The sequence below is a fragment of the Sphingomonas prati genome (assembly GCF_014643515.1).
In the GTDB taxonomy this organism is placed as follows: Bacteria; Pseudomonadota; Alphaproteobacteria; order Sphingomonadales; family Sphingomonadaceae; genus Sphingomonas_R; species Sphingomonas_R prati.
This window is the reverse complement of sequence record NZ_BMJP01000004.1, coordinates 1-56,111: the sequence shown is the minus strand read 5'-3', so window position 1 is coordinate 56,111 and position 56,111 is coordinate 1. Positions and strand designations below refer to the sequence as shown.

General features: G+C 67.9%; 57 protein-coding genes (1 of these 57 running past the window's edge). 39 read left to right on the top strand and 18 right to left on the bottom strand.

Annotated elements, in window-relative coordinates; translation table 11 throughout:
• The 3 genes from IEX50_RS12480 to IEX50_RS12470 form a co-directional block, all read right to left on the bottom strand.
• Positions 1–536 carry the 5' portion of a 5-formyltetrahydrofolate cyclo-ligase gene (locus IEX50_RS12480; protein ID WP_157176442.1) on the bottom strand. The gene continues 25 nt to the left of window position 1, outside the view, so 536 of the gene's 561 nt are visible here — the first part of the coding sequence; the start codon lies at positions 534–536; its stop codon lies beyond the left edge, outside the window.
• Positions 537–749: 213 nt separating this feature from the next.
• Positions 750–1,091 (bottom strand): cell division protein ZapA, encoded by a 342-nt coding sequence (locus tag IEX50_RS12475; RefSeq protein ID WP_157176443.1) that lies wholly within the window; start codon positions 1,089–1,091, stop codon positions 750–752.
• Positions 1,091–1,312 carry a hypothetical protein gene (locus IEX50_RS12470; protein ID WP_157176444.1) on the bottom strand — a complete coding sequence of 74 codons (222 nt, stop codon included), beginning with the start codon at positions 1,310–1,312 and terminating at the stop codon, positions 1,091–1,093. Before IEX50_RS12470 ends, IEX50_RS12475 begins: the two co-directional genes overlap by 1 nt.
• A 403-nt stretch (positions 1,313–1,715) precedes the next feature.
• Here IEX50_RS12470 and gap point away from each other — a divergent pair, with 403 nt between their 5' ends.
• From gap to thiE, 8 genes are all read left to right on the top strand, one after another.
• A complete protein-coding gene (gene gap, locus IEX50_RS12465; RefSeq protein WP_157176445.1) occupies positions 1,716–2,723 on the top strand; it encodes a type I glyceraldehyde-3-phosphate dehydrogenase in 1,008 nt (335 codons plus the stop codon).
• Positions 2,666–3,253 (top strand): MOSC domain-containing protein, encoded by a 588-nt coding sequence (locus IEX50_RS12460; RefSeq protein WP_308419291.1) that lies wholly within the window; start codon positions 2,666–2,668, stop codon positions 3,251–3,253. The genes gap and IEX50_RS12460 overlap by 58 nt, the downstream gene beginning before the upstream one ends.
• 11 nt (positions 3,254–3,264) lie before the next feature.
• On the top strand, positions 3,265–4,461 hold the full coding sequence (locus IEX50_RS12455) for a phosphoglycerate kinase (RefSeq protein WP_157176446.1): 1,197 nt from the start codon (positions 3,265–3,267) through the stop codon (positions 4,459–4,461).
• A 132-nt stretch (positions 4,462–4,593) separates the two neighbouring features.
• On the top strand, positions 4,594–4,728 hold the full coding sequence (locus IEX50_RS17680; RefSeq protein ID WP_260160989.1) for a hypothetical protein: 135 nt from the start codon (positions 4,594–4,596) through the stop codon (positions 4,726–4,728).
• Positions 4,721–5,056 (top strand): type II toxin-antitoxin system PemK/MazF family toxin, encoded by a 336-nt coding sequence (locus IEX50_RS12445; protein WP_157176448.1) that lies wholly within the window; start codon positions 4,721–4,723, stop codon positions 5,054–5,056. Before IEX50_RS17680 ends, IEX50_RS12445 begins: the two co-directional genes overlap by 8 nt.
• Positions 5,057–5,138: 82 nt before the next feature.
• The gene (locus IEX50_RS12440; RefSeq protein WP_157176449.1) at positions 5,139–6,053 is read left to right on the top strand and encodes a class I fructose-bisphosphate aldolase; all 915 of its coding nucleotides are present in this window, start codon (positions 5,139–5,141) and stop codon (positions 6,051–6,053) included.
• A 3-nt stretch (positions 6,054–6,056) separates the two neighbouring features.
• The gene (locus IEX50_RS12435) at positions 6,057–6,563 is read left to right on the top strand and encodes a hypothetical protein (protein WP_157176450.1); all 507 of its coding nucleotides are present in this window, start codon (positions 6,057–6,059) and stop codon (positions 6,561–6,563) included.
• A 9-nt stretch (positions 6,564–6,572) separates the two neighbouring features.
• Complete coding sequence (thiE, locus tag IEX50_RS12430; protein WP_157176451.1) at positions 6,573–7,274, top strand: thiamine phosphate synthase; 702 nt, start codon at positions 6,573–6,575, stop codon at positions 7,272–7,274.
• Between the two features lie 195 nt (positions 7,275–7,469).
• Here thiE and IEX50_RS12425 read toward each other — a convergent pair whose 3' ends face one another.
• Positions 7,470–8,021 carry a peptidoglycan L,D-endopeptidase MepK gene (locus tag IEX50_RS12425; protein ID WP_157176534.1) on the bottom strand — a complete coding sequence of 184 codons (552 nt, stop codon included), beginning with the start codon at positions 8,019–8,021 and terminating at the stop codon, positions 7,470–7,472.
• A gap of 80 nt (positions 8,022–8,101) precedes the next feature.
• Between IEX50_RS12425 and IEX50_RS12420 the strand changes: the two genes are divergently transcribed.
• From IEX50_RS12420 to IEX50_RS12310, 23 genes are all read left to right on the top strand, one after another.
• Entirely contained in the window at positions 8,102–9,127 is a 1,026-nt protein-coding gene (locus tag IEX50_RS12420; RefSeq protein WP_157176452.1) for a L,D-transpeptidase family protein, read from the top strand.
• 136 nt (positions 9,128–9,263) lie between these two features.
• The gene (locus IEX50_RS12415) at positions 9,264–9,791 is read left to right on the top strand and encodes a M23 family metallopeptidase (RefSeq protein WP_157176535.1); all 528 of its coding nucleotides are present in this window, start codon (positions 9,264–9,266) and stop codon (positions 9,789–9,791) included.
• A 78-nt stretch (positions 9,792–9,869) separates the two neighbouring features.
• Complete coding sequence (gene efp / locus IEX50_RS12410) at positions 9,870–10,433, top strand: elongation factor P (RefSeq protein WP_157176453.1); 564 nt, start codon at positions 9,870–9,872, stop codon at positions 10,431–10,433.
• 102 nt (positions 10,434–10,535) lie between these two features.
• The gene (locus tag IEX50_RS12405) at positions 10,536–11,351 is read left to right on the top strand and encodes an inositol monophosphatase family protein (protein ID WP_157176454.1); all 816 of its coding nucleotides are present in this window, start codon (positions 10,536–10,538) and stop codon (positions 11,349–11,351) included.
• Positions 11,352–11,564: 213 nt separating this feature from the next.
• Complete coding sequence (ndhC, locus tag IEX50_RS12400) at positions 11,565–11,942, top strand: NADH-quinone oxidoreductase subunit A (protein WP_157176455.1); 378 nt, start codon at positions 11,565–11,567, stop codon at positions 11,940–11,942.
• Entirely contained in the window at positions 11,933–12,475 is a 543-nt protein-coding gene (locus IEX50_RS12395) for a NuoB/complex I 20 kDa subunit family protein (protein ID WP_076071103.1), read from the top strand. Before ndhC ends, IEX50_RS12395 begins: the two co-directional genes overlap by 10 nt.
• On the top strand, positions 12,472–13,134 hold the full coding sequence (locus tag IEX50_RS12390; protein WP_157176456.1) for an NADH-quinone oxidoreductase subunit C: 663 nt from the start codon (positions 12,472–12,474) through the stop codon (positions 13,132–13,134). The genes IEX50_RS12395 and IEX50_RS12390 overlap by 4 nt, the downstream gene beginning before the upstream one ends.
• Complete coding sequence (locus IEX50_RS12385) at positions 13,134–14,393, top strand: NADH-quinone oxidoreductase subunit D (RefSeq protein WP_373285310.1); 1,260 nt, start codon at positions 13,134–13,136, stop codon at positions 14,391–14,393. Before IEX50_RS12390 ends, IEX50_RS12385 begins: the two co-directional genes overlap by 1 nt.
• A complete protein-coding gene (locus IEX50_RS12380) occupies positions 14,393–14,575 on the top strand; it encodes a hypothetical protein (protein WP_157176457.1) in 183 nt (60 codons plus the stop codon). Before IEX50_RS12385 ends, IEX50_RS12380 begins: the two co-directional genes overlap by 1 nt.
• On the top strand, positions 14,568–15,215 hold the full coding sequence (locus tag IEX50_RS12375) for a complex I 24 kDa subunit family protein (protein ID WP_157176458.1): 648 nt from the start codon (positions 14,568–14,570) through the stop codon (positions 15,213–15,215). Before IEX50_RS12380 ends, IEX50_RS12375 begins: the two co-directional genes overlap by 8 nt.
• 21 nt (positions 15,216–15,236) lie before the next feature.
• The gene (gene nuoF, locus IEX50_RS12370) at positions 15,237–16,535 is read left to right on the top strand and encodes an NADH-quinone oxidoreductase subunit NuoF (RefSeq protein WP_157176459.1); all 1,299 of its coding nucleotides are present in this window, start codon (positions 15,237–15,239) and stop codon (positions 16,533–16,535) included.
• 4 nt (positions 16,536–16,539) lie between these two features.
• Positions 16,540–18,555, top strand: coding sequence for an NADH-quinone oxidoreductase subunit NuoG (gene nuoG, locus IEX50_RS12365; protein WP_157176460.1), 2,016 nt, complete (start codon positions 16,540–16,542; stop codon positions 18,553–18,555).
• Positions 18,556–18,607: 52 nt separating this feature from the next.
• Entirely contained in the window at positions 18,608–19,654 is a 1,047-nt protein-coding gene (gene nuoH / locus IEX50_RS12360; protein ID WP_184075260.1) for an NADH-quinone oxidoreductase subunit NuoH, read from the top strand.
• The gene (nuoI, locus tag IEX50_RS12355) at positions 19,654–20,139 is read left to right on the top strand and encodes an NADH-quinone oxidoreductase subunit NuoI (RefSeq protein WP_157176461.1); all 486 of its coding nucleotides are present in this window, start codon (positions 19,654–19,656) and stop codon (positions 20,137–20,139) included. Before nuoH ends, nuoI begins: the two co-directional genes overlap by 1 nt.
• A gap of 81 nt (positions 20,140–20,220) precedes the next feature.
• Positions 20,221–20,835 carry an NADH-quinone oxidoreductase subunit J gene (locus IEX50_RS12350; RefSeq protein ID WP_157176462.1) on the top strand — a complete coding sequence of 205 codons (615 nt, stop codon included), beginning with the start codon at positions 20,221–20,223 and terminating at the stop codon, positions 20,833–20,835.
• Entirely contained in the window at positions 20,832–21,137 is a 306-nt protein-coding gene (nuoK, locus tag IEX50_RS12345; protein WP_157176463.1) for an NADH-quinone oxidoreductase subunit NuoK, read from the top strand. The genes IEX50_RS12350 and nuoK overlap by 4 nt, the downstream gene beginning before the upstream one ends.
• Positions 21,138–21,145: 8 nt before the next feature.
• On the top strand, positions 21,146–23,221 hold the full coding sequence (gene nuoL, locus IEX50_RS12340) for an NADH-quinone oxidoreductase subunit L (protein ID WP_157176464.1): 2,076 nt from the start codon (positions 21,146–21,148) through the stop codon (positions 23,219–23,221).
• Between the two features lie 85 nt (positions 23,222–23,306).
• Entirely contained in the window at positions 23,307–24,857 is a 1,551-nt protein-coding gene (locus IEX50_RS12335; RefSeq protein WP_157176465.1) for an NADH-quinone oxidoreductase subunit M, read from the top strand.
• On the top strand, positions 24,857–26,308 hold the full coding sequence (nuoN, locus tag IEX50_RS12330) for an NADH-quinone oxidoreductase subunit NuoN (RefSeq protein ID WP_157176466.1): 1,452 nt from the start codon (positions 24,857–24,859) through the stop codon (positions 26,306–26,308). Before IEX50_RS12335 ends, nuoN begins: the two co-directional genes overlap by 1 nt.
• Entirely contained in the window at positions 26,305–27,012 is a 708-nt protein-coding gene (locus IEX50_RS12325; RefSeq protein ID WP_260161133.1) for a biotin--[acetyl-CoA-carboxylase] ligase, read from the top strand. The genes nuoN and IEX50_RS12325 overlap by 4 nt, the downstream gene beginning before the upstream one ends.
• A gap of 272 nt (positions 27,013–27,284) precedes the next feature.
• Positions 27,285–28,064 carry a type III pantothenate kinase gene (locus IEX50_RS12320; RefSeq protein ID WP_157176467.1) on the top strand — a complete coding sequence of 260 codons (780 nt, stop codon included), beginning with the start codon at positions 27,285–27,287 and terminating at the stop codon, positions 28,062–28,064.
• A 77-nt stretch (positions 28,065–28,141) separates the two neighbouring features.
• Positions 28,142–29,782, top strand: coding sequence for a ribonuclease J (locus tag IEX50_RS12315; protein ID WP_157176468.1), 1,641 nt, complete (start codon positions 28,142–28,144; stop codon positions 29,780–29,782).
• A gap of 429 nt (positions 29,783–30,211) precedes the next feature.
• Positions 30,212–30,484: a DUF1467 family protein gene (locus IEX50_RS12310; RefSeq protein ID WP_157176469.1), complete on the top strand. Its 273-nt coding sequence runs from the start codon at positions 30,212–30,214 to the stop codon at positions 30,482–30,484.
• A 3-nt stretch (positions 30,485–30,487) separates the two neighbouring features.
• Here the strand turns inward: IEX50_RS12310 and IEX50_RS12305 are convergent, their stop codons facing one another.
• A complete protein-coding gene (locus IEX50_RS12305; RefSeq protein ID WP_157176470.1) occupies positions 30,488–32,671 on the bottom strand; it encodes a hypothetical protein in 2,184 nt (727 codons plus the stop codon).
• Between the two features lie 126 nt (positions 32,672–32,797).
• Here IEX50_RS12305 and IEX50_RS12300 point away from each other — a divergent pair, with 126 nt between their 5' ends.
• From IEX50_RS12300 to IEX50_RS12285, 4 genes are all read left to right on the top strand, one after another.
• A complete protein-coding gene (locus tag IEX50_RS12300; protein ID WP_157176471.1) occupies positions 32,798–33,085 on the top strand; it encodes an Hpt domain-containing protein in 288 nt (95 codons plus the stop codon).
• A gap of 113 nt (positions 33,086–33,198) precedes the next feature.
• Positions 33,199–34,434 carry a glycosyltransferase family protein gene (locus IEX50_RS12295; RefSeq protein WP_157176472.1) on the top strand — a complete coding sequence of 412 codons (1,236 nt, stop codon included), beginning with the start codon at positions 33,199–33,201 and terminating at the stop codon, positions 34,432–34,434.
• 32 nt (positions 34,435–34,466) lie between these two features.
• Positions 34,467–35,576, top strand: a complete 1,110-nt coding sequence (locus IEX50_RS12290) for a DUF2336 domain-containing protein (protein WP_157176473.1) — start codon at positions 34,467–34,469, stop codon at positions 35,574–35,576.
• Positions 35,576–36,904, top strand: coding sequence for a sensor histidine kinase (locus IEX50_RS12285; RefSeq protein ID WP_157176474.1), 1,329 nt, complete (start codon positions 35,576–35,578; stop codon positions 36,902–36,904). Before IEX50_RS12290 ends, IEX50_RS12285 begins: the two co-directional genes overlap by 1 nt.
• A 76-nt stretch (positions 36,905–36,980) precedes the next feature.
• On the opposite strand, the gene IEX50_RS12280 is transcribed toward IEX50_RS12285, so the two are convergent.
• On the bottom strand, positions 36,981–38,264 hold the full coding sequence (locus IEX50_RS12280) for a citrate synthase (protein WP_157176475.1): 1,284 nt from the start codon (positions 38,262–38,264) through the stop codon (positions 36,981–36,983).
• Positions 38,265–38,287: 23 nt separating this feature from the next.
• Positions 38,288–39,730, bottom strand: coding sequence for a glutamate--tRNA ligase (gltX, locus tag IEX50_RS12275; RefSeq protein ID WP_157176476.1), 1,443 nt, complete (start codon positions 39,728–39,730; stop codon positions 38,288–38,290).
• Positions 39,731–39,850: 120 nt separating this feature from the next.
• On the opposite strand from gltX, the gene IEX50_RS17745 reads away from it, so the two are divergent.
• Positions 39,851–40,324: a hypothetical protein gene (locus IEX50_RS17745; RefSeq protein ID WP_232477332.1), complete on the top strand. Its 474-nt coding sequence runs from the start codon at positions 39,851–39,853 to the stop codon at positions 40,322–40,324.
• Entirely contained in the window at positions 40,324–42,057 is a 1,734-nt protein-coding gene (locus tag IEX50_RS17675; protein WP_260161129.1) for a ComEC/Rec2 family competence protein, read from the top strand. The genes IEX50_RS17745 and IEX50_RS17675 overlap by 1 nt, the downstream gene beginning before the upstream one ends.
• A 558-nt stretch (positions 42,058–42,615) precedes the next feature.
• Here IEX50_RS17675 and lexA read toward each other — a convergent pair.
• From lexA to IEX50_RS12240, 6 genes are read right to left on the bottom strand one after another with little or no spacing between them, the layout of a single operon-like run.
• Entirely contained in the window at positions 42,616–43,299 is a 684-nt protein-coding gene (lexA, locus tag IEX50_RS12265; RefSeq protein ID WP_157176477.1) for a transcriptional repressor LexA, read from the bottom strand.
• A gap of 57 nt (positions 43,300–43,356) precedes the next feature.
• On the bottom strand, positions 43,357–44,556 hold the full coding sequence (locus tag IEX50_RS12260) for a molybdopterin molybdotransferase MoeA (RefSeq protein ID WP_157176539.1): 1,200 nt from the start codon (positions 44,554–44,556) through the stop codon (positions 43,357–43,359).
• Complete coding sequence (moaC, locus tag IEX50_RS12255; protein ID WP_157176478.1) at positions 44,556–45,026, bottom strand: cyclic pyranopterin monophosphate synthase MoaC; 471 nt, start codon at positions 45,024–45,026, stop codon at positions 44,556–44,558. Before moaC ends, IEX50_RS12260 begins: the two co-directional genes overlap by 1 nt.
• Positions 45,023–45,814: an indole-3-glycerol phosphate synthase TrpC gene (gene trpC, locus IEX50_RS12250; RefSeq protein WP_157176479.1), complete on the bottom strand. Its 792-nt coding sequence runs from the start codon at positions 45,812–45,814 to the stop codon at positions 45,023–45,025. The genes moaC and trpC overlap by 4 nt, the downstream gene beginning before the upstream one ends.
• Positions 45,814–46,809, bottom strand: a complete 996-nt coding sequence (trpD, locus tag IEX50_RS12245) for an anthranilate phosphoribosyltransferase (protein WP_157176480.1) — start codon at positions 46,807–46,809, stop codon at positions 45,814–45,816. The genes trpC and trpD overlap by 1 nt, the downstream gene beginning before the upstream one ends.
• Positions 46,806–47,393 carry an anthranilate synthase component II gene (locus tag IEX50_RS12240; protein WP_157176481.1) on the bottom strand — a complete coding sequence of 196 codons (588 nt, stop codon included), beginning with the start codon at positions 47,391–47,393 and terminating at the stop codon, positions 46,806–46,808. The genes trpD and IEX50_RS12240 overlap by 4 nt, the downstream gene beginning before the upstream one ends.
• A gap of 107 nt (positions 47,394–47,500) precedes the next feature.
• On the opposite strand from IEX50_RS12240, the gene IEX50_RS12235 reads away from it, so the two are divergent.
• Entirely contained in the window at positions 47,501–49,612 is a 2,112-nt protein-coding gene (locus IEX50_RS12235; protein ID WP_157176482.1) for a TonB-dependent siderophore receptor, read from the top strand.
• Positions 49,613–49,628: 16 nt separating this feature from the next.
• Positions 49,629–50,813, top strand: a complete 1,185-nt coding sequence (locus tag IEX50_RS12230) for a PepSY-associated TM helix domain-containing protein (RefSeq protein WP_157176483.1) — start codon at positions 49,629–49,631, stop codon at positions 50,811–50,813.
• A gap of 251 nt (positions 50,814–51,064) precedes the next feature.
• On the opposite strand, the gene IEX50_RS12225 is transcribed toward IEX50_RS12230, so the two are convergent.
• From IEX50_RS12225 to IEX50_RS12205, 5 genes are read right to left on the bottom strand one after another with little or no spacing between them, the layout of a single operon-like run.
• A complete protein-coding gene (locus tag IEX50_RS12225) occupies positions 51,065–52,330 on the bottom strand; it encodes an adenosylmethionine--8-amino-7-oxononanoate transaminase (RefSeq protein WP_157176484.1) in 1,266 nt (421 codons plus the stop codon).
• A gap of 37 nt (positions 52,331–52,367) precedes the next feature.
• Complete coding sequence (bioD, locus tag IEX50_RS12220; protein WP_157176485.1) at positions 52,368–53,021, bottom strand: dethiobiotin synthase; 654 nt, start codon at positions 53,019–53,021, stop codon at positions 52,368–52,370.
• Positions 53,018–54,142 carry an 8-amino-7-oxononanoate synthase gene (locus tag IEX50_RS12215; RefSeq protein WP_157176486.1) on the bottom strand — a complete coding sequence of 375 codons (1,125 nt, stop codon included), beginning with the start codon at positions 54,140–54,142 and terminating at the stop codon, positions 53,018–53,020. The genes bioD and IEX50_RS12215 overlap by 4 nt, the downstream gene beginning before the upstream one ends.
• 44 nt (positions 54,143–54,186) lie before the next feature.
• Entirely contained in the window at positions 54,187–54,702 is a 516-nt protein-coding gene (locus IEX50_RS12210) for a phosphoribosyltransferase (RefSeq protein WP_157176487.1), read from the bottom strand.
• Between the two features lie 19 nt (positions 54,703–54,721).
• On the bottom strand, positions 54,722–55,738 hold the full coding sequence (locus IEX50_RS12205) for an adenosine deaminase (protein ID WP_157176488.1): 1,017 nt from the start codon (positions 55,736–55,738) through the stop codon (positions 54,722–54,724).
• Positions 55,739–56,111 lie beyond the last annotated feature (373 nt).

Here is a 56,111-nt window from a genome sequence, read left to right as displayed (position 1 = left end):
GTGGCGATGCCGTGGAGCGGGACGTCCCAGTCGTCGATGGGGAGCCGGTCGACCCCCTGGACAGTCCAGGCAAGACCGATACGGCGCGCCTGCGGGCGGGCGGCGAAGGCGCGGTCGTAGAAGCCGGCGCCTTGCCCCAGGCGGTTGCAGGCGGCGTCGAAGCCCACGAGCGGTGCCAGGATCAGGTCGGGTTCGACGATCTCGGCATCGGCGCGCGGTTGCAGCAGGCCGAGCGGGCCGGGGATCAAGTCGTCGCCGGGGAACCAGTGGTGGAAGACCATCGGCGACGCGCGATCGGTGATGCGCGGCAGGGCCACGATGCAGCCCTGATCGAGCGCGCGGAACAGGAGGGGGAGCGGATCGACCTCTTCGCCGTCCGATACATAGCCGGCGACGATGCGGGCGCCGGCGAGATGGCGTGCGGCATGTTCGGCGACCTGCAGCGTGGCGACCAGCATGTGGGCGGCGACCGCTTCGTCCCGGACGAAGTCGGCGCGGGCGGCCCGGAGCGTGCGGCGGAGTTCGGACTTGTCCATGGTACCCAAGCCCAATCGATCGGTCGCATGCCGGTTGCCATGGGTGGCGGGACCGCCATGGCCGTTTGCCGGAATATCCTCTGACGCCTGTAACGTCAGGTGGGGACCATGTGCGTCGGACCAGGATCCGGGCAGGGACAGCCCCCGAAGGATGATGAATAGCCTCAGGGATTTTCCTTCGGCTCGTACCGGGCAGTGCCCGCCACGTCCTATCTAGGCGGTCGGTGCGTCCGCCTCAAGGCCTTCCGCCAGCGTTTCGATGCGGGCGGCGAGCGCGGCGACGGCCTGCGCCATCAGCGGATCGGGCAGGACGTCCGGAGCGGGTGGCGTGGCGGCGGCGGCCTCGGCTGCGGTGCGCAGGTTGCCGACCTCGTCCGCGAGCAGCAGCCCGGCGAACAGCAGCATGCGGACCTCCGTCAGGCCGCCGACCGATTGCGCGGCCTGGCCGGCTTTCTCGTTCAGGATGGCGGCGAGCCGTTCGAAGCGCGCTTCCTCCCCGTCGCGACAGGTGAGTTCGTGGCTGTAGCCGGCGATCGTGAGCATGACCTTGGCCATCAGCCGCGTTCCGCCGCGATGAGCGTGTCGAGCTTGGCGAGCGCCGCCTCGGTCCCGGCGCGTAGCTTGGCGTGGCGGGCGGGCAGGTCCGGATCGACCGGGTCGGTCGATTCGGTCGGCGCCGGTTTGGGCGGGGCGGGAGGGCGGTTGGCGAACGCGGTTTCGGCGCGGGTCACGGCGGCGTCGAGGCGGAAGATCGCCTCTTCGAGTGAGTCAGGCATGTCATTGGGCATGGCCGCGCCGTAGCAGCCCCAACGGGTATGGCCTACCGCGTTCCGACAGTCCGTCCGCCGCTTGCGACCGGGTTGTTCGGGGCGGCTGAAGCGCGTGCCGACAAGGTTGTCGGACCGGACGCGCGGTTGACGATTCCGGCCGCCGCCGCCAAAGCACGCCGGCACGGAACGCAGGTTATGCGGCCCGCGAACGACAGGGGCCTGCCCGACCGATGACGACCCGCCTGCCGCCTGTCCGGACCGTCGCGCCGACGACGATGGATGGCGCGGCCATGGGCCGTCCCCATATGCGGTCGCGACGCACGGTCCGGGGGCGCGGCGCCGTTCCCATTCCGAATATGACCGCGGCAGTGATGCCTGCCGCCACGACGCCAACCAAGGAGCAGAACGCATGACGAAGGTTGCCATCAACGGATTCGGCCGCATCGGCCGGCTGGTCGCACGCGCGATCCTGTCGCGTCCCGACAGCGGGCTGGAACTGGTCGCAATCAACGACCTGGCCGACGCCACGTCGAACGCGCTGCTCTTCAAGCGCGACAGCGTGCACGGCACCTGGGGCGGCGACGTGGCTGCGGACGGCGACCATCTGGTGATCGACGGCAAGCGCATCCGCGTGACGGCCGAGCGCGATCCGGCCAACCTGCCGCATGCCGAACTGGGCGTGGAGATTGCGCTGGAATGCACGGGCTTCTTCACCGATCGCGAATCGGCGGGCAAGCACCTGACCGCGGGCGCCAAGCGGGTGCTGATCTCCGCCCCGGCCAAGGGCGTCGACCTGACCGTCGTGTACGGCGTGAACCATGACAAGATCAGCGCGGACCATGTGATCGTGTCGAACGCGTCGTGCACCACCAACTGCCTGGCGCCGGTCGCCAAGGTCCTGAACGATGCGATCGGCATCGAACGCGGGCTGATGACGACGATCCACAGCTATACCAATGACCAGAAGATCCTCGACCAGATCCACCCCGACATGCGCCGGGCGCGTGCGGCGGCGATGTCGATGATCCCGACCACGACGGGTGCCGCGCGTGCGGTGGGCGAGGTTCTGCCGGAACTGAAGGGCAAGCTCGATGGGTCCGCGGTGCGGGTGCCGACGCCGAACGTGTCGCTGATCGACCTGACCTTTACCCCGTCGCGCGACACGACGCTGGCCGAGGTGAACGGTGCGCTGAAGGCGGCATCGGAAAGCGGTCCGCTGAAGGGGATCCTGCAGTTCGTGACCGATCCGCTGGTGTCGATCGACTTCAACGGCGATCCGCACAGTTCGTCCGTCGACAGCCTGGAGACGGCGGTGCTCGAGGGCAAGCTGGTCCGCGTGCTGAGCTGGTACGACAATGAATGGGGTTTCTCGAATCGGATGATCGACACGGCGGGTGCGATCGCCAAGTTCCTGTAAGGGCCGGGCCGGTTCAGGACTTCCTGCCCTTTGCGCCGGTCGCGGTCGGGTCCGATCCGGATCATGCCGCGGCCGGGCTGGGGACGTTGATCGGCCTGGCGCGGCGGCGCGTGCCGCGCGCGGCGATGGAGACGTTGTCGGACAGTGCGATCACGACGGCGCAGGGCGTGGTTGGCGATTATCGCGGCAAGGCCAAGCCGGACGGGCGGGTGACGCGGCGGCAGGTTTCGCTGCTGCGGCGCGAGGACTGGACGCTGGCGGAGGCCGAACTCGCGTGCGCGCTGCCGTGGACGCATCGCCGCGCGAACCTGTTCGTCGAGGGGCTCGACCTGCCGCGTGTTGCGGGCACGATCGTGGCGATCGGCGATGTCCGGCTGGCGGTGAGCGGCGAATGCGATCCGTGCCGGCGGATGGACGAGCAGCATCCCGGCCTGTGGCCCGCGCTGGTACCAGACTGGCGCGGCGGATATCTGATGACGGTCATTGCCGGGGGCCATGTTCGGCTCGGCGACGCGGTACGCACGCTATGAAGGATCGAGACATGACGGCTTTCAAGACGATGGACGATATCGGCGATGTCGCGGGCAAGCGCGTGCTGGTGCGCGAGGATCTGAACGTGCCGATGGACGGCGCGAAGGTGACCGACGACACCCGTCTGCGCGCCGCAGCGCCGACGATCGCCGAACTGTCCGACAAGGGCGCGATCGTCCTGGTGCTGGCCCATTTCGGGCGGCCCAAGGGTGCGCGGAACCCGGACATGTCGCTGGCGCTGGTCGTGCGGCCGCTGTCCGACGTGCTGGGCCGCGAAGTGCGGTTCATCGACGATTGCCAGGGCGCCGACGCGGACAAGGCGATCGCGCAGATGCAGCCGGGCGACATCGCGGTGCTGGAGAATACGCGCTTCCATGCGGGTGAGGAGGCGAACGACGCCGGCCTGGCCGCCGCGATCGCGCAGCTGGGCGAGATCTATGTGAACGACGCGTTTTCCGCGGCCCACCGCGCGCATGCCTCGACCGAGGGGCTGGCGCATCTGCTGCCGGCCTTTGCAGGGCGGTCGATGGAGGCGGAGCTGAAGGCGCTCGAGAAGGCGCTGGGCCAGCCGGAGCATCCGGTGGCGGCGGTCGTCGGCGGGGCGAAGGTTTCGACCAAGCTCGAGGTATTGCGCCAGATGGTGGCGAAGGTGGACCACCTGATCATCGGCGGGGGGATGGCCAACACGTTCCTGGCGGCGCGCGGCGTGGATGTCGGCAAGTCGCTGTGCGAGCATGACCTGACCGATACGGCCAACGCGATCCTGGATGCGGCCGACGCGGCGGGCTGCACCGTGCACCTGCCGTACGACGTGGTGGTGGCGACCGAGTTCCGCGCCGATCCGCCGACCCGGACGGTGAACGTGCACGAGGTCGCGGCGGACGAGATGATCCTGGACGTCGGGCCGGCGGCGACCGAGTCGCTGGGTGACGTGCTGAAGAATTGCCGGACTTTGGTGTGGAACGGGCCGATGGGCGCGTTCGAGACGCCGCCGTTCGACACCGCCACGGTGGCGCTGGCGCGCACGGCGGCGGCACTGACCGAGAGCGGGTCGCTGGTGTCCGTGGCGGGCGGCGGCGATACGGTCGCGGCGCTGAATCAGGCGGGGGTGGCGGATCGCTTCACGTTCGTATCGACCGCGGGTGGGGCGTTTCTGGAGTGGATGGAGGGCAAGCCTTTGCCCGGCGTCCAGGCGCTGATGGGTTGATCGCCCTGGCGTCGCCGCTTATGTTCAACATGTTGAACGGAGGCGGCGATGCTTGGGATACGATTGGAGCCTAGGATCGAGGCGGACCTCGAGGGTTATGCGCGCGCTATGGGGCGCAGCAAGAGTGCGATCGTGCGCGATCTGATCGAGCGGCATCTCGAAGCGCATTCCATCGACGAACAGATGCGGCGTGCCGTGATTGTGGCGCGTGATACCGACCCCACCGAAGATGCGCTGACTGCCGATCTGACGGTTTGGGATGATTGAACTGCGCCGTGGGCAGGTCGTGCTGGTCGTCGAGAAAGGCGATTATAGCGGCAAGTTGCGACCGGCCGTGATCGTCCAGCGCGATAGCACGCTCGATGTGTCGGACGGCGTCACGCTGTGCGGCCTGACCAGCAAGATTGCGGCGACCGAGCCTATGCGGGTGCTGCTGACGCCGGGTAACGGGGTTGGGATCGATGCCCCGTCCATGGTGATGGCGGACAAGATCCTGACGCTGCGCCGGGAGAATGTCCGCGCGGTCGTCGGGATGGTTCCGGCGCCGAAGATGCAGGAAATCGAGGGCGCCTTGCGGCGCTGGCTGGACCTGTGAGAGCTTTTGACCACCGTTGTCATGGTTGTGTGACGCCGACAGCGCTATATCGCACCGCACAAATTCACCGGAGACAGCAGCCATGACATTGAACCCGACGATCAAGGCGATCCTGGACAATTACGAGTCCGACAATCCCGGTACGAAGGCCAATCTGGCGCGCATCCTGACGGCCGGGCATCTGGGTGGGACCGGCAAGCTGGTGATCCTGCCGGTCGACCAGGGATTTGAGCATGGCCCTGCGCGGTCGTTCGCGATCAACCCGCCGGCCTACGACCCGCAATACCACTATAAGCTGGCGATCGATGCCGGGCTGTCGGCCTATGCCGCGCCGCTGGGCATGATCGAGGCGGGCGCCGATACGTTCGCCGGGCAGATCCCGACGATCCTGAAGGTCAACAGCTCGAACAGCTGGGCGACCAGCATCTCGCAGGCGATCACCGGCACGGTCGACGACGCGCTGCGGCTCGGGTGTTCCGCGATCGGTTTCACGATCTATCCGGGATCGGACGGCATCTTCGACGCGATGAACGAGATCCGAGAGATGTCGGCGGAGGCCAAGGCGGTCGGTATCGCGACGGTGATCTGGTCCTACCCGCGCGGCGGCGATATCTCGAAGAAGGGCGAGCTGTCGCTCGATGTCGGGGCCTATGCCGCGCACATGGCGGCGTTGCTCGGCGCGCACATCATCAAAGTGAAGCTGCCGACCGCCGATATCGAGCAGAAGGAAGCGGTCGAGGTCTACAAGAACGGCGACTGGTCGACGCAGGCCAAGCGCGTCGCGCATGTCCGACAGGCCTGCTTTGCCGGGCGGCGGATCGTGGTGTTCTCCGGCGGGGCGACCAAGGGGTCGGACGCGCTGTACCAGGATGCGCGCGACATCCGCGACGGCGGCGGCAACGGCTCGATCATCGGCCGCAACACGTTCCAGCGCCCGCGCGACGAAGCGCTCGAGATGCTCGCCAAGATCATCCGCATCTACAAGAACGAGGAATAAGCCGTGGCGGGGGCGGGTGGCACGGTCGTCACCTTCCCCTGTCATCGCAGCATCGCGCCGATACTGTGGGTGATGCTGGTGCTGTCGCTGATCGAGATGGGCGTGGTGCATGCGCTGGTTGCGATGTGTTGGCCGGCGTTTGCGGTCGGGTTGTCGGTGGTGAGTGTGGCCGCGATCGCGTGGATCGTGCGACTGATCCTGTCGCTGCGAACGCGACCGCCGGAGGTTCGGGACGGCGTGCTGACGATGCGGGCCGGTGTGCTGGGCGCGGTGGCGATCCCGGTCGCTGCGATCGGCGGTTTGCGCGCGGACTGGTCGGCGGCGACGCTGCGGGCGCCGGGGGTGGTGAACCTGGCGTTGATGGCCTGGCCGAACATCGTGATTGATCTGACCGAGCCCGTCGTGCGGCGGCGCGGGAAGCCTGTGCAGGCGGTGGCGCACAAGCTGGATGATCCGGATGCGTTTCGCGCGTGGATCGCGACGCTTCCGCAGGGCACGGGGTTGCGGTAGGGGCGGGGAATGAACGACCTTCCCGAAATCGACGACGACGCGCTGAAACTTGACCCGGCCTTTGCCGATCAGTTCGAACCGCAGTTCCGGCCTGCGTGCCAGCTTTACCTGATCTCCCCGCCCGCGATCGACGATGGGTTTGCAACCCTGCTCGAGGCGGCGCTGGATGCGGGGCCGGTGGCGGCGTTCCAGCTGCGGCTGAAGGGGATCGACGATCACCGGATCGCGGCGCTGGCCGCGCCACTGGTGGCAATCTGCCGCGCACGGGAGGTGGCGTTCATCGTCAACGACAGCATCGGTCTGGCCAAGCGGCTGGGGGCGGACGGCGTTCACCTGGGGCAGGAAGACGGCGATCCGCGTGATGCGCGCGAGCAGCTGGGCAAGGAGGCGCAGATCGGCGTCACCTGTCACGACAGCCGGCACCTTGCGATGGAGGCGGGCGAGCGCGGGGCGGACTATGTCGCGTTCGGGGCGTTCTTCCCGACCACGACCAAGACAGTCGAGCATGTTGCGGAGCCCGCCTTGCTGGGCTGGTGGACGACGGTGTTCGAGACGCCTTGCGTGGCGATCGGGGGGATTACTGCTGACAATGCTGCGCCGCTGGTGGCGGCGGGCGCGGATTTCCTGGCGGTGAGCAGTGCCGTGTGGGGGCATCCGGATGGGCCCGCGGCCGGGGTCCGGGCTTTTGCCGGGGTGCTTGGGCAGGGGTGAGATTCGGTGAGCCTCGAGCCTAGCGCTCGGGGTAATGTGGGCTTCTCGACTGCGCTCGAATGGGTCCCTCGACTGCGCTCGGGAGGGCGGTCTTCTAATGATCTGTTCCCCAGCGGAGGCCGGGGCCCGGACGCCGCCGTTTCACCTAGGCCCCGGCCTGCGCCGGGGAACTGTAGGTTGTTGGGGTAGGCGGCCCTACCAAGTGCGCAGTTGGCCCGTGTCGACGTGGACGAAACCGTCGCGGGGGTAGTAGCCGACGCCACCGCGGCGCATCGAGTAGGCGGCGGCGCGGAGCGTGGCGAGCGGGACGCCGGGCATGGCGATGTCGCTGGCCTTGCCGAGCATGTGCTGGCTCTTGCCCGCGACGCCGCTGTGCGCGCCGCCGGCTTCCTTCAGGCGTCCGTTTGTCTCGGGCGAACGATAGCCGGAGATCAGGTCGAACCCCTTGCGCGGGGCGACGCCGAGCCGGTCGCGCAGGTCGCCGAGCAGGTCGAGCAGGTCGCGGTCCATCAGGTGGGTCTGGCCGGTGCGCCAGTCGCGCAGGCCGTGGTTGATCTCGGCGATCCCCTCGCGATCGAGGCCGGTGGGGCCGTAGTAGCGTGCGTCGACGCGTTCGTTGGTGTGGACGTTGCGGAAGGCGAGGCGGCGTTCACGGGTATCGGCCAGCGCCGGCGTGGCGACCAACGCACTGCCGCCGAGCGCGAGCAGACCACCGATCAGGCCGCGACGGCCGGTGTTGATGTGCATCATTATCCTGGCCACCCCGGAAAGATTTGCCGTATCCCTGCGTTTGATTCGGCCTCCGTTGACCATAAAGGCGTGCACGCATGAAGAAATCGTTGGTTGCCTTCGCTGGGCTCGGTCTGTGCACGGCCGGGCTGACATTTGCTCAAGCGGGGGCGCAAACGCCGCCCGCGGCCGCGAATAAGCCCGCCGCCGGGATCGATATGACGGTGCTGCATGTGCAGGTTCTGCTCGACCATCTGGGCTTCGGCCCCGGCGTGATCGACGGGAAGGGCGGCATGTCGTTCAAGAATGCGCTGTCCGGGTTCCAGGGCGCGCGCAACCTACCGCGGACCGGCAAGGTCGACCAGGCGACGCTGAAGGCGCTGTACCCGTATCGCGCGGTGCGGCCGGTGCGCGTGCTGGCGCTGAGCCAGGCGGATGCGGCGGGGCCCTATCAGGGGCCGTTGCCGAAGGAGCCGGCCGATCAGGCGAAGCTGCCCGCGATGGGATATGCCAACGCGATGGAGAAGCTGGCCGAGAAATTCCACACGACGCCGGCCACGCTGGCGGCGCTGAACCCGGGCGGGCGGATCGCGCCGGGGGCCAAGCTGCGCTTCCCCAACGTCCTGCCGTCGTCGCGCGATTATGATCCGAAGCTGAAGGCGGAATGGCGGCAGACGCTGTCCGACCTGAACGTCAGCGCGAACCAGCCGCAGGCCAAGCGGATCGTGGTCGACAAGTCGGAGGGCGTGCTGAAGGTCTACGGCGAGAACGACAAGCTGCTCGCGCAATTCCCGGCCACGATGGGGAGCGAGCACGACCCGCTGCCGGTGGGCGACTGGAAGGTGCAGGGTGCGGCGTACAACCCGCCGTTCCACTATAACCCGACTTTGTTCTGGGACGCGGACGACAGCGACAAGAAGGCGCTGCTGCCGCCCGGGCCGAACGGGCCGGTGGGCGTGATCTGGCTGGACCTGTCGAAGCCGCATTACGGGATCCACGGGACGCCGAGCCCGGAGACGATCGGGCGCGCGGAGAGCCATGGCTGTATCCGGCTGACCAACTGGGATGCGGCGCGGCTGTCGCTGATGGTGAAGCCGGGGACGCCGGCGCATTTCCAGGCTTGAGGGTGGTGGTCCTGGGTGATGAGGTTTCACCTGGGCCCCGGCCTTCGCCGCGGAACTGTGAGGGGAGTTGGTATTGAACAGGTTCGGTAAGGCGATCGTCGCCATTCTCGTGCTGGCGGTGATCGCGATCGTATCGATGGTGCGGTTCGTGGACCGGCCGGCGGATACCCCTGCGCCGACGACCGCCACGACCGACGATGCCGTGCAGGGCGAGATCACGATCGCGCCGACCGGGCTGGCGATCCCGGTGGCGGGCGTGCGGCCGGAGCAGCTGACCGATACGTTCGGCGATGCGCGCGAAGGGCATGCGCACGGCGCGCTCGACATCATGGCGCCGACCGGGACGCCGGTGGTCGCGGCGGCGGCGGGGCAGGTCGAGAAAATCTTCGAAAGCGCCGCGGGTGGCCACACTGTCTATGTTCGGTCGCCGGACCGGCGCTGGGTCTATTATTATGCGCATCTCGACGGCTATGCGCCTGGGCTGGCGGAGGGGCAGCGGCTGGTGCGCGGTGCGCCGATCGGGACGGTGGGCTTTTCGGGCAATGCCAACCCGGCGGGGCCGCATCTGCATTTCGAGATCCGGCTGATGGGCGCGAACGAGCCGTGGCACGGCGGCCGGCCGATCGATCCGTATCGCGTACTGGCCAATCCGCCCGCGGCATGACCACCGCGCCGCTTGAGCGCGGGGCCAGGGTCGGCTAGACGCCGCGGCTGCTCTTTCCCATCATCAAGCGAGGCCCCCGTGAAGATCAGCGGCGTGGACATCCGTCCCGGCAACATCATCGAATATGACGGCGGGCTTTGGCGCGCAGTCAAGATCCAGCATACGCAGCCCGGCAAAGGCGGGGCTTATATGCAGGTCGAGCTGAAGAACCTGATCGACGGGCGCAAGAACAACGTGCGTTTCCGGTCGGCCGAAACGGTCGAGAAGGTCCGGCTCGACACCAAGGATTTCCAGTTCCTGTTCGCCGACGGCGACGCGCTGACGTTCATGGACAAGCTGAACTACGATCAGGTGCAGCTCGACCGCGGTGTGCTGGGCGATGCGGCGGCGTTCTTGCAGGACGGCATGGACGTGGTGATGGAGCTTTATGACGAGCGGCCGATCTCGGTCCAGCTGCCCGACACGGTGGAGGCGATGATCGTTTCGGCCGACGCGGTGGTGAAGGGGCAGACGGCGTCGTCGTCCTACAAGCCCGCGGTGCTGGAGAACGGCGTACGCGTGATGGTGCCGCCGCATATCGGCGCGGGCACGCGGATCGTGGTCGACGTGTACGAGCAGACCTATGTGAAGCGCGCCGACTGATTTCGGGTTTACGGGGGCGTCGCGATTGCGTGACCGCCCCGGACCAGATGCGTGCACCCACCCCCGACCCCTCCCTTGAAAGGGAGGGGGGAAAGTAGATTTATGGCAGCCCAGTCCGGCCTCATCACCGTCATGGAGCGCGCGGCGCGCAAGGCGGCACCCCGCCTGCGTCGCGATTTCAACGAGACGCAGCAATTGCAGGTCAGCCGCAAGGGGCCGGCCGACTTCGTCAGCCAGGCCGACCGGCAGGCCGAGCAGACGCTGTACGAGGAACTGAAGCGCGCGCGGCCCGACTGGGGATTCCTGGGCGAGGAGGGCGGCGTCGTCGAGGGTGACCCGACGAAGCCGCGCTGGATCGTCGATCCGCTCGATGGCACGACGAACTTCCTCCATGGCCTGCCGCATTTCGCGATCTCGATCGCGGTGGAGGAGCCCAAGCCGGGCGGCCGGACCGAAATCACGCAGGGGCTGGTGTACCAGCCGCTGACCGACGAGAGTTTCTGGGCAGAGAAGGGCCGCGGTGCCTGGTTGCAGGACCGCCGGCTGCGCGTGTCGAGCCGGCGCGACCTGACCGAGTCGCTGATCGCGACGGGCATACCGTTCGCGGGGCACGGCGATTTCGCGCAGTGGCGCAAGATCTACGACGCGGTCGGGCCGGAAGTGGCGGGCATCCGCCGGTTCGGCGCGGCGTCGCTCGATCTCGCCTGGGTCGCGGCCGGGCGGTTCGACGCGTTCTGGGAAAGCGACCTGCAACCCTGGGATGTCGCAGCCGGCATTCTGCTCGTGCGCGAAGCGGGCGGGTTCGTGACCGATTTCCGCGGTGGCGAGCGCGTGATGGAGCGCAACGAGTATATCGCGGCAAGTGATGGTCTGCATTCGCGGCTGCACAAATTGATTGCCGGGGCTTTGCGGGTCTGAGGTTCTTTGGGGGGGTGCGCCAAGTCTTTGGCGTTGCTCCCCTCTCCCAACCCTCTCCCCGGAGGGGAGAGGGCCAAAGCAGTTCGTCGGGGCGAAATGCCCTAGCGGTTGCGAGTCATTCTCACCCGCCCCATCCTTGCCTACCGCACCTGCGAAGTTTAAGTGCTCACCCTGAAGATGGCTCGGTCCACGGGACGTCACCGGAGAAGTTTCATGGCGTCCGTCGCCGGCGGCTACTTGCCGATCCTGTTGTTCCTGGGCGTCGCGATGGCGCTGTCGACGGCATTCGTGCTGTTGCCGATGATCGTGGCGAAGTTCACGGGCGCGTCGAAACCCTATGCCGACAAGCTGGCCGAATATGAATGCGGCTTCCCCGCGTTTGAGGACAGCCGGTCGCAGTTCGACGTGCGGTTCTATCTGGTCGCGATCCTGTTCATCATCTTCGACCTGGAGGCGGCATTCCTGTTTCCTTGGGCCGTGGCGCTGGGCGGCATCGGTTTTGCAGGCTGGGCGGCGATGATGATCTTCCTGGCCGAACTGGGGCTGGGCTATGCCTATGCCTGGAAGAAGGGAGCACTCGATTGGGAGTAGAACTCGCACGCACGATCCCCGCTCCCGGAACGGAGCCGGACCGCGCCTTCTTCGACGACATGTCCGCCGAAGTGCAGGACAAGGGCTTCCTGGTCACCTCGACCGAGGACCTGTTCACCTGGGCCCGGACGGGTTCGCTGTGGTGGATGACGTTCGGCCTGGCGTGCTGCGCGGTGGAGATGATCCACGTGAACATGCCGCGCTACGACCTCGAGCGGTTCGGTGCGGCACCGCGCGCGTCCCCGCGCCAGTCGGACGTGATGATCGTGGCAGGCACGCTCTGCAACAAGATGGCTCCTGCGCTGCGCCGGGTCTACGACCAGATGTCGGAGCCGCGCTACGTCATCTCGATGGGTAGCTGCGCCAATGGCGGCGGCTATTATCACTACAGCTACTCCGTGGTGCGCGGCTGCGACCGGATCGTGCCGGTCGACATCTACGTCCCCGGGTGCCCGCCGACGGCGGAAGCGCTGCTCTACGGCATCATGCAGTTGCAGCGTAAGATCCGGCGTGCCGGGACGATCGAGCGATGAGCGGACTCACCTATCCGCGCTACACCGCGAACGACGGCATCGTCGACGAGGCGCGACTGGCGCTGGGTGACATGCTGGTCGACGCGATCGAGGCCGTCGGGGAGATCATGCTGCACGTCCGGCGCGAGGCGCTGGTCGATGTGATGCGCGTGCTGCGTGGGCAGATGCAGTATCAGCAGCTGATGGAGATCGCCGGCATCGACTATCCGGAGCGCGAAGAGCGGTTCGAGGTGGTCTACTGCCTGCTGTCGCTGACCCGCAACCACCGCATCCGCGTGCATGTGCAGACCGATGACCGCAAGCCGGTGCCGTCGCTGACGGGGCTGTGGCCGGTCGCCGGCTGGCTGGAGCGCGAAGTGTTCGACCTGTACGGCGTGCTGTTCTCGGGCAACCCCGATCTACGCCGGATCCTGACCGACTACGGGTTCCGCGGCCATCCGCTCCGCAAGGATTTCCCGCAGACCGGCTATGTCGAGCTGCGGTATTCCGAGGAAGAGAAGCGCGTCGTCTATGAGCCGGTCAAGCTGGCGCAGGATTTCCGCAGCTTCGATTTCACCAGCCCGTGGGAGGGTGGCGCCTATGTGCTGCCCGGTGACGAGAAAGTGCCCGAGGCCAAGGGCGCGCCGACGCCGTTGAAGGCCGACGAGGTGAAGAGATGATGGATCACATCGACATTCCGCACCGCGAAGAGACGCCCGAGACGCTGGCGGAGCTGATCACCCCGGCCGACCCGAGCGTCGGTGACGTGGAGATCCAGAACTACACGATCAACTTCGGTCCGCAACATCCGGCCGCACACGGCGTGTTGCGCTTGGTGATGGAGCTGGACGGCGAGATCGTCGAGCGGGTCGATCCGCATGTCGGCCTGCTCCACCGCGGCACCGAGAAGCTGATCGAGTACAAGACGTATCTGCAGGCGCTGCCCTATTTCGACCGGCTCGATTATTGCTCGCCGCTGTGCATGGAGCATAGCTACGTGCTGGCGATCGAGAAGCTGCTCGGGCTCGAAGTGCCGCTGCGCGCGCAATATCTTCGCGTGCTGTTTGCGGAGGTCACCCGGATCATGAACCACATGCTGAACCTTGGTTCGCATGTGATGGATGTTGGCGCGATGACGCCGAACCTGTGGCTGTTCGAGCTGCGCGAAGACACGATGGGCTTTTACGAGCGCGCGTCGGGTGCGCGGATGCACGCGGCCTGGTTCCGGCCGGGCGGCGTGCATCAGGACGTGCCGCTGAAGCTGCTGACCGACATCGGCGACTGGGTGGACGACCGTTTCCCGAAGCTGTTTGAGGACGCGATCAGCCTGGTCGCGGACAACCGCATCTTCAAGCAGCGCAACGTCGACATCGGCACCGTCAGCCGCGACGACGCGATCGCGTGGGGCTTTTCCGGGCCGATGATCCGTGCGGCGGGCATTCCGTGGGACTTGCGCAAGTCGCAGCCCTACGACGTGTATGACCGCATGGAATTCGACGTGCCGGTGGGCACGCGTGGCGATTGCTACGACCGGTTCATGGTGCGGGTCGAGGAAGTGCGGCAGTCGCTGCGCATCATCAAGCAGTGCCTGCGCGACATGCCGGAGGGGCCGATCGCCTCGCTCGACCGCAAGGTGGTGCCGCCCAAGCGCGCCGATATGAAGCAGTCGATGGAAGCGATGATCCATCACTTCAAGCTTTACACCGAAGGCTTCCACGTGCCGGCGGGCGAGGTCTATGTCGCGACGGAGAGCCCCAAGGGCGAGTTCGGCGTGTATCTGGTCGCCGACGGGACGAACAAGCCCTATCGCTGCAAGATCCGGCCGACCGCGTTCAGCCATCTGCAGGCGATGGATTTCATGATGAAGGGGCATATGCTGGCGGACACCACCGCCGTGTTGGGTGCTGCCGACATCGTGTTCGGGGAGTGCGATCGGTGATGGCGAAACAGGCCCTGCCGACATGGCTCTATGTCGTCGTCGCGACGATCATCGCCGTGACGGCGTTCGGTATCGCTCAGGTCGCCGACGGCGCCGGCATGATCTTCGTCGTGCTGGCGACCACGTCGTGGACGGCCTTTTCAGTTTCCCATCAGCGCAGGTGGCTCAAGACGCATGGCTGACGCAGCCCATATCCCGGACGAAGTCGAGACGCGCGCCCGCTGGGGCGGTTTCGCGTGGACCGAAGAGAATGCCGCCAAGGCGCGCGAGATCATCGCGCGTTATCCGGCGGGGCGCGAGCATTCGGCGGTGATGCCGTTGCTCGACCTTGCGCAGCGGCAGGTGGGAGCGGAGACGCAGACCCAGGGCTGGCTGCCGGTCCCGGTGATCGAGTATGTCGCGAAGAGCGTGAACATGCCGTACATTCGCGCGTACGAGGTCGTGACCTTCTACACGATGTACAACATGGCGCCGGTCGGGCGTTTCCACGTGCAGGTGTGCGGGACGACGCCGTGCATGCTGCGCGGGTCGGACGACGTGCTGGCGGCGTGCAAGAACCGCGGTCTGTCCAAGGGGCACACGACGCCGGACGGTCTGTTCACGCTGACCGAGGTCGAGTGCATGGGCACCTGCGCCAACGCCCCGATGGTGCAGATCAACGACGACAATTTCGAGGACCTGACGTTCGACAGTATGTCGGCGATTCTGGAAGCGCTTGCCAATGGCGAGACGCCGAAGCCGGGATCGCAGATCGGCCGGATGGCGTCGGCCCCGGAGGGCGAGCGCACCTCGCTGCACGTCTATCAGGGTGCGGACGCATGAGCGGAATGAAGGAGCACGACCGTGCTTGACGACAAGGACCGCATCTTCACCAACCTGTACGGACAGCAGGACTGGGGCGTCGACGCCGCGATCAAACGCGGCGACTGGGACGACACCAAGGGTCTGATGGCGCGCGGGCAGGACGGGATCATCGACGCGATCAAGGCCTCGGGTCTGCGCGGGCGCGGTGGTGCCGGTTTCCCGACCGGCATGAAATGGTCGTTCATGCCCAAGGAATCGAAGAACGGGAAACCGAGCTTCCTGGTCATCAACGCCGACGAGTCCGAGCCGGGTTCCTGCAAGGACCGCGAGATCCTGCGTCATGATCCGCACAAGCTGATCGAGGGCGCGCTGGTCGCGGGCTTCGCGATGCGGGCGCGGGCGGCGTATATCTACATTCGCGGCGAGTATATTCGCGAGGCCGAGACGCTGTTCGCGGCAGTGGCGCAGGCTTATGCGCGCGGGTTCATCGGCAAGAATGCGTGCGGGTCGGGCTACGACTTCGACGTGTTCGTACACCGCGGGGCGGGCGCCTATATCTGCGGCGAAGAGACCGCGATGCTGGAAAGCATCGAGGGGAAGAAGGGCCAGCCGCGGCTGAAGCCTCCGTTCCCGGCAGGTGTGGGCCTCTATGGCTGCCCGACGACGGTCAACAATGTCGAGTCGATCGCCGTGGCGCCGACGATCCTGCGGCGCGGGCCGGAATGGTTCGCGGGCATCGGGCGCGACAAGAACCAGGGCACCAAGCTGTTCCAGATCAGCGGCCATGTGAACCGGCCGTGTGTGGTCGAGGACGCGATGGGCGTATCGTTCCGCGAACTGATCGAGACGCATGCCGGTGGGATCCGCGGCGGGTGGGACAATCTGCTCGCGGTGATCCCGGGCGGATCGTCGGTGCCGCTGGTGCCGGCCGCGCAGATCATCGATGCGCCGATGGACTTCGACGGCCTCCGCGACGTCGGTTCGGGGCTTGGCACCGCGGCGATCATCGTGATGGACAAGTCGACCGATATCGTCCGCGCGATCAGCCGGATCAGCTACTTCTACAAGCATGAGTCCTGCGGGCAGTGCACGCCGTGCCGCGAAGGCACCGGCTGGATGTGGCGCGTGATGGAGCGGCTGCGCGAAGGCAATGCCGAGATCGGCGAGATCGACATGCTGGAGGAAGTAACCCGGCAGATCGAAGGCCACACGATCTGTGCGCTGGGTGATGCCGCGGCGTGGCCGATCCAGGGGCTGATCAAGCATTTCCGCCCCGAGATCGAGCGCCGGATCATCGAGAAGAACGGTCCCGCGCCTTACGCGGTCGCGGCGGAGTAAAGACATGCCTATTCTGACCGTCGACGGGATCGAAGTGGAGGTGCCGGCCGGTGCCACCGTGCTCCAGGCCTGCGAAGCCGCGGGGAAGGAGATCCCGCGTTTCTGCTATCATGAGCGGCTGAGCATCGCCGGCAATTGCCGGATGTGTCTGGTCGAGGTGAAGCCCGGGCCGCCCAAGCCGCAGGCGTCGTGCGCGCTGCCGGCGGCGGACAAGATGGAGGTCTTCACCACCAGCGAGAAGGTGAAGAAGGCACGCGAGGGGGTGATGGAGTTCCTGCTCATCAACCACCCGCTCGATTGCCCGATCTGCGACCAGGGTGGCGAGTGCGACCTGCAGGACCAGTCGCTGGCCTATGGCCGCGGGCACAGCCGCTACGACGAGAATAAGCGCGCGGTCACCGAGAAATATATGGGGCCGATCGTCAAGACGGTCATGACGCGCTGCATCCAGTGCACGCGCTGTGTCCGATTCGCGCAGGAAGTGGCGGGCGTCGAGGAGATCGGCGCCATCGGCCGCGGCGAGAACATGCAGATCACGACCTATCTGGAACATGCCGCGACGAGCGAGCTGTCCGGCAACGTGGTCGACCTGTGCCCGGTCGGCGCGCTGACGTCGAAGCCCTATGCGTTCGAAGCACGGCCGTGGGAGCTGAAAAAGACCCACGCGATCGACGTGATGGATGCGGTCGGCACTAACATCCGGCTCGACAGCCGCGGTCGGCAGGTGCTGCGCGCACTGCCGCGGGTGAACGAGGACGTGAACGAGGAGTGGGCGTCGGACAAGACGCGGCACGCGGTCGATGGCCTCGTGCGGCGGCGGCTCGACAGCCCCTATGTGCGGCGTGACGGCAAGCTGGTGAAGGCGAGCTGGGCCGATGCGTTTGCGGCGGTCAAGACGGCGGCGGATGCGGCCGGATCGTCGATCGCGGCCATCGCAGGCGATCTGGTCGATGCCGAGACGATGTATGCGGCGAAGGCACTGCTGCGCTCGCTTGGGTCGGACATGCTCGAGGGGCGTCAGACCGGGCTGGCCTACGACACGTCGCATGTCGCGGCGGTGAATTTCAACAGTACGATTGCCGGGATCGAGACGGCGGACGCGATTCTGCTGATCGGCACGAACCCGCGCTGGGAAGCGCCGCTGGTCAACACGCGGATCCGCAAAGCGGTGAAGCGCGGCGCGCGGGTGTTCGCGATCGGCGATCCGGTCGACCTGACCTACCCGGTGACGTGGCTCGGCAACGATGCCGGTCTGCTGGGCGATCTGCCGCAGGCGGTGACCGACCTGTTCGGGGGTGCGGAGCGTCCGGCGGTGATTGTCGGTGGCGGCGCGCTGAAGATCGACGGGTTGCAGGCGGCGACGCTTGGGCTGGTCGAAACGCTGGGCCTGATCAAGGATGGCTGGAACGGCTACAACGTGCTGCACATGGCGGCATCGCGGATGGCGGGGCTGATGCTCGGTTATGCGCAGGACGGCGGGATCGCGGCGGTTGCGGAGAAGGCTCCGAAGCTGCTGTTCCTGCTCGGTGCGGACGAGGTCGACTTCGCGCGGTTCGCGGGCAGCACGAAGGTCTATGTTGGGCATCACGGCGATCGCGGTGCAGCGGCGGCGGACATCGTGCTGCCGGGTGCGGCCTATGCCGAGAAGGCCGGGACCTGGGTCAACCTTGAAGGGCGCGTGCAGCGCGGCGAGCGGGCGGTGTTCCCGCCGGGCGATGCGCGCGACGACTGGAGCATCTTCCGGGCGCTGTCCGAGACGATTGGGCACAAGCTGCCGTTCGACACGCTCGCGGCGTTGCGTGCAGCGATGACGGCGGAAGTGCCGGCACTCGGGGTACAGGGGCTCGCGCCGTTCGCCTGGGGTGTGCCGACCCTGCCGACGGTACCGGTCTCGGGCGAGTTCGGGTTGCCGATCGCGGACTTCTACCTGACCAACGCGATCTGCCGGGCAAGCCCGACGATGCAGCGTTGCTCGGATGAGATCATCCACGGTCACGATTACGCCGAGGCCGCGGAATGAACTGTCTCGTTAACTCGCGCGCGATGTCGCGCCGCCACGGGGGCCTTGCGGCATGACCGGTTTCTTCGCCGATACGCTCGGTATGGGCTACAACGCCGGCTGGTTCACCGCGACGATCGTGGGCATCCTGCTGATCGCGTTGCCGCTGATGCTGTCCGTCGCGATGATCATCTATGCCGATCGCAAGATCTGGGCGGCGATGGCGCTCCGCCGCGGGCCGAACGTGGTGGGGCCGTTCGGGCTGCTGCAGTCGTTCGCCGACGGGTTGAAGGTGTTCCTCAAGGAAACGATCATCCCGTCGTCCGCGAACCGCGGGCTGTTCCTGATCGCGCCGATCCTGACCTTCACGGTGGCGCTGGTCGCTTGGGCGGTGATCCCGTTCGGGCCGAACATGGTGCTGGCCGACATCAATGTCGGGCTGCTCTACATCCTCGCGGCGTCATCGCTCGGGGTGTACGGCATCATCATGGCGGGCTGGGCGTCCAACTCGAAATACCCATTCTACTCGGCGCTGCGTGCGGCCGCGCAGATGGTCAGCTACGAAGTGTCGATCGGGTTCATCCTGATCTCGGTCGTGCTGTGGGCCGGCACGTTCAACATGGGCGGCATCATCGATGCGCAGCGCGGCAACATCTTCGGTGTCGTCAGCGCGTTCGGGCTGAACCCGCTGCTGTTCCCGATGGCGGTGATGTTCCTGATCTCATCGATGGCGGAGACGGCGCGCGCGCCGTTCGATCTGACCGAGGCGGAGAGCGAGCTCGTCGCCGGGTACCAGACCGAATATTCGTCGATGAGCTTCGCGCTGTTCTGGCTCGGCGAATATGGCAACGTGCTGCTGATGTGCGCGCTGAACGCCGTGCTGTTCTGGGGTGGCTGGCTGCCGCCGGTGGACTGGGCGCCGCTGTACATGGTGCCGGGGATCATCTGGCTGTTCGCCAAGATCCTGGTGTTCTTCTTCATTTTCAGCTGGGTGAAGGCGACGGTTCCGCGCTATCGCTACGACCAGCTGATGCGGCTGGGCTGGAAGATCTTCCTGCCGATCTCGCTGTTCTGGGTGTTCCTGGTGTCGGGATACCTCATGCTGACAAGGTATAGCTGATGGGTATCGCGTATCTCGTAAAGTCATTCACGCTCTGGGAATTCCTGAAGGCGCACACGCTGACGCTGAAGTATTTCTTCAAGCCGAAGGCAACGATCAACTACCCGTACGAGAAGAACCCGCTGAGCCCGCGGTTCCGCGGCGAGCATGTTCTGCGGCGCTATCCGAACGGCGAGGAACGCTGCATCGCGTGCAAGCTGTGCGAGGCGGTATGTCCGGCGCAGGCGATCACGATCGAGGCCGAACCGCGTGACGACGGCAGCCGCCGCACGACACGTTACGATATCGACATGACCAAGTGCATCTTCTGTGGGCTATGCCAGGAAGCCTGCCCGGTCGACGCGGTCGTGGAAGGTCCGAACTTCGAATATTCGACCGAAACGCGCGAAGAGCTGATCTACGACAAGGCCAAGCTGCTCGCGAATGGCGATCGTTGGGAACGAGCGGTCGCTGCCAACCTTGCCGCCGACGCCCCCTACCGCTAAGGCCCGCCCGACTCCCGCGTTGCCTTCCGTCACGGAAGGCGGCGCAGGCCCGACGACCACCGGTTTGAGGACCGTTTCGCTTTGATCCAGACGATCGCCTTCTACCTGTTCGCCACGCTGGTCATCGCGTCCGGCGCGCTGACCATCCTCGCGCGCAACCCGGTCCATTCGGTGCTGTGGCTGATCCTGGCGTTCTTCAACGCCGCCGGCCTGATGGTGCTGGTCGGGGCGGAGTTCATCGCGATGCTGCTCGTCATCGTCTATGTCGGCGCGGTCGCGGTGCTGTTCCTGTTCGTGGTCATGATGCTCGACATCGACTTTTCCGAGATGCGGGCCGGGTTCGGGCGGTATCTGCCGTTCGGCGTGCTGCTCGTTGTCGTGCTGGCGGCCGAGATCATCTTTGCGGTCGGCGCCTGGAGCGCGGGCGGCATCGGGCTGGGTGCGGCGACGTCGCCGACACCCGAGGGCATGAGCAACATCCAGGCGCTCGGGACGCTGCTCTACACGCGCTATCTTTATATCTTCGAGGCGGCTGGGCTGGTGCTGCTGGTCGCGATGATCGGTGCGATCGTGTTGACCCACCGGACGCGCGGCGGTGTTCGTGCCCAGAACATTCGCCGCCAGAACCAGCGCCGGCCGCAGGACGCGGTCCGCAACGTGGTCGATCAGCCATCGGGTGAGGGAGTGACGCTGTGATCGGGATCCAGCATTTCCTGGTGGTTTCCGCCATCCTGTTCGCGATGGGGGTGTTCGGCATCTTCCTGAACCGCAAGAACATCATCATCATCCTGATGGCGATCGAGCTGATCCTGCTGAGCGTGAACATCAACCTCGTCGCCTTCTCCGCCTATCTCGGCGATCTGGTGGGGCAGGTGTTCGCGATGTTCGTGCTGACCGTGGCCGCCGGCGAGGCGGCGATCGGTCTGGCGATCCTGGTCATCTATTTCCGCGGGCGCGGCACGATCCTGGTTGACGACGTCAACCGGATGAAGGGGTAGTTCGAGCCGTGATTGCCGTCATCGTCTTCCTGCCGCTGCTGGCAGCCATCGTCGCGGGCCTGGGCCAGCGGATGATCGGCGCCGTGCCGTCGAAACTGATCACCACCGCGGGGCTGTTCGCCGCCTGCGCGCTCAGCTGGCCGATCTTTCTCGGCTTCCTGAACGGCAGTGCGATCGCGCATGTCGAGACCGTGCTGCCGTTCATCCGGTCGGGCGACCTCGTCGTCGACTGGTCGTTGCGCGTCGATGCGCTGACAGCGGTCATGCTGGTCGTGATCACGTCGGTGTCCGCGCTCGTCCATTTGTATAGCTGGGGCTATATGTCGGAGGACCCGGATCAGCCGCGGTTCTTCGCCTATCTGTCGCTCTTTACCTTCGCGATGCTGATGCTGGTGACGTCGGACAATCTGATCCAGATGTTCTTCGGCTGGGAGGGCGTCGGGCTGGCGTCCTATCTGCTGATCGGCTTCTGGTACAAGAAGCCCAGTGCGAACGCGGCGGCGATCAAGGCATTCGTTGTCAACCGCGTCGGCGATTTCGGCTTCTCGCTTGGTATCTTCGGGACGTTCCTGGTGTTCGGGACCGTGTCGATCCCGGCGATCCTGGCCGCTGCGCCGGGTATGGCCGGATCGACGATCGGATTTATGGGCGGCCGGTTCGATACGATGACCGTGCTCTGCCTGCTGCTGTTCGTCGGGGCGATGGGCAAGTCGGCGCAGCTCGGGCTGCACACTTGGCTGCCCGACGCGATGGAGGGGCCGACGCCGGTCTCCGCGCTGATCCACGCGGCCACGATGGTGACCGCCGGCGTGTTCATGGTGTGCCGCCTTTCGCCGATGTTTGAAGTCTCGCCGCCCGCGCTGACCGTGGTGACCTACGTTGGTGCCGCGACGGCGCTGTTCGCCGCGACGGTTGGGCTGGTCCAGACCGACATCAAGCGCGTCATCGCCTATTCGACCTGCTCGCAGCTGGGCTACATGTTCTTTGCGGCCGGCGTCGGGGCCTATGGCGCGGCGATGTTCCACCTGTTTACACACGCCTTCTTCAAGGCTTTGCTGTTCCTGGGCGCCGGTTCGGTGATCCATGCGATGCATCACGAGCAGGACATGCGTTTCTATGGCGGTCTCCGGAAATCGATCCCGGTGACGTTCTGGGCGATGATGGCGGGCACGCTGGCGATCACCGGTGTTGGTATCGCCGAGGTGTTCGGTTTCGCGGGCTTCTATTCGAAGGATGCAATCATCGAGGCAACCTACGCCGCGGGTACCGATGCGGGCCAGGTCGCGTTCGGGGTTGGCGTCGTCGCGGCGCTGCTGACGAGCTTCTATTCGTGGCGGCTGATGTTCCTGACGTTCTTCGGCAAGCCACGCTGGGCCGGGTCGGAGCATATTCAGCACGCGGTCCACGACGCGCATGGCCATCATGACGACCATGCCCACGGCGACCCGGCGGCAGATGAAGATGCGGGCCATGCGCCGCGCGCGCATGACGCGGGCGCTCATGAGGTCGCGACCGGGACCGCCGGCTATCACCCGCATGAGAGCCCGTGGCCGATGTTAGTGCCGCTCGGCGTGCTGACGCTGGGTGCGGTGTTTGCCGGCTTCGTGTTCCATGAGCCGTTCATCGGCGCGGAGCGTGGTGCCGGGTTCTGGAAGGGCAGCCTCGCTTTCAACGAGCATCTGATGCACGCGATGCACGGTGTGCCGGAGTGGGTGAAGCTGTCAGCGACCGTTGCGATGGCGATCGGCTTCCTGCTCGCGCTGTGGGCCTATGTGATCAACACGAGCATTCCGGCGAAGGTCGCGGGGACGTTCGGCGGGCTCTACGCCTTCCTGCTCAACAAGTGGTATTTCGACGAGCTCTACGCCTTTCTGTTCGTGCGGCCCACGTTCGCGCTGGGGCGGATGTTGTGGCGGCGCGGCGACCAGGGGACGATCGACCGGTTCGGCCCCAACGGGATCGCGCAGCTGATCGTCGGTGGCGGCGTGCTGACCCGGCGGCTGCAGTCGGGTTACCTCTACACCTATGCGCTCGTCATGCTGCTCGGTCTTGCGGCCGCGGCGACCTGGGCGATGACGCGGTGATGTCGGTGCGGGCCGTCCGCGTCGATACGGAAATGGCGACGCGCGCTTCGGGCATGGCCCGGGCCACGGCGGGGGTGAAGTGAACGTGCTCGGTTTTCCCATCCTATCGATCATGATCGCGGTGCCTGCGGTGGCGGCGGTCCTCTGCCTGCTGATGCCGGGTGCGCCCGAGCAGAAGGCGGCGACCGCACGCTGGCTCGCGCTGGCCGCGACGCTGATCGATTTCGCGCTGGGCGTGGTGCTCTGGACGTCGTTCGATATCGGCGGCGCGCAGTGGCAGTTCCAGGAATATGCGCCGGTGTTCGGGCGGTTCGCCTGGGCGATGGGGATCGACGGCATCGCGCTGATGCTGATCATGCTTTCGGTGTTCCTGATGCCGATCTGCATCGGGGCGAGCTGGGTCGCGATCACCAAGCGCGTGCCGGAATATATGGCGGCGTTCCTGCTGATGGAGACGCTAATGATCGGCGTGTTCGCATCGCAGGATCTGTTCCTGTTCTACATTTTCTTCGAAGCCGGGCTGATCCCGATGTACCTGATCATCGGCATCTGGGGCGGTGCCGAGCGGATCTACGCGAGCTACAAGTTCTTCCTCTACACGCTGCTCGGCTCCGTGCTGATGCTCGTTGCGATGCTGTGGATGGCACGCGAGGCGGGGACGACATCGGTGCCGGCGTTGATGGCGTACGACTTCCCGGCGGGTGCGCAGACCTGGCTGTTCCTGGCGTTCTTCGCGTCGTTCGCTGTCAAGATGCCGATGTGGCCGGTCCACACTTGGTTGCCGGACGCACATGTGCAGGCGCCGACCGCCGGGTCGGTCATCTTGGCGGGCGTGCTGCTGAAGATGGGTGGCTACGGCTTCATCCGCTATTCGCTGCCGATGTTCCCGGAGGCGTCCGCGCAGCTCGTCTGGCTGGTGCTGGGGCTGAGCATGGTGGCGATTGTCTACACCTCGCTCGTGGCGCTGGTGCAGAACGACATGAAGAAGCTGATCGCCTATTCGTCAGTCGCGCACATGGCGTTCGTGACGTTCGGGCTGTTCGCGTTCAACCGTCAGGGGTTGGAAGGCAGCCTGATGGTCATGTTGAGCCATGGTCTGGTGTCGGGTGCGTTGTTCCTGTGCGTCGGCGTGGTCTATGACAGGCTGCATACCCGCGAGATCGACCGCTACGGCGGCGTCGCGCAGAACATGCCGGGCTATGCGCTGCTGTTCCTGCTGTTCACCATGGCGTCGGTCGGCCTCCCGGGTACGTCCGGGTTCGTCGGTGAATTCCTGGCAATGATGGGCGTCTACCAGACGAGCAGCATTGCGGGCTTCGTCGCGGTCACCGGGATCATCCTGGGCGCGGCGTATATGCTCTATCTCTATCGTCGGGTCGTGTACGGTAAGCTCGACAAGCCGGACGTCGCGGCGATGCTGGACCTGAGCAAGCGCGAGTATGCGCTGCTCGTGCCGATCGCGGCCGTCGTGCTGTGGATGGGTGTTTATCCGCAGAGCTTCATGCAGCCGATGTCCAAGGACGTTGGCTTCGTGCTCGCCCGGCTCGATCCGACCCGTCCGATCAGCGACGCACAGCCCACCGCCGGACGTGCCGTCGTCCCCGCCCACGCAGCCGAACATGGCGGAGCGCACTGATGTCGACCTTGTCCTCAATCGCGCTGACCGCGCCGGAACTGCTGCTGTCGGTGGGGTCCATCGCGCTGTTGATGTGGTGTGCCTGGGGTGGTGATGCCGCCACCCGCACGATCAGCGTCGTCGCGGTCGCGCTGCTGACCGGTGCGGCGTTTCTGTTGCTCGGGCCTGCGGGCTATGGCGGCACCGGGTTCGGCGGGCTGTATCATGCCGACGCGTTCGGTGCGTTTGCCAAGCTGCTGATCTACATCGCCTCGGCCGTCTCTATCATCGTGGCGCCGCGCTTCTTTGCCGATACCGGTTCGATGCGCGCGGAATATCCGGTGCTGATCCTGCTGTCCGCGGTCGGCATGGGCATGATGGTGTCGGCGGGTGACCTGCTGACACTGTATGTCGGGCTGGAGCTGCAGAGCCTCGCCGCCTACGTGCTCGCTTCGTTCATGCGGCGCGATACGCGCTCGGCGGAGGCGGGCCTAAAGTATTTCGTGCTTGGCGCGCTGGCGTCGGGCATCCTGCTCTACGGGATCTCGCTGGTCTACGGTTTCACCGGGACGACGGACTTCGGCGGCATCGCTGCGGTGTTCGGTACGCCCGCAGAAGAGCCCGTCCGGTTGGGCCGTCTGTTCGGGCTGGTGTTCGTGTTCGCCGGGCTGGCGTTCAAGATCGCCGCCGTGCCGTTCCACATGTGGACGCCTGACGTCTACGAGGGCGCGCCGACGCCGGTGACGACGTTCTTCGCGTCCGCGCCCAAGGTTGCGGCGATGGCGTTGCTGCTGCGCGTCGCCGTCGAGGCGATGGGCCCGGCGACCGAAGAGTGGCGCCAGATCGTGATCTTCTGCGCGTTGGCGTCGACGATCCTCGGTGGTGTCGCGGCGATCGGGCAGACGAACATCAAGCGGCTGCTCGCTTATTCGTCGATCAACAATGTCGGGTTCGCGTTGTTCGGGCTGGTGCCCGGGACCGCGCTGGGTGTGTCGGCGGTGCTGACCTATCTTGCCGTTTATATCGCGATGACGCTGGGGTCGTTCCTGGTCGTGCTGCAGATGCGCGATGCGCGTGGCGAACCGATCGAGACGATCGCCAGCCTGTCGGGCCTGTCGCGGACGCAGCCGGCGCTGGCGGCGGCGATGGCGATGTTCATGTTCTCGCTTGCCGGGATCCCACCGTTGTTCGGCTTCTGGCCGAAGTTCCTGGTATTCGACGCGGTCGTCGACATTGGGCTGTGGCCGCTGGCGATGATCGGCATCGCGACGTCGGTGATTGGCGCCTATTATTATCTGCGGATCATCAAGACGATGTACTTCGACGAGCCGGCCGAGGCGTTTGCCCCCTCGGGGAGCAAAGTCGAGGGCGGGCTGATCGCTCTCGCGGCGGTCGTCGTGTCGCCGTTTGGTTACCTGATGATCGGGCCGCTAGGTCTGATCTCGCTCAACGCGGCGAAAGCGCTGTTCTGAGCTTCCGGATCGAGACGGTCGCCGAGACCGGATCGACGAACGACGACATGATGGCGCGTGCTCGGGGGGGCGCCGCGGAAGGTCTTTGGATACGGGCCGAGCGCCAGACCAGCGGCCGCGGACGACAGGGTCGGGCCTGGGCGTCCGACACCGGGAATTTGTCCGCATCGACGTTGGTCCGGTTGCGACCGGGTGATCCGCCCGCGCCCACCCTTGCGCTGGTCGGAGCGGTGGCGTTGCATGAAGCGCTGACCGTCGCTGTGCCGGAGCTCGTGGTACGGATAAAATGGCCGAACGACCTGATGGCTGGTGAGGCCAAGCTGTCGGGGATTCTGCTGGAGCGACAGGGCGACGCGGTCGTGATGGGGTTCGGGGCCAATCTATCGCATGCGCCGATCGTGCCGGACCGGCTGACGACGTCGGTCAGGGAACTCGTGGGGGGGGCTCCGGAGCCGGGTGCGTTCCTGGAGATTCTCGCGGAAATGTTGGCGGGCTGGATCGCGACGTGGCGGTCGGCGGGATTGCCGCCGATCCGGCAGCGTTGGCTGGCGCACGCCCATCCGGTCGGTACGGGTGTCCGGGTTCGGTCCGGGGACGGCTATCTCGATGGGCTGTTCGATGGGCTCGCGTCGGACGGAAGCCTGCTGCTGCGGACCGCCGAGGGTGTCCGAGCGGTGCACGCGGGCGATGTGTCGCTGCTTTGAACGACTGTGGGAACATTGGCTTGGAGGACTGCCGTCAAGGTTCTCGAGGCGAGGCTCCCCCGGCGAACTTTGATCCGTAACGTTGCGGCGGCGGCGGTGGACGGCTGCAAAGGTTGGAAACGGGCCCGATCGGATTGTCCCGGCGCTGGTCGCTGCGCTTGATGTGTCGCACGGGGGCCGCGATACCGCGGGTTCGTGCGCGTAATCCAGCCATCACCCCCGGCCTATCAAAGCGGTACACCTGACGCGCGAGATAGGCTAAGGTGGGGGTCATGCTGCTTGCGATCGATGCCGGGAATACCAATGTCGTGTTCGCGCTACTCGATGGGCGGCGGATCGTCACGCGCTGGCGCATCGCGACCGACCCGCGGCGGACCGCGGACGAATATGCGGTGTGGCTGCACCAGCTACTGACCATGGAGGGGCACAGCCGCGCCGACGTGGAGGCGGTGATCCTGTGTACGGTCGTGCCGCGTGCGCTGCATAACCTGGAAGTGCTGGCGCAGAAATATTTTGGGACGACGGCGCTGGTCGCCGGGCGGGCTCCCGTCGATTGGGGTATTGCGCTCGATGTGGACGAGCCGCGGACGGTGGGTGGCGACCGGGCGGTGAACACGATCGCGGCGCATGCGCTGCATCCGGGTGACGCCATCGTGATCGATTTCGGCACGGCGACGACGCTGGACGTCGTGGACTATGCCGGGGCGTACAAGGGTGGGATCATCGCGCCGGGGATCAACCTGTCGCTCGATGCGCTGGTCGCGGCGGCGGCGCGGTTGCCGCGGATCGCGATCGCCGCGCCGGCGACGGACAGCCTGATCGGTCGCAATACCGAGGACCAGATGCTGATCGGCATCTACTGGGGCTATATCGCGATGATCGAAGGGCTGGTCGCCCGCATGCGGACCGAGATCGGGCGACCGGTCAAGGTGATCGCAACCGGCGGCCTTGCCACTTTGTTCGACACACATACATCGGTGTTCGATGCGATCGAACCCGACCTGACGATCCAAGGCCTAGGCCTGATGTACGAGCGGCTGCGCCGCGACTGACCGCCGTTCCCGATGCCGCAGTTCCGTGACGGGAACGGCGGCCTAGAACGCGCATATTGAAGAGAGAGAAAAGACGCGTGACGAAACCCGGTAATGAGTTGTTGTTCCTGGCCCTCGGTGGGTCGGGCGAGATCGGCATGAACGTGAACCTGTACGGGTCGCAGGGTAAATGGCTGATGGTCGACCTCGGCCTGACCTTCGCCGATCCGCAGTTCCCCGGCATCGACGTGATCCTGCCCGACCTCGATTTCATCGAGAAGCGCGCGAAGGATCTTGTCGGGCTGGTCATCACGCACGGGCATGAGGACCATATCGGGGCGATCCCGTATCTGGCCGCGGACCTGGGCGTACCGATCTATGCCACGCCGTTCACCGCCGGGCTGATCCGCGGGAAGCTGGAGGAGGAAGGCCTGTCGCGCAAGGTCGCGCTGCATGTCATCCCGGTCGGCGGATCGATGCAGCTCGGGCCGTTCGGCGTGCAGTTCGTGCCGCTGGCCCACTCGATCCCCGAAGCGAACGGCCTGTTCATCCAGACCAAGTTCGGCAACGTGTTCCACAGCGGCGACTGGAAGCTCGATCCGCGCCCGCTTGTCGGGCAGCCGGCGAACCCGGACCTGATCCGCTCGATCGGCGACAAAGGCATCACCGCGCTCGTCTGCGATTCGACCAACGTGTTCAACGAACAGGCGTCGGGGTCCGAGGCGGACGTGCGCGAGGGCCTGATGGAGGCCGTCGGCAAGGCCAAGGGCCGCGTGATGGTCACGAGCTTCGCATCGAATGCGGCGCGCGTGCAGACGCTGGGCGAGGTCGCGGTGGCGACCGGGCGTCAGGTCTGCGTCGCCGGGCGTTCGCTCGACCGCATCCTGAAGGTCGCGCGGGCGACCGGGTACATGAAGGGCTTCCCCGAGACGCTCGATTTCGATTCGGCGATGCGCGTGCCGCCGAAGGAATTGCTGATCATCGCCACGGGTGGCCAGGGCGAGGATCGTGCCGCGCTGGCGCGGGTGGCGAGCAACAGTCACCAGATCAAGCTGTCGCAGGGTGACACGGTCATCTTCTCGTCGCGGCAGATTCCGGGCAACGAAGTGGCGGTCGGCCGCATCCAGAACCGGCTGGCGCAGAAGGGTGTCCACCTGGTCACCGATCGCGAGGCGTTCGTCCACGTGTCGGGCCATCCGGGTCGGCCGGAGCTGCGCCAGATGTACGAGTGGATCCGGCCGGAGATCATGGTGCCGGTGCACGGAGAGATGCGCCATCTGGCCGAACATGCGCGCTTCGCGGTCGACAACGGGATCGCCAAGGCGGTGGTACAGACGAATGGCACAATGCTGCGGCTTGCGCCGAACGGACCGGCGCTGGTCGGGCATGAGAAGGTCGGTCGCCTGATCCTGGACGGCGACGTGATCCTGCCGGCGGACGGCGCGGCGCTGAACGAGCGTCGCCGGATTGCGCAGAACGGCATCATCACGATCGCGATCGCGATGAACAAGCAGGGCGCGATCGTCGGCGAGCCGGGTGTGACCATCCAGGGCATGCCGGTGGAGGAAGACCGCGACGACTTCATCGTCGAGATGCGCGGTGCGGTGCAGGAAGCGGCGCGCAACGGGCAGCGCGATGCGGCGCGGTTGAACGAGAAGATCCGGTTGTCGGTACGGCGTGCGGCGTCGGACTGGACGGGGAAGAAGCCCGTGGTGGATGTTTCGGTCATTCGGGTCTGATGGGGTGGGGCGTGGCGCTTGAGGGTGCTGCGCTTCTCTTGAGAGCGAGACATCTAGAATCACCCTGCCCACCCGTTTGGTTCGAGCCTGTCGAGAACTCGTGCGGGGTTCTCGACAGGCTCGAACCAAACGGCGTTTGGGACTCTCGAGCTGTGACGGGCACATCGGGCTGGCAGACTCCTCGACAAGCTCTAACCGAATAGGGTTGGGATTGTCTTTTGCGGCGGAGACTCGTCCTTGCGATGCGGGTTCTCGACAGGCTCGAACCGAACGGGAGGGGGGTGGTCCCGCTGCTGCTCGCGTACGCGTCATCCAAACCGTAGGACGACCCCCGCTCTAAATCCTACCATCGCAACGTTTGACGGCGGCGGCGACCTCGGCGCAAAGCGATCCTCTCGCGCCGATGGCGTTCTGGGTCGGGGTTGCTGCATGCGTTTCACGTCGATCCTGGCGATCTATTCGCTGTTCTGGTCGCTAAGTTTCTTCTTCGTGCTGCCGTTTCGATTGCGGACGGGGAGCGAGCCGGATCCGCTGGTGGCGGGGCAGGCGGAGAGTGCGCCGCCGCGGTTCGCGTTCGGGCGGACGTGCCTGTGGACGACGATCGTGTCCGCCGTGCTGTTCGGGCTGTATTACGCCAATTATGTGCAGGGCTGGATCGGGACGGACGATCTGGATTTCTTCACGCGGTACCGCAAGCACTGAGTGTCAGGCGCGCAGCCTTTCGATTGCCTGCGCGAGTGCCACGTAGAGCTTGCCCATGTCGGACGACAGCAGGGTGACGCCCATTGGGGTCCCGTCCCGGCTGGCGAGGACCCGACGCAGCATCGCCTCGAAATCATGGACGTAGCGGTTGACGAGATCGTGGAATGCCGGGTCGTCGCCATAATGACTGGCGACGACCTTCGCGTCGCCATGGTCGAGCAGCCGGACGGCGCGGCGGGTGAACACGCCGCGGTCGCCGCGGAGGTAGGACGCCCAGGCATCGTCGGCGACGTCGGTCGACAGGATGCGCGTGACGTCGATCGCGGTGGAGTTCAGCGCCTCGATCAGCAGCGCGACGCGCGGGGCGAAGTCGGTGTGGTCGGCCTCCTCGGTTTCCTGGCGGGCGGCGGCGATGCGCGCCTCGACCGCGGCGGCGGTGTCGGCGATCGTAGCGAGTTGCCGGACGAGATGGTCGGAGGCAGCGGACGCTGCTTCGGTCGCGCGGGCAGCGGCGGCGGTGAGCGATTCGAGTTGCTTGTCGGCGGCGGCGGCGACCGTTGTGTCGATGATCGTGGTCGTGGCGGCGGCGAGATCGGCGCTGGCCTCCGGGCCGATCGCGGCGAAGGCGGCGCGGACATGGTCGGCGGCTTCCCCCGCCGCAGTACGGACGCGGGCGAGCGAATCGATCAGGGCGGGGGTCGCGGCGTCGGCCAGCGCCTGGGTATCGGCGTCGGTGCGGGCGAGTGCGGCGCTAAGATCGTCGAGCGCGGCGCGGTTGCGGTCGATCGCCTCGCCCGATCGGTCGAGTGCGTCCCCGGCGTGGCCGGCGATATCCGCGAAACCGGAGAGCGCGGGGAGGCTCTTGTCGACGCGCGTGACGATGCGGGTGGAGGCAAGGTCCGCGCCGTGGAGCGCGGTGCCGACGAGCTCCATCGCGCGGGTCAGACGGTCGGCACGCTGGATCAGCCGGTCGATCGCGGTGCCGCCCGCGTCGATCGCGGTGGTGGCGGCATCGGCGTGAGCGCGAGCCTGATCGAGGCGTTCGACGATGGCGAGGGTGGCTGAACCACCGTCCTGGCTGAGTTGCTCGAAACGGTTGCCGGCGCGGTCGAGATCTTCTGTGAGGGCGGTGGCGAGTGCGGCGACCGCGGCACCTTCGCGGGCGACCTGCGTGCCGAAGCCGGTCAGACGAGTTTCGAGCAGATCGACCTGATCGCGCGCGGCGGCGAGTGCCTCAGCCCCGGCCCCGCCGATCAGGGTGTGCGATTCGATGACGATCGCGGTCAGCGTCGTCTGTTCGGCGGCCAGTGCGGTGCGGAGTTCGTCCAGGACCGACGCGGCGCGGTCGAGCGTGCGGTCCGCGGTGTCCGCCATCAGCGTGCCGCTGGCGTCGATCCGCTGGGCGGCGACGTTCGCCACGCTCTCGATCCGCGCGAGCACATCGGCAAGATGCCGGGCCGCGGTGCCGGCGACGTGGTCGGCATCGCGGGCATGATCCGCGATCGCGGCGAGGCGCCTGTCGAGCGTGTTTGCCTGGTCATGCGCGGATAGGCCGGTGTCGCGCAGGCGATCGGACAGGCCGCTGAGCTGCGCGTCGATGCGGGGGAGGTCCGCCATCATGACGCCCATGTCGACGCGTGCGGCGTCGGTGGCGCGTGCGAGAGACGCGCCTTGTGCGGTAAAGGCGGCGCCGTCCTCGGCAAAACCGGTGCGGATCGCAGCGATCCGGGCGGCGGCGTCTTCGCCCAACGTCAGCAGCTGGTGCGCCTGTTCGGCAAGCAGGCGGTTCTGGTCTGCGATGCGGTCGGCCATACGAGCGAGTGCGGCTTCGTGTTCCGCGGTGGCTTGGCGTGTGCGGGCGGCCAGGGTCCGGAACCGGCGCGCTTCGCCATAACCGCCGCGGGCGATCACGATGTAGAGCAGCAGCGCGACCGCGACGGGGGCGAGTGCCGTCAGGAGCAGCATGGCGGTCGCGGCGGGGAGCGGCGGCAGGACGCCGGATGTCGTCAGAACAAGGTAGAGCAGCCAGGCGCCGGCCAGCGCGATCGGGAGAAATGCGAGCCAGGGACGCGGGCCAGCGTCGAGCGCGTCGTCGGGGTCCGGTTCAATCCAGGGGTCGGCAAACATCGTCGGGGGTTCGACCGCCTCGGCTATTACAGCCGTTTCGGTCTCCGTTTCGTCCGCCACGATGTCGTCATCGTGGGGCGCACCCCATCTTGCCCCCATACCCATCCGGCCGGTCTATCAGATTTCGTTACGGGGGGAAGGCGGCGGTAACGGTTGCTTAACCCGCCTGCCGCTACCCGTGACCACATGGTCTATGATCCCGGAGCTATGGAAGCCGCCCTGTCCGCCGCGGTCGGTGACGATCCGGCGTTGGCCGGTGAGTTGCAGGCGGCGTTCTTCGACAGTGCGGCGACGATGATCGCGGCACTGGCGAAAGCGGCGGGGCCGGCCGAGTGGGAGCAGGCCGCGTGGCGGCTGAAGGGGCTGGCCGCGAGTTTCGGCGCGATCGAGCTGATGATTGCCGCCGATGCCGCCGGGCGGGCCGCGCCCGGCGACGAGGATGCGGTGGACGCGGTGCGCGCCGCAATCGACTGATCCTTTCGGGTTAGCCAACGACCGGCATCATGCCGGGTTGGCAAGCTGTGGCCGATCCGCCTATCGCACGGGCAAGGCGGGGGACGATCCCGTGACCCGGGAAGGACGACGGCTTGGCGCTGGCTGCGCTCATCATCGCGATCGAAACGACGACCGGCGAGGCAGGGACGGGCGGCGACGGGCTGCGCGCGACGTTGCCGCTGCTCGGCCGGACGGTGGTGGAGCATCAGGCGCGCCAGGCGGTGGGCGCGGGCGCGACGCATCTGGTGCTGCTGGTGGAACGGATGCCGGCGGCGCTGACCGCGGCGCTTGATCGGTTGCGGCGCGACGGCGTGTCGATCGAGGTTGCGCGCACGATCGGTGACGCGGCGGACCGGTTCCACCCCGACGAACGACTGCTGCTGATCGCCGATGGCTGTGTCGCGGACCCGGCGATGTTCGGGGCGCTGACCCGTTTGCCGCCGCCCGTCTTGATGACGGTGCCGGATCAGGCCGACACCGCGGAATATGAGCGGATCGACGGGCAGAGCCGCTGGGCGGGGCTGGGGCTGCTCGACGGGGCGGCGGTCCGGTCGACCGCGGCGATGCTGGGCGACTGGGACGCGCAGTCGACGTTGTTGCGCCGCGCGGTGCAGGCGGGCGCGAGCCGGGTCGAGTGCGCGCCCGCCGCGGACGGACGGCCGCGCATCGCGATCCGGCCGCAGGCGCTCGACGGGCTGGACCGGCACCTGTTGCGCGGATCGCGCGTGTCGGCGGATCGCTGGCCGCGGCGCTGGGTGTTTTCGGTGGTGGACGGGCCGGTCGCGGGCTGGCTGGCACGGAAGGCGGTCGATCCGTTGCCGGTCGCGGCGGCCGGCGCGGGTGCCGCGGGGCTGGGCGTCGTGGTGATGCTGGCCGGTTGGTTGGCGACCGGGTTCGGGCTGGTGCTGCTGTCCGGGCCGGTGGCGGCGATCGCGGCGCGGCTCGCCAGGTTGCGGCTGGCGACGATCCGGCATGGCGACCGGATCGAACGGGCGCGAACCGCGATGCTGGCGGCGGGGCTGGTCGTGCTCGGCTGGTCGCTGGGCGCTGACCTTTGGCTGCTGACGGCGGTGATGGCGGTTGCGGCGATGGTGGCGGGCGCGTCGGCACGGCAGGGGCTGGCGGCGTTGTCGGGCGAGAGTGGTCCGGCCTGGGTGGCCGATCCGGACGGGTTGGCCTGCGCCATGGCGCCGGTGGCCATCGCGTTCGGCTGGAAGTCGGCGGTGGCGGCGGCGCTTGCCTATGCGCTGCTGTCCTTTGCGCGGATGCAGACGCTGTTCGTGGCCGGGGCGCAGGACAACACGCCCGACGTAAACGCCCCGATTTAAACCGAATTAACGATGACGGGCTAAGGCGGGGCATGGCTTCGTCCGAATCATCTTCCGGCGCTGGATCGGACGGCACCGCCGTGGCGGTCGTGGCGGGGGCTGCGCGGGCAACGCGGGCGGGGCGCGTGCGGTTGGAGGGGTTGGCGCGCGACCTGTTCGGTGATGACGGCGTGCGGACCGACGAGGCGCGGCGGACGCGGATCCGCGCGGTGCTGTCGGACCTGATCCGGACGATCGACGGGCGGCTGCGGCGTGACCTGCTGCCGCGGTTGCCGGCGGATGTGCCGGCGGACGTGCTGATGATGCTGGGCAATATGACTGTGCCGGTCGCGCAGCCGATGCTGGATGGGGAAGGTGACAGGCGGGTGGATCATGCGCTGGTCGCAGTGCTGGCGCGGCGGGTGGATGAGCATCGGCTGGTCGTGCAGGCGCGCACCGCGATGACGCAGGACCTGGAGCTGGTCCAGCGACCGTTGCTGGCCGGTCTGGCGCGGCATGACGACCGCACGGTGGCGGCGGCGGCGCGGGTGATGATCGAGCGTGAGGCGGGGCGGCAGGCACGATTCGACGAGCCGGTCCTGCCGCTGGAGGATCTGCCGGCGGCGGTGCGCGCGCGGCTGATCTGGCGGGTCGCGGCGGCGGTTCGGCGCTGGATCGCGCGGCAGCATGTGCCGGCGGCGGCGGCGATCGACCGGGCGGTGGCGGCGGTTGCGGGCGGTTTGCTGGCGACAGTGGCCGAGATGCCGGATCATGATACGGTCGCGATCGGGCTGGCACGCGCAATGTTGCGGACCGGACTGGCGGACGATGCCGGGACGGTCGCGTTCGCGGTGGAGGGGCATGTCGCGGCGGCGGTTGCGGGGCTGGCGTTGCGGGCCGGCATCGGGATGGATGCGGCGTGGGACATGGTGCTGGACCCGGACGGCGCGCGGCTGCTGGTGCTGTTGCGTGCGGCGGGGATCGACCGGGCGGCGGCGGCGGCGCTGATCCTGCGCTGGCCGGACGGGGCGGCCTCGTTCGATGCGATCGGCGATCGGATGGCGGCGTATGACGCGCTGTCGGTCGGCGCGGCGCAGGATGCGATCGACCTGTACCGGCTCGACCCGGCCTATGCCGCCGCGCTGGAGGCGGCGGCGCGGTGATGCGGACGCCGATCCATGGGCTGGTCGATCGAGACGGGCGGCTGGTGTCCGCAGATACGCCGCTGGCGACGCTGAACGTGCGGGCCGGGGGGACGACGGGCGGGATGCTCGTCGTCCCGCAGCTGGCCGGGCTGGCGCGGCTGGTGCGGCGGCTGGGCGTCGCCGTGTCGCGTGGGGTGAGCACGGCGGACGGGGATCGCGACCTGGACCTGTGGGTGCGCGCATCGCCGCAGGGCGACGGCGTGGCGCTGGCCATCGTGGGCTGGACCGAGACGCTGTCGCGGCAACCGTTCGCCGCACCGGCCGGCGACCGCGAGCGCGATTTTCGGCGCGGGGCGGCGGAGTGGCGCTGGGCGGTGGACGCGCATCTGCGGCTGACGCGGCTCGACCCGCCGCGCGACGGAGCGATCGGGCAGCCGCTGGCACGAACGTTCGTGCTGCGGCCCGGCCCGGACAGGACGGTGCCGATGATCGAGGCGATGGCGGCGGGGACCGCGTTCGGCGGGCAGGCGGCGCATCCGGTGGGGGAGCCGGAGCGGATGCTGCGCCTGTCGGGGTGGCCTTTGACGAATGACGATGGCGGGTTTGCCGGGTTCGAGGGGGTTGCCGGGTATGTCGCCGAGGACGAGGCGGCAGTCGGTGACGTCGCACCGGACGCGGGCGACAGCGGGTTCGGGGTTCGGCTGGGCGCGGCGCTGCGTGCGCCGATCGACCGGATCATCACGCAGGCGGATGCGATCCGGTCGGCCGACGATGCGGTGCGGCCGGACTATATCGAATATGCCGGCGATATCGCCAATGCCGGACGGCATCTGCTCGACCTGGTCGACGACCTCGTCGACCTGCAGGCGATCGAGCGGAGTGATTTTCGCGCGCGGAGCGAGTCGATCGACCTTGCCGATATCGCGCGGCGGGCGGCGGGGCTGCTCGCGGTACGCGCGGCGCGGACGAATGTACGGATCGATGCGCCGGCGCTGGAGGAGCGTTTGCCGGCACGCGGCGAGTTCGGGCGCGGGTTGCAGATCATGGTCAACCTGATCGGCAATGCGGTGCGCTATTCCCCGCCGGGGGGGACGATCTGGATCCGCGGCGAGCAGGATGGTGCGGCCGCGCGGATCGTGGTGGCGGACCAGGGCAAAGGCATCGCGGCGCAGGACCAGGACCGGGTGTTCGAGAAATTCGAGCGGGTCGATCCGAGTGAGCCGGGCGGGACCGGGCTGGGGCTCTACATCTCGCGGCGACTGGCGCGCGCGATGGGCGGGGATATCCTGCTGGATTCGAGCGCCGGGGGTGGGGCGCGGTTCATGCTGGTTTTGCCGGCGGAGTGAGAGGCGCGCACTGTTCGTGCGGTCCCCTCTCCCTCCCTCCCTCTCCCGCGACCGGGAGAGGGGTTAATGCATCGACTTAGCGGCTGGCGACGGGGGTGTAGTCGCGCTGCGTGGCACCCGTGTAGAGCTGGCGCGGGCGGCCGATCTTCTGCTCCGGATCGGCGATCATCTCGTTCCACTGCGCGACCCAGCCGGTGGTGCGGGCAAGCGCGAACAGCACGGTGAACATCGTCGTCGGGAAACCGATCGCCGACAGGATCACGCCCGAGTAGAAATCGACGTTCGGGTAAAGCTTCTTGTCAATGAAGTACGGATCCTCGAGCGCGATCCGCTCCAGTTCGCGTGCCGTGTCGAGCACCGGATCGTTGCGGCCGAGCTTCTCCAGAACCTCGCCCGCGGCCTTGGACAGCACCTTCGCGCGCGGATCGAAATTCTTGTACACGCGGTGGCCGAAGCCCATCAGGCGGAACGGATCGTCCTTGTTCTTGGCGCGGGCGATATATTCCGGAATGCGGTCGGGCGTGCCGATTTCGCGCAGCATGTTGAGTGCCGCCTCGTTCGCGCCGCCATGCGCCGGGCCCCAGAGGCAGGCGATGCCGGCCGCGATGCACGCGAACGGGTTGGCGCCCGACGAACCGGCGAGCCGGACGGTCGAGGTCGACGCATTCTGTTCGTGATCGGCGTGCAGGATGAAGATCTTGTCCATCGCCGCTTCGACGACCGGATCGACCTCATATTCCTCGGCCGGGACCGAGAAGGTCATGCGCAGGAAGTTGGCGGTGTAGCTCAGGTCGTTGCGCGGATAGACGAAGGGCTGCCCCACCGAATATTTATACGCCATCGCGGCGATCGTCGGCATCTTCGCGATCAGCCGGTGGCTGGCGATCATGCGCTGCTGCGGGTCCATGATGTCGGTCGAGTCGTGGTAGAAGGCGCTGAGCGCACCCACGACGCCGCACAGGATGGCCATCGGATGGGCATCGCGACGGAACCCGCGGAAGAAGGTCGCGAGCTGCTCGTTCACCATCGTGTGGCGCGTGATGGTGGTCTTGAACTCCTCCAGCGTCGTGCCGTCGGGCAGTTCGCCGTTTAGCAGCAGGTACGCCACCTCCATGAAGGTGGACTGTTCGGCGAGCTGATCGATCGGGTAGCCGCGGTGCAGCAGGATGCCGGCGTCACCGTCAATATAGGTGATCTTCGATTCGCAGCTGGCGGTGGAGGTGAAGCCGGGATCGTAGGTGAATGCGCCGGTCTGCGCATACAGCCTGCGGATATCGACGACGTCGGGGCCGGTCGAGCCGGTCAGGACGGGATATTCGAAACCCTTGGCACCCAGTTCAAATTTCGCGGTGTCAGCCATAAGCTATTTCCTCCTGTTCAATCTCATGCAGCGGTCGCGGTGCGATCGCCGATGCGGGCCAGAGTTTCGTCGCGGCCCAACAGCGCCACTACGTCGAAGATACCGGGCGAGGTCGTCCGGCCGGTCAGCGCCGCACGAAGCGGCTGCGCGACCTTGCCGAGACCAAGTCCCGCCCGTTCGGCGACGACACGCAATGCCGCCTCCACACCGGCGACGTCCCATGTCTCCACACCGGCCAGTTCGCCCGCGATCGTCGCGAGCAGGACCGGCGCATCGCCCTGGAGCAGCCCTGCGGCCTTGTCATCCAGCGGAAGTGGGCGCGTGCGGTACAGAAACAATGCGCCATCGGCCAGATCGTTCAAATCCCGCGCCCGGGGCTTCAATTCCGGCATGGCGCGGAGCAGGAGCGCGTGGTCGTCGGGCGTGAGCGGGCGGTCGATCAGCGCCGCGACGCGCGGGGCCACGAGATCGGTCAGGCGCGCATCGTCCGCTTCGCGGATATAATGGCCGTTGAGGTTCTCGAGCTTCTTCGCGTCGGTGCGCGAGGGCGAGCGGCCGACGTCGGCCAGGTCGAACAGCGCGGTCGCCGCAGTCCGATCGATGATGTCGGTATCGCCGTGGCCCCAGCCGAGCCGGAGCAGGTAGTTGTCGAGCGCCTCGGGCAAGATGCCGAGTTCGTCGCGGTAGGCCTCGACGCCGAGCGCGCCGTGCCGCTTGGACAGTTTCGCGCCGTCCGGGCCGTGGATCAGCGGGATATGCGCGTAGACCGGTTCGGCCCAGCCCATCGCGCGGACGATGCCGAGCTGGCGGAATGCGTTGTTCAGATGGTCGTCGCCGCGCACGACGTGCGTCACGCCCATGTCGTGATCGTCGACGACGACGGCGAGCATGTAGGTCGGCGTGCCGTCCGAGCGGAGCAGGACCATGTCGTCCAGCTCGGCATTCTGGACGGTGACGTCGCCCTGGACCTGGTCGTGGATCGTGGTGGCGCCGGTGGTTTCAGCGCGCAGGCGGACGACGAACGGCGCGCCGGCGGGCGCCTCAGCCGGATCGCGATCGCGCCAGCGGCCATCGTAGCGCAGCGGCTGCTTGCGGGCGCGCTGGTCGGCGCGCATCGCCTCCAGCTCCTCGGCGGTGGCGAAGCATTTATAGGCGTGGCCGCTGTCGAGCATCGCCTGTGCGACTTCGGCATGGCGGGCGGCGCGCTGGAACTGGAACACCGGTTCGCCGTCCCAGTCGAGCCCGAGCCAGCGCATACCGTCGAGGATCGCGTCGATCGCCGGCTGCGTCGAGCGCGCGCGGTCGGTATCCTCGATCCGGACCAGGAAGCGGCCCCCGGCGCGGCGGGCGAGCAGCCAGTTGAACAGGGCCGTGCGCGCGCCGCCGATATGGAGGAACCCGGTCGGCGACGGGGCGAACCGCGTGACGACTTCGGTGTTCGAGGCAGTATCGGCACTTGCGTCCATGCGCGCTTTCTCCAAGATCGGCGCATGGCCAGTCGGTTCGGCCACGCCCCTAGCATGCGGGGGTGGCGGCTCAAAGAGGGGGGAAGCGGTGCGGCGGGTCGGGTCGGCGCGCGCATCGTCATGTCCGTCGAAATCTGGCTGGAGGCGGAGCGCGATCAGCTGGTGCTGTGGGTGCCGGTGGCGCTGGCGTGCGGGATCACCGCCTGGCTGCTGCTGCCCGACGTTGCGGCGTGGACGGTGTTCCTGCTGCTGGCGGGCGGGACGGCGCTGGCCGGGCTGGCGATGCCGGGCGGCGGGCGGGCGGCACGGGCGGTGGCGGTGTTCGCGGGGCTCGCGGCGCTGGGCTGCGGGCTGATCTGGGCGCGGGCGGAGCGGGTGGCGGCACCGGTGCTGGCGCGGACGACGGTGGCGACGTTCGAGGCGCGGGTGGTGGTGGTCGATCCGTTGCCCGCGCGGGAGCTGGTGCGGGTCGTGCTGGTGCCCGATGTCGGTACGGGCGGTGCGCTGCCGCCGCGGACCAGGGTGAACATCGCCGATGCGGATGTGCCGGCCGGGCTGGCGCCGGGCGCGCGGATCGCGTTGCGGCGCGGTTGATGCCGCCGGCCGACGCGGCGGTGCCGGGCGGGTACAGCTTTGTGCGGACGGCGTGGTTCCAGGGGCTGGGCGCGACGGGGAAGGCGTTGCCGGGGATACGGGTGGTCGAGGCCGCCCCGGTGGCGCGCGACGGGCTGGCCGGGGTGCGGGCGCGGATGTCGGCGCATATCCAGGCGCGGTTGCCGGGGGCGGCGGGCGGTTTCGCGACCGCGCTGGCGACGGGCGACCAAGGCGCGCTGCCGCTGGAGGATGCGGAGGCGATGCGGCGCAGCGGGCTGGCGCATCTGTTGTCGGTCAGCGGGCTACATGTGACTGCGGTGGTGGCGGCGACGATGCTGATCGTGCTGCGGTTGCTCGCGCTGAGCCCCTGGGCGGCGTTGCGGTTGCCCCTGCCGCTGATCGCCGCGGCGGGTGGGGCCGGGATGGGGGTGGCCTATACGCTTTTGACGGGAGCCGAGGTGCCGACGATCCGGTCGTGCGTGGCGGCGATGCTGGTGCTGGCGGGGATCGCGATCGGGCGGGAGGCGGTGACGTTGCGGCTGGTGGCGGCGGGCGCGCTGTTCGTGCTGCTGCTCTGGCCGGAGGCGGTGGCGGGAGCGAGTTTCCAGCTGAGCTTTGCCGCGGTCGCGTCGATCGTGGCGTTTGCGGAATGGCCGGTGGCGCGGCGGCTGTCGGCGCCGAGCGAGGCGGGTTTTGTTCGGCGCTGGGGGCGGTCTTTGCTGATGCTGCTGGCGACCGGGATCGTGGTCGAGATCGCGCTGATGCCGATTGCGCTGTATCATTTCCACAAGGCCGGGCTGTACGGGGCGGCGGCCAATATCGTCGCGATCCCATTGACGACGTTCGTCATCATGCCGGCGGAGGCGGTGGCGCTGCTGCTCGATGCGGTCGGGCTGGGGCGGCCGGCGTGGTGGATTGCGGGGCTGGCGACGGACGCACTGCTGTGGCTGGCGCGCGCGGTGGCGGCGGCACCCGGATCGGTGCAGGCGCTGCCCGCGATGCCGGACGGCGCCTATGCCGCGATGGTGGCGGGCGGGCTGTGGATCGCGCTGTGGCGGACTTGGGTGCGGCGGCTGGGTTTGCTGCCGCTGGTGGTGGGGGCGGTGTGGGCGTTGGCGACACCGGCGCCGGACCTGCTGGTAACGGGGGACGGGCGGCATCTGGCGCTGCGCGGGGACGACGGGTCGCTCGCGCTGCTGCGGCCGCGGGCGGGGGATTATGTGAGGAGTTTGCTCGGCGAGAATGCCGGGGTGAGCGACGAGGCGGTGGAGTTCGAGCGGGTGGCGGGCGGGGCGTGCAGCGCGGACCTGTGCGTGGCGGATATCGTGCGCCGCGGGCGGACGTGGCGGCTGCTCGCGACGCGGAGTGCGTATCTGGTCGAGATCGCGGAGATGAACCGGGCCTGCGGGGCGGCCGATATCGTGGTGAGCGATCGGTATCTGCCGCGGACCTGTCAGCCGCGCTGGCTGCGCGCGGATCGCGGGTTGTTGGAGCGGACCGGCGGGCTGGCGATCGACCTAGAGCGGGCGGTGGTGCGGAGCGTGCGGCGGGCGGGGGATGCGCATCCGTGGGTACCGACGGTGGTGGTTCGGAAGCGGTTTGGGCGGCGGGGTGCTGGGCGGCGGTTTGAGCGGGGGAATTGGGCTCGGTCGGGTGGGACCGCGGGACCTCGCGATTCGGAGCGGCGGTCGGGTCGGGTGATCAGTAACAATGTTGATGGGCTAGTGCGGTGAGCGGTTTGGCGTCAGAATACTGGATGCTTGGCTTCGTGATCTACGCACGGCTCCGCGGCTTACCCGTTTATCCTGAGTAGGGGCTGAGCGAAGCCGACGACCCGTATCGAAGGATGGGCGCTGCGCTTGAGACGGTGCTTCGATACGAGCCCTCGATACGCGCAAGTGCGCTACTCGGTCTCTACTCAGCACGAACGGGTAGGGGGGCAGCGGGGTCGAGCCGGAAGGTTGCCCTGCCGTTTCAACATGACAACAACCGTACGCGCATCTTAAGCTTTCGCGCGAACGGCCTGTCGTTTCCCGCAAGCGTGGCGCGAGGGGTGCTGTTGACTTCTCGACTGCGCTAGAAGGGTCCCTCGACTTCGCTCGGGATGGACGGGGTTGGGGACGACAGGTGGTAAGGTTTGAAGGGGCGATGCCGCTTCGGTAGGTCGCTCACCTCGTGTGGACAGGGTTTTCGACAGGCTCGAACCGAACGGAGGGCGGTTGGCACCCCCCGGCCTGCCGCCGTCACGAAACTCAGCCGTCGAGTGGCTTCTACCCCTTCGTCCGTTAGCTTCAGTAGCGGCGCAGCAGGCCCGCCAGGCGGCCCTGGACGCGGACTTCGTTGGGGGCGTAGCGCTGGGGATCGTAGGCGCGGTTGGCGGGGTCGAGGCGGACCATGCCGCCTTCGTGGCGCCAGTATTTGAGGGTGGCTTCGTGTTCGTGGACGAGGGCCACGACGATGTCGCCTTCGTGCGCCTGTTCCTGGCGGCGGACGAGCGCGTAGTCGCCGTCAAGGATGCCGGCTTCGACCATCGAATCGCCGGAGACCTCCAGCGCATAATGTTCGCCGGGGCCGAGCAGCGCGGCGGGGACGGAAAGCATGGTCTGGCCCTCGATCGCCTCGATCGGCACGCCGGCGGCGATGCGGCCGTGGAGCGGGATTTCGAGCACGTCGTTGGCGGCGGCGAGCACCGGCAAGGGTGCGCGCGGTGCGGCCGGCGGGGTGGTCACGAGGCGCGGCGTGGGGGCGAGCGACTTCATGCCTTCCGGCAGGCGCATCACTTCCAGCGCGCGGGCGCGGTTCGGCAGGCGGCGGATGAAATTGCGTTCCTCGAGCGCGCTGACCAGCCGGTGGACGCCGGACTTGGATTTCAGGTCGAGCGCCTCCTTCATCTCCTCGAACGAGGGGGACACGCCGGTTTCACCGAGACGGTCGCTGATGAAACTGAGCAACTCGTGCTGCTTGCGCGTAAGCATCGCAGGACCCCTTCGAAAGAACGAACGGGGAACGTGTAGAAACAGTATACGGTGCTGTCAAGCGATGCGAATCGCCGTGACCACGGTACCGGCTTCCGCCGGCGGACTATGCGCCTCCCGCAGGACCAGCAGGTCCGCCTCGGGCAGGCGGCGGAGTGCTGCGCTGTCCTGCCCGAGGATGGGGTGCGCTTCGCCGTCACGGGTGAAGGCGCGGACATAGTCGCGGCGCGGGCCGGTGGCGGGAAGGGGCCCCGCGATCCGCATGTCGTGCGGCTGTGGCAGCAGATGCTCCGCCCCCGCGCAGCGCGCCGCGAGCGGCAGGAGGAACAGGAGAGCGGTGACGTAGGCGGAGCCGGGATTGCCGGGCAGGCCGAGCGCGATTGTCTTGCCGATGTGGCCGGCGAGCAGCGGTTTGCCGGGGCGGAGGGCGATCCGCCAGAAGTCGATCTCCGCCCCCGCCGCGATCAGCGCCGGGCGGACGAGGTCGTGATCGCCGACCGAGGCGCCGCCGGTGGTGACGATGATGTCCGCGGTCTGCGCCGCATCGCGGAAGGCTTCGGTGATGGTGGCCAGATCGTCGCGCACGATGCCGCGATCCTCGACCTCGACCGGCAGGCGCGCGAGCAGCGCGGCAAGCATTGGGGCGTTCGAGGAGGGCAACTGGACGCCGGTGACGGGCATGCCGGGTGGCACGAGTTCGTTGCCGGTCGACAGGATGACGACGCGCGGGCGACGCGGAACGGGCAGGGTGGCGTGACCGGCGGCGGCGGCGAGCGCGATGACGGCGGCGGTGACGACGGTGCCCGCGGGGATCAGCAGTTCGCCCGCGGAAAAGTCGTAGCCCTTGCGGCGGATGTGTGCGCCGGGGGCGGGGGGACCTTCGCCGTTGAGGGTCAGGCGGTCGCCGTCGCGCGCGGCTTCCTCCTGCACCAGGATGACGTCGGCGCTGGCCGGCACGGCGGCACCGGTGAAGATGCGCGCGGCCTGCCCCGGCTGGATCGTGAAGGGGGCGGCGCCGGCGGCGGCCTCGCCCACCACGGTCAGCAGCTGGCCGAGTTCGGCGAAGCGGAGTGCGTAGCCGTCCATCGCGGACAGATCGGCCGCAGGTTGGGTGCGGACGGCGTGGATCGGGGCGGTGAGCGTGCGGCCGAGCGCGGCAAGCAGCGGGGCCTGTTCGGTCTCCGGCGCGGGGGCCAGCGCCAGGAGGCGGGCGAGGGCCTCGGGGACGGGGAGGAGGGCCGTATTACCGCCGACCATCACGCCGCATGCCAGTCGCCGGAGCGGCCGCCGGATTTGGCGAGGAGGCGGACTGCGCCGATCGTCATGCCGCGGTCGAGGGCTTTGGCCATGTCGTAGATCGTCAGGAGGGCGACCGAGACGGCAGTCATGGCTTCCATCTCCACGCCGGTGCCGTGGGTGGTGACGACGGTGGCGGTGACGGTGATGCCCTCGTCGCCGAGTTCGAGGTCCACCGTGACGCCGCCGATCGGGAGCGGGTGGCAGAGCGGGATGAGGTCGGAGGCGCGCTTGGCGGCCATGATGCCGGCGATGCGGGCGACGGCCAGGACGTCGCCCTTCGCCACCGCGCCGTCACGGATTGCGGCGAGCGCGGGCGCAGCGATCGCGATGTGGCCGCTGGCGGTGGCCGAGCGGCGGGTGTCGGGCTTTGCGGTGACGTCGACCATGCGGGCGGCGCCGCGGTCGTCGAGATGGGTGAGTGTGGTCATGGGGTCAGCAACGCGCGGGTCGCCGATTCGACGTCGGCATGACGCATGAGCGTTTCGCCGACGAGGAAACAGCGGACGCCGTGCGCGGCGAGGCGGGTGAGGTCCGCGGGGCCGGCGATGCCGCTTTCGGCGACCAGAGTGGTGCCGGCCGGGACGTGAGCGGCCAGTTCTTCGGTCCGCGCCAGATCGACCGAAAAGTCGCGCAGGTCACGGTTATTGACGCCGATCAGCCGGCTGCGCAGCGCCAGTGCGCGATCGAGTTCGGTGCGGTCGTGGACCTCGACCAGCACGTCCATGCCGTGGTCGATCGCGGCGGACTCGATCTCGGCCATCTGCGCGTCGTCGAGTGCGGCGACGATGATGAGGATCGCGTCCGCTCCCAGCGCACGCGCCTCGGCCACCTGCCACGGGTCGACCATGAAGTCCTTGCGAAGCGCGGGGATCGTCACGGCGGCGCGGGCGGCGACGAGATAGGCGTCGTCGCCCTGAAAATAGGGTCGGTCGGTCAGGACCGAGAGGCAGGCGGCGCCGCCGGCTTCATAGGCGCGGGCGTGGGCGGGGGGATCGAAGTCGGCGCGGATGAGCCCCTTGGAGGGGGAGGCCTTCTTGATCTCGGCGATCAGGCCGTAGCCGCCGGCCGCGACCTTTGCATCGAGCGCGGCGCGGAAGCCGCGCGGCGGCGAGGCGGCGGCGATGCGCGCGGCGAGTTCGGAGGGCGGCAGCGCGGTCTTCATCGCGGCGACATGGGTGCGCGTGGTGGCGCAGATTTCGCGGAGGCGGTCGGACATCAGGCGGCGATCCATTGCGAGAGCAAAGTTGCGGCGCGACCGGAGTCGATCGCGTCGGCGGCCAGTGCCACGCCGTCGGTCCAGTCCGATACGGCATCCGCGACGATCAGCGCGCCGGCCGCGTTGAGCAGCACCGCGTCGCGATAGGCACCGGGCGCACCGACCAGCAAAGCTGTGAGTGCGGCGGCGTTATAGGCCGGGTCGCCGCCGCGCAGGTCGTCGAGGCCGTAGGTCGGCAGGCCAGCGTCGGCAGGCGTGATCCGCTCGGTCCGGTCGCCGCAGGCACCGATACGGATCGCGGTGGAGGGCGCGCAGACCGACAGTTCGTCGAGCGGTTCGTCGCCGGCGACGATCATCGCGCTGTCGACGCCGATCAGGCGGAGTGCGGTGGCATAGGTCGGCAGGAAGTCGGGCCGCGCGACGCCGATCAGCTGGCGCCGGACGCGTGCCGGGTTCGCGATCGGGCCGATGAGGTTGAAGATCGTGCGGCGGCCGATCGCGCGGCGGACGGGGGCGAGCCGACCGAGTGCGGGGTGATGTTTCTGCGCGAACAGGAAGGCGATGCCGATCGTGCCGAGCGTGTCCTCCGCGATCGCCGAGGCGCGGTCGAGATCGAGGCCGAGGGCCTCCAGCGTGTCGGCCGCACCGGCGCTGGACGAGGCGGCGCGGTTGCCGTGCTTGGCGACGGGGATGCCGCAGGCCGCAACGACGATCGCGACGGCGGTCGAGACGTTGAGGCTGTGGCTGCCGTCGCCACCGGTGCCGCAGACGTCGATCGCGTTGGCGGGTGCCTGGACCGGGATCATGCGCTCCCGCAGGGCTTGGGCGGCGGCGGCGATCTCGATCGCGGTTTCCTCGCGCACCGTGAGGCCGGTGAGGAAGGCGGCGGCCTCCGCGTCGGGCACGCGGCCGTCGAGCATGTCGCCGAATGCCGCGAGTGCGGTGGCGTGATCGAGCGGGCTGTCGGTGTCCGGGAGCAGGCGGAGCGTCGTCATGAGCGCTCACGCACGGGGAGGCCGGCGATCGTCAGGAAATTGGCGAGCATGGCGTGGCCATGTTCGGTGGCGATGCTTTCGGGGTGGAACTGCACGCTGTGGATCGGGAGCGTCGGGTGGGCGAACCCCATGACGACGCCGTCGGCGGTGCGGGCGTTGACGGTGAGCGTGTCGGGCACGTCCTCCACCACCAGCGAATGGTAGCGTGTCGCCACGAACGGCGTGGGGAGGCCGTTGAACAGCCCGCTGCCGTCATGGTCGATCGGCGAGGTCTTGCCGTGCATCAGTTGCCCCGCACGGACGACGCGGCCGCCGAAATACTGGCCGATCGCCTGGTGGCCGAGGCAGACGCCGAGCAGCGGCTTGCCCGCATCGGCGGCGGCGGCGACGAGATCGAGCGAGACGCCCGCCTCGTTCGGGGTGCAGGGGCCGGGCGAGATCAGGAACGCGTCCGCGCCGGTGCCGATCGCCTGGCCCGCGCCGATCGCGTCGTTGCGGACCACCTCCACCTCCGCCCCCAGTTCCTGGAGATAGTGGACGAGGTTCCAGGTGAAACTGTCGTAGTTGTCGATGACGAGGATCATGCGCGCGGACCTACCAATGTTGCAGCGATGCGTCACCCCGGCTGCGCTGCGGTTTTTTGACTCTAGCCGCTATTGATCTTCATTCGCAACAAGGGCAGGTGGCGGGGATGAACAGCCGCTTTGCCCGAACCGCCCTGATCCTGCTGACCACCGCGATCGCTGCCCCATCCTGGGCGCAGGCGGGCGATGTGGAGAGCGTGCCGGACAGCGTCGTGGTGATCGCGCCCGATTTCGTGCCGGTGACGACGAGCGTCGGGACCAAGACGAGCGCGCCGCTGATCGAGGTGCCGCAGTCCGTGTCGGTCGTGACGCGCGACCAGATCGACCTGCTGAACTTCATCGATGTGCAGCAGGCGGTGCGGTACACCGCGGGCATCACGGGCGAGAATTACGGGCCGGACCTGCGCTACGATTTCCTGACGGTGCGCGGCTTCATCCCCGTGCAGTATATCGACGGGTTGCAGGCGCCGGTGAGCGCGTCGATCAGCAATGTCGGGATCGACCTGTACGGGTTCCAGTCGCTGGAGGTGCTGAAGGGTCCAGCGTCGGTGCTGTACGGCACGAACCCGCCGGGTGGGCTGTACAACCTGACCAGTCGGCGGCCGGATGCGGCGTTCGGTGGCGAACTGCAGGTCAAATACGGGAACGATGATTTCAAGCAGGCGGCCGGCACCGTGACGGGCGCGCTCACCGACGGCGTGCGGGCGCGGGTGACCGGGCTGTACCGCGATCGCGACAGCCAGACCGACTTCGTCCACGCCAAGCGCGCGTATCTCGCGCCCGCGCTGGCGGTGGATATCGGGCCGGACACGGTGCTGACCGGGCTGGGCCATTATCAGCACGACCGGATCGACGGCGATACCAACGGGTTCCTGCCGGTGCTGGGCGTGCTGCGTGACAATCCGGTGGGGGAGGTGCCGCGCAGCGTGAACCTGGGCGAGCCGGACTATAACAGCTACCGCCGGAACCAGTTTTCGGCCGGATACGAGCTGGTCCATGATTTCGGGACGGACGCGCGGTTCACGCAGAATGCGCGCTGGTCTGAATATCATGAGGATCAGCGGACGATCTATGCCAGCGGGCTGGGCGCCGACAACCGGACGGTGACGCGGTCGAACTTTCCGTATCAGGACGACGTGGCGCAATTCGCGGTGGACAGCCGGCTGGAGGCGACGCGCTGGACCGGGCCGGTGCAGCACAGCCTGCTGGTGGGGGTGGATTACCGTAACTACCGCGAGGCGTCGGCGTTCGGGTTCGGTGCGGCCTCGTCCATCGACCTGTTCGAACCCGTGTACGGGCAGGGGACGATCGTGACGCCGGCGCTGACGCCGTCGACCGACCAGCGGCTGCGCCAGACCGGGGTCTATGTGCAGGACCAGCTGAAATATAACCGGTTCGTGCTGACGCTGTCGGGGCGGCAGGACTGGACGTGGACTACGAACTACGCCGGTGCGGTGCCGTCGACCGCGAAGCAGGACAAGTTCAGCTACCGCGTGGGTGGGTCTTACATCGCCGACTCGGGTGTGGCGCCGTATGTGAGCTATGCCACGTCGTTCCAGCCGGTCGTGGGTCAGGGGCTCGACGGGCGCGCGTTCGATCCGACGAGCGGCAAGCAATGGGAAGCGGGCGTAAAGTATGACGCGTGCGGGCTGCCGTCCGACGTGAAGCTGTTCGCGACGGCGGCGGTGTACCGGCTGCGGCAGGACAATGTCGTGACGCCGGACCCGACGAACATACTGTTCAACGTCCAGACGGGGCAGGCGACGGTCAAGGGTGTCGAGCTGGAGGCGGTGACGCGGATCCGCGACCGGCTGAGCATCAACGCGTCCTATACCTATGCCGATGCGAAGGTGACGCGGAGCAATGTGGCGGGGCAGGTCGGCGCCGGGCTGTTCGGGCAGCCGAAGCACAAGGCGTCGGCGTTCGTCGACTATTCGTTCCGCGACGGGGCGCTGAGCGGGTTCGGGCTGGGTGGCGGCGTGCGCTATCTGTCGAACAGTCCGGGCGCATTGCCGGGGCCGTTCGTCACGACGGTTTACAATACCGGGCGGTCGACGCTGTTCGATGCGGTGCTGCGCTACGATCTGGGCGACTGGCGGGTGGCGCTGAACGGGACGAACCTGCTCGACAAGCGCTATGCCGGGCGCTGCACCGGCGATGTGGGCTGCTTCTTCGGGCAATCGCGGCAGGTGATCGCGACGTTGACGCGGCGGTTCTGAGCCACGTGACGCTGGCATGAGTCGTGGCGGTCCTGGTGTGCGCGGCGCGTTCGTGCGGGTGCATCGCTATGTCGGGCTGGCGCTGGCGTTGTGGCTGTTCCTGCTGGGCGTGACCGGCAGCGTGCTGGTGTTCGAGCGCGAGCTGGACGCGTGGCTGAACCCGGCGCTGTGGCATGCGACGCCCGGTCCGGCGCTGGCTCCGCAGGCGATCGCGGACCGCGTGGCGGCGGCGGACCCGCGGGTTGAAGCGCGCTGGATCCCGATCGGGACGGTGGGGGCGCTGGATGTGTGGGTGGACTGGAAGCCCGACCCGGTGACGGGGGCCGCGGCGGTACGCGAGTATGACCAGATGTTCGTCGATCCGGCGACGGGGGCGATCAACGGGCGGCGGCGTTACGGGGCGCTGATGCTCGATCGGGCAACGGTGCTACCGTTCGTCCATACGTTGCACAGTTCGTTGTTCATGCCGGGGCGGGTGGGGCTGATCCTGCTCGGCGGCGTGGCGTTGGCGTGGCTGGTGCATAGCGTGACCGGGTTCGTGCTGACGCTGCCGCGCGACGGGATCTGGGCGCATTGGCGGCGGGCGTGGCGCGTGAAGCGGCATGTGCGGGCGGAGCGGCGGACCTACGACCTGCACCGCGCGGGTGGGCTCTGGGCGTGGGGGCTGATAATCCTGATGGCGGTGAGCGGCGTGGCGCTGACGTTGCCGGCAGAGGTGTTCGAACCGGTGGTGACGACGGTCTCGCCGATTTCGCCGCATCCGTGGGAGGGGCGCACGGCCGCCGCGGCGAAGGTGCCGTCGGTGTCGTTCGACCGCGCGTTGGCGGCGGCGACCGGCGCGGCACGGGCGGCGGGGATCGCGGAGGCGTCGTCCGGGCTGTTCCTGGGGCCGGAGATCGGGCTGTACGGCGTGTCGTTCGGGCAGCAGGACGATGCCGGCGCGGGTCAGGGCTGGGTTTATGTCGAGCGCGCGACCGCGGCGGTGGTGTCGGTGCAGGGGTCGCTCAGCGGAACCGCGGGGGATGTGGTGGAGCGGGTGCAGCTGCCGATCCATGCGGGCCGCGTGGGCGGGATGGCGACGCGGGTGCTGGCGGTGGTGCTGGGGCTGGCGACGGCGATGCTGTCGGTCACGGGCGTGATGGTGTGGTGGTACAAGCGGCGCGCGCGGCAGGTAGCGGCGGGGATGCATAGGGGGCGGTGAGTTCTCCGCGCGTCCGTCCATCCCGAGCGCAGTCGAGGGGCCGACCGAGCGGAGCCGAGGTCTCCGACCTTCACGCTTCTCGGCTTCGCTCGAAGGGGTCCCTCGAGTGCGCTCGGGATGGACGGGGTTTTGGGGGCTGTCCTTAACCTGAACCCCATCCCCCACTCCGTTTGGTTCGAGCCTGTCGAGAACTCAGCGGCAGTTCTCGACAGGCTCGAACCGAACGGGGGGGGGGGGAGTATGGGGCGTGGTTATGAAAGGTCGCGCTCGAGAAAGCTCGCGACCGCGCCGTAAACCGCATCCAGATCGGCATCGTCGATACAGTAAGGCGGCATGACGTAGACCGTGTCGCCGAGCGGGCGGAGCAGGACGTCGCGCGTGCCGGCATGGGCCATCAGCGCGGGGCCGATCGCGGAGAGATAGCCTATGGTGTCACGCGCGGGGGCGATCTCGAAGGCGGCGATCGTGCCGAGGCGCCGGGGGGTGCGGACCAGCGGGTGAGCGGCGATGCGGTCGAGTTGCGCCTGTTGCCGGGTGCCGAGGTCGGCGATGCGGGCGCGGACCGGTTCGTCGCGCCAGATGGCGAGGTTTGCGACGGCGGCGGCGCAGGCGATCGGGTTGGCGGTGTAGCTCGACGAATGGAAGAACATCCGGGCGCGGTCGTCCGACAGGTGCGCGTCGAAGATTTCGCGGGTCGCCATGGTGACGGCGAGCGGGACCGCGCCGCCGGTCAGACCCTTGGACAGGCAGAGGATGTCGGGGACGATGCCGGCCTGTTCGCAGGCGAGCAACGTTCCGGTGCGGCCCCAGCCGGTCATGATCTCGTCCGCGATGAACAGCGTGCCGTGGCGCGCGCAGATGCTGCGCATTTCGGCGAGGAGCGCGGGCGGATACATTTTCATGCCGCCGGCGCCGAGGACCAGCGGTTCGACGATGAACGCAGCGGCCGGATCCGCGCCGCCGCACAGCGTGTCGAGCGCATCCAGCGTCGCCTGTTCGTGGCCCGGTTCGGGGAAGGGCACGGTGCCGACGTCGAACAGCAACGGCGCGTAGGGGCGGTTGAACACGCCGCGCGCGCCGACCGACATCGTGCCGATCGTGTCGCCATGATAGCTGTGTTCGAGCATCAGGATGCGGTGACGGGGTGCGCCGATATTGGCCCAGTAGCCGAGCGCCATCTTCAGCGCGACCTCGACCGCGGTCGATCCGCTGTCGCTGTAGAAGACGTGCGCGAGTTCGGGCGGCATGATCGCGACGAGGTCACGCGCGAGCTGTTCGGCGGGTTCGTGGGTCCAGCCGGCGAAGATGATCTGGTCCATGGTCGCGGCTTGCTCGGCGATCGCGGCCATGATGCGCGGGTGGCTGTGGCCGTGCGTGGTGACCCACCAGGAGGAGATCGCATCGACTACGCGCCGGCCGTCCGCGGTGTGGAGCGCGGCGCCCTCGGTGCGGACGACTTTGGGGATCGGTGCGCCGAGACCGTGCTGCGTGAACGGGTGCCAGACGGGGGAGGTCATTGCGGGTGGTCCTTGGGGAGTCATCTGCGCGAGTCCGTCAGGAGGACGGGGAAGCGACTGAAGCCTTTGGTTCGAAGTCGGCGAGGGCGAAGTTCTGGGCAAACGCCGTCGTGAGCGCTTCTCGGTCAAGCGCCGGCAGGATCGGTAGGCGGCCTAGTCGGTGCATCTGGCCGATCGCGCAGATGGTCGCCTCGCTGTCGGCGTTGCCCTCCCCGACAAAGGCAATGCCGAGCACCGGGACGCCGCGGGTGCGCAGCGCTTCGATCGAAAGCAGGCTGTGGTTGATTGTGCCCAATTCGGTCCGCGCGACGAGGATGACGGGGGCGGCCCAGCGCGCGAACATGTCGGCATAGAGCAGGGTGCGGGTCAGCGGGACGAGGACGCCGCCAGCACCTTCAACCACCAGCGGGCCGGCAACCGTCGGCAAGCTCAGCCGATCCGGGTCGATCTCGATACCATCCAGTTCCGCGGCGCGGTGGGGCGAGCAGGGGGTGTTCAGCCGGTACGCTTCGGTCAGGATCCGGGCGGGGGGCAGGCCGGCGAGGGCGGCGACGGTGGCGCTGTCGCCCGCTTCGTCGAGCCCGGCCTGGACCGGTTTCCAGTAATGCGCGCCGAGCGCGTCGGCGAGCGCGGCGGCGAAGACGGTCTTGCCGATGCCGGTGTCGGTGCCGGTGACGACGATCGCGCTCATGCCAGTGCCTCCGGAAGTGCGGCGGCCAGCGCGCCCAGGTCGTCCACATCGATATTGGCGGTGATCGACAGGCGCAGCCGCGCGGTGCCGGCCGGGACGGTCGGCGGGCGGATGCCGCGGACGTCGAACCCCGCGGCCTGAAGCCGGCCCGCGACCTGCATCGTGCGGACATCGTTGCCGAGCACCAGCGGCAGGATCTGCGAGCCGGTGACCGTCGCGCCGAACGGTTCGAGCAGCCGGCCCGCCTCCGCCACCAGCGCGGCGAGGCGGATGCGGCGTTCGGGTTCGTCGGCCAACAGGCGGAGCGCGGCGCGGGCGGCGGCGGCCATCAGCGGGGAGGGTGCGGTGGAGAAGATGAACCCGCGGGCGCGGTTGACGAGGAAGTCGCAGACGATTGCGGGTGCGCAGATCAGCGCGCCTTCGCAGCCGAGCGCTTTCCCGCAGGTCCGCAGCACGACGATATTGTCGCGCCCGTCGAGCCCGTCCGCCAGCCCGCGGCCGTCGCGACCGAACACGCCGGTCGCGTGCGCCTCGTCGATCAGCAGGAACGCGTCTTGGGCGTCCGCCAGTTCGGCAAGGTCGGCCAGCGGCGCGCGGTCGCCGTCCATGCTGTAGAGGCTTTCGACCGCGATCCACACCCGGCCGGTGCCGCCCACGCTGCGCCAGGCGGCGATGGTGTCGGCGACGGCAGCGACGTCGTTATGCGCGGCGGCGCGGACCTCTGCCCGGCCGAGCCGCATGCCTTCGTGCGCGCTGGCATGGATCAGCGCGTCGTGGACGACGAGGTCGCCGCGTTGCGGCAGCGTGGCGAACAGCGCGACGTTGGCGGCGTAACCGCTCGACAGGTAGAGCGCGCGTTCCGATCCGAAGAAGGCGGCGGCCTCGGCCTCGAGCGCCTCATGTTCGGGATGGTTGCCGCGCAGCAGCCGCGATCCGCCCGAGCCGACCGGCACGCCGCGGGCGAGGGCGTCGGCGACCGCCTGGGTCAGCACGGGCGATGCGGCGAGCCCGAGATAGTCGTTGGACGACAGGTCGGTGCCGGCCCGTGCGATCAGCCGGCGGGCGCGTCCGCGGTCGGTGAGGGCGGCAAGATCGGCGGCGTGGGTGGCGAGGATCGACATGGCTGGCCGGGCAATAGGATATCGCGGGCCGGACCGGAAGCTGGTCAGGCGATCCGTCCGGGTACCGCATCGGCATCCGCGGCGAGGCTCGTCTGCGGCGCGACCGCTTCCCACGGGAAGACGAACCAGTCCTTGTTCGTCGCGCGGTCGATCCGGCAGTGGCGGTAGTCGACCGTGGCGCGCGACCCGATATTGTCGATCAGCACGGCGAAGCGGACATTGTCAGCCACGCCGCCGGCCGCCGCGAGCCGGTCGCGAAGGCTCGCGATGGTGGCACCGCTGTCGTTGATGTCGTCGACGAACAGCAGGCGGGTGCCGGCCACGGACATTGTCGCCAGCTCGTCGAGCAGCGCATCGCCGAACGCCGCCACGCCCGATGACAGGTCGACGCTCAGCAGCGGAATTCCTGTGGCGTGCGACAGGAACGTCGCCGGCACGAGCCCGCCGCGACCGATACCGACGAGGTGATCGGGTCGCCAGTCGTCCGCCGCAATGGAGTCGGTGAGTGTAGCGATCGCGGCGAGGAAGTCGTCCTGCGAGACGGTGGAGAAGGTCGGCATGATCGGGTCCCCGCTGCGGTCAGGGGTGCGCGGCGGCATAGGCGTCGATCGCGGCCAGGTGGCGTGCGACGTCGGCATCGGACAGGAACGAGCCGAGGAAGCTGTTGCGCGCCAGCGTGACGAAATCGTCGCGCGTCAGCCGGCCCGACGCCGCCACTGCACGGTAATTGTCGTTCACATAGCCCCCGAAATAGGCCGGATCGTCCGAGTTGATCGTGGCGCGCAGGCCGAGCCGCAGCATCCGGTCGATCGGATGCGCATCGATATCGGGCACGACGCACAGCTTCAGGTTGGAGAGCGGGCAGACGGTCAGCGTCATCCCCGACCGCGCAAGCCTGGCGACGAGCAGCGGATCTTCGAGCGAGCGGTTGCCATGGTCGAGCCGGTCCACCTTCAACAGGTCGAGCGCCTCGGTGACATAAGCGGGCGGGCCCTCCTCGCCGGCATGCGCGACGCGCTTCAGCCCGAGCTCGGCGGCGGCGGCGAACACTCGTTCGAACTTCGACGGGGGATGGCCTTGTTCCGATGAATCGAGTCCGACCCCGGCGATCCGGTCGAGCCAGGGACGCGCGGCCTCCAGCGTGGCGAACGCGTCCGCCTCGTCCAGATGACGCAGGAAACAGAGGATGAGGCTCGAGGAGATGCCGTGCTCGGCCTGCGCATCGGCCATCCCGGCGAGCAGGCCCTCGATCACGGTGCCGATCGGGATGCCGCGCGCGGTGTGTGTCTGCGGGTCGAAGAAGATTTCGGTATGGACGACCTGGTCCGCGGCGCAGCGCGCGAAATAGGCGGCGGCAAGCTCGCGGAAGTCGGCCTCGGTCCGCAGCACGTCGGCGCCGGCATAGTAGATGTCGAGGAAGTCCTGGAGATTGTTGAACGCATAGGCCGCGCGCACCGCCTCCACGTCGGCATAGGGGATCGCGACGGCGTTGCGCCTGGCGAACGCGAACATCTGCTCGGGTTCGAGCGAGCCCTCGATGTGAAGATGCAGTTCGGCCTTGGGCAGGCCGGCGGCGAAGGTGGCGAGATTAGTCATCGGACTAGGATACGCGATCTGGGTGAGGTTTGCAGCCCTGCCTCCACACCTTGGTTCCCCGTCGCATGCCGGGGCCTAGGCGCAGCTGTTTCACCCAGACGCCGGCCTACGTCGGGGAACTGACCTGTAGACGGGCCTAGCGACTCACACTGAAGTGTGATTCGCCGACCTCCAAACTCCCGACCCCACCCCTCAACCACCTCCACAGCCCCTGCAAACCGGCCATCCAGGCCAACTCCGCGTGTCTCTGCCACAAAACTGCAATTTGATATTGACCCCCGTCGTTGGTCCGCCTAGAAGCTTTCTTGTCAGTGGCGCTTCACCGGAAACGGGATGAGGCGCTGAGGCAATCCTGGATCGCTTATGTGATCAC

Coding starts and splice junctions, on each gene's coding strand:
- IEX50_RS12425 (WP_157176534.1), bottom strand. CDS start 8,021: ATGCACATCAACACCGGCCGTCGCGGCCTGATCGGTGGTCTGCTCGCG.
- nuoG (WP_157176460.1), top strand. CDS start 16,540: ATGCCTATTCTGACCGTCGACGGGATCGAAGTGGAGGTGCCGGCCGGT.
- lexA (WP_157176477.1), bottom strand. CDS start 43,299: ATGCTTACGCGCAAGCAGCACGAGTTGCTCAGTTTCATCAGCGACCGT.
- IEX50_RS12375 (WP_157176458.1), top strand. CDS start 14,568: ATGGCTGACGCAGCCCATATCCCGGACGAAGTCGAGACGCGCGCCCGC.
- IEX50_RS12280 (WP_157176475.1), bottom strand. CDS start 38,264: ATGGCTGACACCGCGAAATTTGAACTGGGTGCCAAGGGTTTCGAATAT.
- IEX50_RS12470 (WP_157176444.1), bottom strand. CDS start 1,312: ATGCCTGACTCACTCGAAGAGGCGATCTTCCGCCTCGACGCCGCCGTG.
- IEX50_RS12260 (WP_157176539.1), bottom strand. CDS start 44,556: ATGGTCGGCGGTAATACGGCCCTCCTCCCCGTCCCCGAGGCCCTCGCC.
- gltX (WP_157176476.1), bottom strand. CDS start 39,730: ATGGACGCAAGTGCCGATACTGCCTCGAACACCGAAGTCGTCACGCGG.
- IEX50_RS12440 (WP_157176449.1), top strand. CDS start 5,139: ATGACATTGAACCCGACGATCAAGGCGATCCTGGACAATTACGAGTCC.
- IEX50_RS12380 (WP_157176457.1), top strand. CDS start 14,393: ATGGCGAAACAGGCCCTGCCGACATGGCTCTATGTCGTCGTCGCGACG.
- IEX50_RS12390 (WP_157176456.1), top strand. CDS start 12,472: ATGAGCGGACTCACCTATCCGCGCTACACCGCGAACGACGGCATCGTC.
- IEX50_RS12310 (WP_157176469.1), top strand. CDS start 30,212: ATGCGTTTCACGTCGATCCTGGCGATCTATTCGCTGTTCTGGTCGCTA.
- nuoN (WP_157176466.1), top strand. CDS start 24,857: ATGTCGACCTTGTCCTCAATCGCGCTGACCGCGCCGGAACTGCTGCTG.
- IEX50_RS12445 (WP_157176448.1), top strand. CDS start 4,721: ATGATTGAACTGCGCCGTGGGCAGGTCGTGCTGGTCGTCGAGAAAGGC.
- IEX50_RS12415 (WP_157176535.1), top strand. CDS start 9,264: ATGGTGCGGTTCGTGGACCGGCCGGCGGATACCCCTGCGCCGACGACC.
- IEX50_RS12205 (WP_157176488.1), bottom strand. CDS start 55,738: ATGACTAATCTCGCCACCTTCGCCGCCGGCCTGCCCAAGGCCGAACTG.
- bioD (WP_157176485.1), bottom strand. CDS start 53,021: ATGAGCGCGATCGTCGTCACCGGCACCGACACCGGCATCGGCAAGACC.
- IEX50_RS17675 (WP_260161129.1), top strand. CDS start 40,324: ATGCCGCCGGCCGACGCGGCGGTGCCGGGCGGGTACAGCTTTGTGCGG.
- IEX50_RS12300 (WP_157176471.1), top strand. CDS start 32,798: ATGGTCTATGATCCCGGAGCTATGGAAGCCGCCCTGTCCGCCGCGGTC.
- nuoH (WP_184075260.1), top strand. CDS start 18,608: ATGACCGGTTTCTTCGCCGATACGCTCGGTATGGGCTACAACGCCGGC.
- IEX50_RS12475 (WP_157176443.1), bottom strand. CDS start 1,091: ATGGCCAAGGTCATGCTCACGATCGCCGGCTACAGCCACGAACTCACC.
- IEX50_RS12405 (WP_157176454.1), top strand. CDS start 10,536: ATGGCAGCCCAGTCCGGCCTCATCACCGTCATGGAGCGCGCGGCGCGC.
- IEX50_RS12215 (WP_157176486.1), bottom strand. CDS start 54,142: ATGTCGATCCTCGCCACCCACGCCGCCGATCTTGCCGCCCTCACCGAC.
- gap (WP_157176445.1), top strand. CDS start 1,716: ATGACGAAGGTTGCCATCAACGGATTCGGCCGCATCGGCCGGCTGGTC.
- IEX50_RS12420 (WP_157176452.1), top strand. CDS start 8,102: ATGAAGAAATCGTTGGTTGCCTTCGCTGGGCTCGGTCTGTGCACGGCC.
- IEX50_RS12290 (WP_157176473.1), top strand. CDS start 34,467: ATGGCTTCGTCCGAATCATCTTCCGGCGCTGGATCGGACGGCACCGCC.
- IEX50_RS12285 (WP_157176474.1), top strand. CDS start 35,576: ATGCGGACGCCGATCCATGGGCTGGTCGATCGAGACGGGCGGCTGGTG.
- IEX50_RS12235 (WP_157176482.1), top strand. CDS start 47,501: ATGAACAGCCGCTTTGCCCGAACCGCCCTGATCCTGCTGACCACCGCG.
- nuoI (WP_157176461.1), top strand. CDS start 19,654: ATGGGTATCGCGTATCTCGTAAAGTCATTCACGCTCTGGGAATTCCTG.
- IEX50_RS17745 (WP_232477332.1), top strand. CDS start 39,851: ATGTCCGTCGAAATCTGGCTGGAGGCGGAGCGCGATCAGCTGGTGCTG.
- IEX50_RS12455 (WP_157176446.1), top strand. CDS start 3,265: ATGACGGCTTTCAAGACGATGGACGATATCGGCGATGTCGCGGGCAAG.
- IEX50_RS12320 (WP_157176467.1), top strand. CDS start 27,285: ATGCTGCTTGCGATCGATGCCGGGAATACCAATGTCGTGTTCGCGCTA.
- IEX50_RS12385 (WP_373285310.1), top strand. CDS start 13,134: ATGGATCACATCGACATTCCGCACCGCGAAGAGACGCCCGAGACGCTG.
- ndhC (WP_157176455.1), top strand. CDS start 11,565: ATGGCGTCCGTCGCCGGCGGCTACTTGCCGATCCTGTTGTTCCTGGGC.
- thiE (WP_157176451.1), top strand. CDS start 6,573: ATGAACGACCTTCCCGAAATCGACGACGACGCGCTGAAACTTGACCCG.
- IEX50_RS12230 (WP_157176483.1), top strand. CDS start 49,629: ATGAGTCGTGGCGGTCCTGGTGTGCGCGGCGCGTTCGTGCGGGTGCAT.
- IEX50_RS12240 (WP_157176481.1), bottom strand. CDS start 47,393: ATGATCCTCGTCATCGACAACTACGACAGTTTCACCTGGAACCTCGTC.
- trpC (WP_157176479.1), bottom strand. CDS start 45,814: ATGTCCGACCGCCTCCGCGAAATCTGCGCCACCACGCGCACCCATGTC.
- IEX50_RS12210 (WP_157176487.1), bottom strand. CDS start 54,702: ATGCCGACCTTCTCCACCGTCTCGCAGGACGACTTCCTCGCCGCGATC.
- IEX50_RS12460 (WP_308419291.1), top strand. CDS start 2,666: ATGGGGTTTCTCGAATCGGATGATCGACACGGCGGGTGCGATCGCCAA.
- IEX50_RS12225 (WP_157176484.1), bottom strand. CDS start 52,330: ATGACCTCCCCCGTCTGGCACCCGTTCACGCAGCACGGTCTCGGCGCA.
- moaC (WP_157176478.1), bottom strand. CDS start 45,026: ATGACCACACTCACCCATCTCGACGACCGCGGCGCCGCCCGCATGGTC.
- trpD (WP_157176480.1), bottom strand. CDS start 46,809: ATGACGACGCTCCGCCTGCTCCCGGACACCGACAGCCCGCTCGATCAC.